Below are 57,671 nucleotides of genomic sequence, written 5' to 3' on the forward strand. Positions count from 1 at the left end.
AAGTGTTTTATTAACGATATTACCATATGTATTCACAATATTAGCGCTTGTTGGTTTTGTAGGTCGTTCTGAAGCTCCGAAAGCATTAGGAACTCCTTATGAAAAAGGAAAACGATAAGTATTTTATAAGTATAAAAAAGCTCGCACATTAGTGTGGGCTTTTTTACATAGAATATATTTAATACGGAATTTTACTATGTTCCTTACATATTAAAGTTTTTAGAAAGAATCATATGTAAGCATAATAAGGGAGAAAAGTTGATTTTTTATTTCTAAAAACTGTATATTGAAGAGGAATATTCCTATATACGTAAAGGAGGGCTATAAATGAAACTAATGGAACAACAACTACATGAGTTAGATGGTTTGCGCGTACATATTATTCCGACTGATAAATATAAAACGAATACCTTTGTATTTCGTTTTAAAGCGCCTTTAAATGAGGAGACGGTGACAGAGCGTGCCTTATTGCCATACGTATTGCAAAGTGCGACAGAAAAATTACCTTCTGTAATTCGTCTTCGTCAATATTTAGAAGAATTATACGGATCTTCTTTAGCGGTAGATGTAAGTAAAAAAGGGGAAGACCATATTATCTCCATTTATGTAGACATTGCAAATGAAGTTTACTTACATGATGCACCACCGTTATTTGAAAAAGCGCTTTCTATGTTGTCAGATATTGTGTTACATCCAGCAACGGAGGGCAATGGTTTCCTATCTTCTATCGTAGAAAGTGAAAAAAGAGCACTGTTACAGAGAATTGAAGCTACTTATGACGATAAAATGCGTTATGCAAACGAGCGTTTAATTGAAGAAATGTGCAAAGTAGAACCGTATCGTTTAAGTGCAAATGGAAAAAAAGAGAGTGTTATGTCTATTACAAATGAAAGTCTGTATCAATATTATCAAAAGGTGTTAGCGGAAGATGAAATGGATCTATATATTATTGGTGATATTTCAGAAAACGCCGTTGATCTTGTAAGTAAGTATTTTTCTATTTCAGCTCGTCCAGTGAGAGAAAGAAATGTACTCCTTCATAGACGAAATAATGAAGAAAAAGAAGTTGTTGAAAAACAAGAATTAAAACAAAGTAAATTACACATCGGTTATCGTACATTTGTCACATATAAAGATGAAGATTATTTTGCATTGCAATTGTTCAATGGATTGTTTGGTGGCTTTTCTCATTCGAAGTTATTCGTAAATGTGCGTGAAAAAAATAGTTTAGCGTACTATGCAGCATCGCGCTTTGAAAGTCATAAAGGTTTATTATTTGTTATGTCAGGAATTGAAGCGAAAAATTATGAAAAAGCAGTTGAGATTATTAAAGAACAAATGCTTGCGATGCAAAACGGAGAGTTTTCTGAAGAAGAAATACATCAAACAAAAAGTGTCATCCAAAATCAAATATTAGAGGCAATTGATACACCACGTGGCTTTGTAGAAATGCTATATCATGGTATTATTTCAGATCGTACACGTCCAGTTGAAGAATGGCTTACAGGTATAGAAAGTGTGACAAAAGAAGAAATTGTAAAAGTTGCTAAAAATATTGAACTAGATACAATTTACTTTTTACAAGGAACGGAGGGAGAGTAAATGGAGAAAATTGTTTATGAGCAATTAAAAGAAACACTCTATTATGAAAAACTTCCTAATGGATTAGATGTATATGTTTTACCGAAACAAGGATTTAATAAAACATTTGCGACGTTTACGACGAAATATGGTTCTGTAGATAATACATTTGTACCATTAGGGAAAGAAGAAATGATTCGTGTGCCAGATGGGATTGCACATTTTCTTGAGCATAAATTATTTGAAAAAGAAGATCACGATGCTTTCCAATTGTTTAGTAAACAAGGAGCATCGGCAAATGCTTTTACATCCTTCACACGAACAGCTTACCTTTTTTCAGGTACTTCAAACGTAGAACAAAATTTAAATACATTGCTAAACTTCGTACAAGAGCCCTATTTCTCTGAAAAAACGGTTGAAAAAGAGAAGGGGATTATTGGGCAAGAAATTCAAATGTATCAAGATAACCCAGATTGGCGTTTGTACTTTGGGTTAATTGATAGCTTATTTGTAAAACACCCAATTAAAATTGATATTGCGGGGACAATCGAATCTATTAGTAAAATTACGAAAGATTTATTATATGAATGTTATGAAACATTTTATCATCCGAGCAATATGTTATTATTTGTTGTGGGTGCAATTGATCCAGAGAAAACAATGGATTTAGTACGTGAAAATCAAGCGAAAAAAGATTATAAAAACCAGCCAGAAATTGTGCGTTCATTTGAAGAAGAACCACATGAGGTAAATGAAAAGAAAAAAATTATTTCAATGCCTGTGCAAACACCGAAATGTTTAGTTGGTATTAAAGCGACTAATTTAAAAGAAAAGGGGCAAGCGCTTTTAAAACAAGAAATTGCGCTTACGTTACTTTTAGATTATTTATTTGGAAAAAGTTCTGTTCATTACGAAGCTTTATATAATGAAGGACTTATTGATGATTCATTCTCGTATGACTATACAGAAGAAAATAACTTCGGTTTTGCAATGGTTGGTGGTGATACGAAACAACCTGATGAATTGGCAGATCGTTTAAAAGATATTTTATTAAAAACAGATTATGATCAATTAGATGCGACGGCATTAGAACGAGTGAAGAAAAAGAAAATTGGTGGTTTTTTACGCTCGTTAAATTCACCAGAATATATTGCAAATCAATTTACACGATACGCGTTTAATGAATCTAGCCTATTTGATGCATTGACTGTATTAGAAGGACTAACCGTTCAAGACTTACAAGAAGTAGCGGGATTATTGTTATCAGAAGAAAAAATGAGTGTTTGTCAGGTGTTACCGAAAAAATAAAATTTTAAAGATACCCTCATCTTATCATTGAAAAATTGTAAGATGAGGGTATTATTTAGTTGTGTGAAAATTGAAGTTGTAGAGATAAGAGAGGGAATTTATGAAAAAGTATGCGTTAGTAACTGGAGGGAGCGGAGGGATTGGCTCTGCTATTTCGAAACAATTAATTCAAGATGGATATACAGTTTATGTTCATTACAATAACAGTGAAGAAAAGGTATTGGAATTGCAGAAGGCATGGGGAGAAGTTATCCCTGTTCAAGCTAATTTAGCTTCTAGTGATGGAGCAGAACGATTGTGGGGACAAATTGAACATCCTATTGATGTTATTGTATACGCAGCGGGGAAGAGTATTTTTGGATTAGTAACAGATGTAACAAACGATGAATTAGATTATATGGTAGAACTTCAAGTGAAGAACGTATATAAATTACTTTCAATGGCACTTCCGCCTATGATTGAGAGAAGAAGTGGTAATATTGTAATTGTTTCATCTATATGGGGACAAATAGGGGCTTCTTGTGAAGTGCTTTATTCAATGGTAAAAGGGGCGCAAAATTCATATGTGAAAGCTTTAGCGAAAGAAGTTTCTTTAAGTGGATTACGTGTGAATGCAGTAGCACCAGGAGCAATTGAAACGGAAATGTTAAGTGTTTTTTCTGAAGAAGATAAAATGGGAATTGCTGAAGATATACCATTAGGTAGAATAGGATTACCAGAAGAAGTAGCGAAAACAGTTTCATTTCTCGTATCACCAGGAGCGTCTTACATAACTGGACAAATTATCGGAGTGAATGGCGGTTGGCACTGCTAAAAAATTCTTACATAAAAAATGAATAGTTGCACAAATTAAGGATGATTTTATTACTCAATAGTGAGGTGCTTAATTATGTCAGTATTAGATAATTTTGATCAGTGGAAGAGCTTTTTAGGAGAACGTTTAGAGCAAGCGCAAGACAAAGGTTTAGATGGCGGTGCGGTATCAGATATGGCATTTCGTGTTGGCGACTATCTTGCTAATGAAGTAGAAGGACGCAATGACCAAGAGAAATTATTAGCTGAGCTTTGGAAAGTTGCTGATGAACAGGAGCAACATACAATTGCAAATTTAATGGTTAAGTTCGTACAACATAAGTAAAAGTAGAGAGGAGATTCTCCTCTCTACTTTTTTTGTATAATAATTACACAGGATAGATTATACATTTAGCTTCCCTATTAGGGTGAAATCATATAATATAGTACGTAGGTGTAAAGTAAGCAAGGGGAGTGATCTTGGATGATTGAATGGTATTTTGAATATGAAATACATAAAAACCGACCTGGCTTGCTTGGTGACGTTTCTTCGTTAATCGGTATGCTCGGCATTAATATTGTCACAATTAATGGTGTAGATAATGCACGACGTGGGTTACTTCTTATGTGTGATAATCAAGAGCAAATCTCTAGACTTGAATCAATTTTAAATACGATGGATAACATAACGGTAACGAAATATCGTCCGCCCAAGCTAAGAGATAAGCTAGCGGTTAGGCATGGTAGGTACATACAACGAGATGCAGATGATAAGAAAACATTTCGATTTGTGCGTGATGAATTAGGCTTACTTGTAGACTTTATGGCAGAAATCATGAAAAAAGAAGGCCATAAACTAATTGGGATACGTGGAATGCCTCGTGTCGGAAAAACAGAATCCATTGTTGCTGCAAGTGTTTGTGCAAATAAAAGGTGGTTATTTGTATCATCTACTCTTATTAAGCAAACTGTTCGCAGTCAATTAATTGAAGATGAGTATAGCGATGACAATATTTTCATCCTAGATGGAATTGTGTCAACGAAGCGTGCTAACGAAAGACATTGGCAGCTCGTTCGTGAAATTATGAGATTGCCTGCAACGAAAGTTGTGGAACATCCTGATGTATTTGTGAGTCAGTCAGAATACACATTGGATGATTTTGATTATATTATCGAGTTGCGTAACGATTATGATGAAGAAATTCAATATAATTTAGTAGATGAAATTGAGCAAGGTACGCAAAATAATTTCTCTATGTTTGACTTTTAAAGAAATATTGAGGTGTTAGTAGTGACGGAATTGGGACAAAAGCTGAAAGAAGCAAGAGAAGCGAAAGGCTTGACTATTGATCAGCTGCATGAGATTACAAAAATTCAAAAACGCCATTTAGTGGCAATTGAAGAAGGCAATTATGATGTATTGCCAGGAGCTTTTTATGCGCGTGCATTCATTAAACAATACGCAGATGCGGTTGGATTAAATGGAGAGGAACTGCTCGTAGAACATCAGAGTACGATACCACAATCTGAAAAGCGTGAAGTTCCACAAGTATCAACGGGACAAAAAACACAAGAAACAATGCAAAAATCTTCATCATGGCCAATTGCAGATCACATGCCGAAAATCTTAGTTGCGCTGTTAGTCATCGCAGTTGGAGTGGTAATCTGGTTTGTGTTTCAAGCGTTAACTGGAAAAGATGATGAAAAAGTTCCAAGCGCTCAAAGTGAGAAAATTGAAGTTCAAAAAGCGAAAGATTCTCCGTTAGATACGAAGAAAGATGAAGTGAAAGCGGAAGAGCCAAAAAAAGAGGAACCAAAGAAAGAAGAACCAAAGAAAGAGGAGCAACCAGCACAACCAACTGGACAGCAAGAAGTGAAAGTAGTTGGAACAACTGGAAAGGTATCTACTTTGGAAATTCATAATAATAAAACATTAGAACTGGAAATTTCAGCTAAGGGTACAAGTTATGTAGATGTTAAGGATGATGCGGGTAACGAAATTCTAAACACTACAGTACAAAGCGGTCAAACAGAGAAACGCGATGTATCAACATTAAAAGAAGTACGACTTAATATTGGAAGTGCACCGAATGTTGAAATTAAACTGAATGGCCAAGTGCTTGCTTTCCCGTTAGATCCACAAAAAGAATATCACCAAAGATTGGTGATTAAAAACCAAGGGATAGAGCAACCAGCACAATAACAGTCATCGCTTCGATGACTTTTTTTCGATGAACAAATGTTTTTGATATGATGGAGGAATAGCTGTGAATTTACCAAATAAAATTACAATATCTAGAATCTTCTTAATTCCAATTTTTATGGTAATTATGTTAGCGCCCTTTGATTGGGGTTCATACAAAATTGGTGATGTTGATTTGCCAATTCAACATTTAGTGGGGGCACTTATCTTTATCATTGCTTCAGCTACAGATTGGATTGATGGACATTACGCAAGAAAGTATAATCTTGTAACGAATTTAGGGAAGTTTCTTGACCCGTTAGCTGATAAATTGCTTGTTTCGGCAGCACTTATTACATTGGTAGAGATGCAATATGTACCGGCTTGGATTGTTATTGTAATTATCAGTCGTGAGTTTGCGGTAACAGGTTTACGTCTTGTACTTGCTGGAACAGGGGAAGTAGTTGCAGCAAACCAGCTAGGAAAAATTAAGACGTGGACACAAATTATTGCAATTGCAGCATATTTATTACACGATGTACCTTTAAATTTAATCCATATTCCAGTTGCAGATATCTTCATATGGATTGCATTAATCTTTACTGTTATTTCAGGATGGGATTATTTCTGGAAAAATAGAGCTGCTTTTGTAAACTCAAAATAGAAGTTTATGGGGGAATTGGGATGAATGCTGAGATTATTGCGGTTGGAACTGAATTATTACTTGGACAAATTGCAAATACAAATGCCCAGTTTTTATCTGAAAAGTTAGCTTCAATCGGAATTAACGTGTACTATCATACTGTTGTTGGTGATAATAATAAGCGATTGCAAAAGGCGATTGAAGCTGCGGAAGAACGTGCTGATATACTTATTTTTACAGGTGGATTAGGACCAACAAAAGATGATTTAACGAAAGAAACGATAGCTGCTAGTTTAGATGAAGAGCTTGTGTATGATGAAAAGGCATTAGCCTTAATAAGTAATTACTTTAAGCGTACAGGCCGTGAATTTACGGAGAATAATAAAAAGCAAGCGCTCGTTTTAAATGGAGCAACAGTATTTGCAAATGACCACGGTATGGCGCCTGGTATGGGGGTAAATAAGAACGGAAAAGTTTATATTTTATTACCAGGGCCGCCAAAAGAAATGAAACCAATGTATGTAAGTTACGTAGAGCCTTTTTTACGTAATTTTACAACAGGAGAAAACATTTATTCTCGTGTGCTTCGTTTCTTCGGTATTGGGGAGTCCCAATTAGAGGTGAAAGTGCAAGATTTAATTGATGGACAAACAAACCCAACAATCGCCCCGTTAGCAAATGATGGAGAAGTGACATTACGTTTAACCGCTAAGCACCAAAATGTTAGCGAAGCGGAGAAATTAATTCAACATGTGGAAGATTTGATTTTAGAAAGAGTAGGAGAATTTTTCTACGGATATGACCAAGAATTTTTGCATTATAAGGCAATCGAGTTATTGAAGAGAAAAGGGTTAACTTTAGCGTGTGCAGAAAGTTTAACAGGTGGTCTTTTTGGAAATCAAGTAACTGAAAACGCTGGTGTTTCTTCTGTGTTTAAAGGCGGTGTCATTTGTTATCATAATGATGTGAAGCAACATGTTTTACGTGTGCCTGAAGAAGTGTTGCATACTGATGGTGCAGTTAGTAAAGAATGTGCTCGTTATCTTGCTGAAAATGTTAAGGATGTATTAAAAGCGGATATCGGAATTAGTTTCACTGGGGTAGCAGGGCCAGATGCTTCAGAACAGAAAGAACCAGGAACAGTATTTGTTGGGCTTTCGATTAAGGATGAACCAACTGTAGTCTTTCCTCTTAATTTAAGCGGAAGTCGTCAACAAATTAGAGAACGAACAGCAAAATATGGATTTTATCATTTATATAAAAAGCTAGAAGAGATATAAGTTTCTTCTAGTTTTTTTTACGGTTAAATTTAGATATTATTTGATAGAAAATAAAAAAATCGAATAAATGTTCGATTTTTGTTGGCAAATTGAATTGAAAATAGGTATAATAAGATTAGCAATTCAGTTAAGGAGGAATTTTGAATGAGTGATCGTCAAGCAGCGTTAGATATGGCGTTAAAACAAATAGAGAAGCAATTCGGTAAAGGTTCAATTATGAAATTAGGAGAACAAGCGGAGCGTAGAGTTTCTACGGTTTCTAGTGGTTCTTTAGCACTTGATGTGGCACTAGGAGTAGGCGGATATCCACGTGGCCGTATTATCGAAATTTACGGACCTGAAAGTTCAGGTAAAACGACAGTTTCATTACATGCAATTGCAGAAGTACAACGTCAAGGTGGACAAGCAGCATTCATTGATGCGGAGCACGCAATGGATCCTGTATATGCACAAAAATTAGGCGTTAACATAGATGAATTACTATTATCACAGCCTGATACAGGGGAGCAAGGATTGGAAATCGCGGAAGCACTTGTACGAAGTGGTGCGGTTGACATTATCGTAATTGACTCTGTAGCAGCTCTTGTACCGAAAGCAGAGATTGAAGGCGATATGGGTGACTCACACGTAGGTTTACAAGCACGTTTAATGTCACAAGCACTTCGTAAGCTTTCAGGAGCAATCAACAAATCAAAAACAATTGCAATCTTTATTAACCAAATTCGTGAAAAAGTTGGGGTTATGTTCGGAAATCAACTACAAGTTGCTTAATCAAAGTGATGTACTTGAGTCTTTATTTGTCTTCTTCGACTAAGTCTTTATAAGGGATTTCTTATAGGGAGAGATTAAAGTGGCAGTGACAATTGGAAATAGAACTTATCGAAACATAGAACAATGGCAAGTGGATTTTATTGTGAAACATGCGGATAGAAAATTGAAAGATATAGGTAAAGAAATTAATCTTGATGAAAGGCGAGTAGGTGAAATATTAAAGTTACTCGGAATTAAAAGAACCAGACATAGAAAGATTTACTTGCCTAAAACCGCAGAAGTTGAACAAGAATTGAAAAATCCATATTTATCACATGTTGAAATTGCTATTAAGTATGGCGTATCCGATACATGTGTTGCTAAGAGGAGAAAAGAGCTTAATGTAAAGGTCAGAAAGAAAAATTATGATACTTTACTGGAACAACAGGTTGAACAGATGTTGTTAAGTTTAGATCTGGCGTTCATTAAGCAAAAAAGAATCGATAAGTGGTCTATTGATTTCTACTTAGGTAGAAAATATTGTTTAGATGTCCATGGGAAATGGGCACACTCACTCAAAAAGATAAAAGAACGAGATAAAAGAAAACTTTTATTTATGGAAGAGAGCTGCTATAAATATCTTGTTATACATGAAGAAGAGTTAGCAAATAAAGAAAAAGTCTTACAAAAGATTAAGGAGTTTACCATGGGTTTCCCTTGCTAGTGATAGCATGTTAAAAAACCTTGTGAACCTTATTGCCTAAGGGTGTAACTATCCATATAGTTGCTAACGGTGAAGCCCACCATTATTTAGGGTAATACCGTGCCAAGCTCCATAGTGATATGGGGAAGGTGTAGAGACTACCGAAAAGGACTTTTAGTTAACTGAGTAGGGTACGGCAGATGATAGGCTACTGCTGGAAGTGCAAGGCTCTCTGTAAAGAGATGAAGAGATAGTCCAGACTATAGAGATGGAAAATCTATAGATAGTGCCAGAAACAACTCCAGGTGGTCGTGCGTTGAAATTCTATTCAACTGTCCGTCTTGAAGTGCGTCGTGCGGAGCAATTAAAGCAAGGTAACGACATCGTTGGTAATAAAACAAAAGTAAAAGTAGTGAAAAATAAAGTAGCACCACCATTCCGTGTTGCGGAAGTTGATATTATGTACGGAGAAGGTATTTCAAGAGAAGGTGAAATCTTGGATATGGCTTCTGAGCTTGATATCGTTCAAAAGAGCGGTGCTTGGTATTCTTATAATGAAGAACGCCTAGGACAAGGTCGTGAAAATTCGAAGCAGTTCTTAAAAGAAAATACAGATTTAAGAGAAGAAATTGCCTTCTTTATTCGTGAGCATCACGGAATTAGTGAAGATTCTGGTGCTGAGGGCGCAGAAGATTCAACTCTTCTTGATTAAAAAAATAAAAGACACGGCCTCGTGTCTTTTATTTTTTTATCTACTATTAAGGAGCATAATACTATAGATAAAAATATTTTTTTACTTCAAATGGGTTGTGTAAAGAAGGATATTTAAATATTTTAAGGAAAAGAAATGGGAATTACTAAGGTTTTCCAGTATAGTAGGCTCCTTACTTTTTAAATTTAGGTCACATTCAAGGCTGAAGGTAAAGAAAGTAAAAGTAGACAACGCTTGACAATGAAAATTACGATAGATACAATGAGAATGTATATTTTTTCTTATATACAATATACTCTTCTCAAGAAGAGAAGTAATATTCGGAGTAAGGTTTAAATCTTACCGAAATAATAATATGACATTTTAATTGTGAAATGAAGAAAGTCCCTTAAAAAAGCGGGACGACGGTCTTTGCTGTATGTTGTAATTCAATGTACATGCCGACAGTCTTTTTTCATTCATAGCAAGGGGAGGTGAAATCATGACGAGTACAGTTTGGATACTCATCTCCATTTTGCTTGCAACAGTCGGTGCAGTTGTTGGCTTTTTTGTTCGAAAGTCTATTGCTGAAGCGAAGATTAATGGTGCAGCTAATGAAGCGAGACGTATTTTAGACGAAGCGAATCGTGATGCTGAAGCACTTAAGAAAGAAGCGCTTTTAGAAGCAAAGGATGAAATTCATACACTTCGTACAGAAGCTGAATTAGAAATTCGTGACCGTAGAAGCGAATTACAAAAACAAGAAAATCGTTTAATGCAAAAAGAAGAGAACCTTGATCGTAAAGACGAAACGCTCGATAAACGCGAGCAACAGTTAGAGAAGAAAGAGGAATCTCTTGTAGCGAGACAACAACAGATTGAAGAGTTGGAAAGCAAAGTGGGAGAGTTAGTTCAAAAGCAACAAACAGAATTAGAGCGCATTTCCAATCTGACACGCGAACAAGCGAAAGCAATTATTCTTGGTAAAGTAGAAAGTGAAGTTTCTCATGAAATCGCTGTTATGGTAAAAGAAAGTGAAGTTCGCGCGAAAGAAGAAGCGGATAAGAAAGCAAAAGAGATTTTATCTCTTGCAATGCAAAGATGTGCAGCTGATCATGTTGCTGAAACAACCGTTTCGGTTGTAAATCTTCCAAATGACGAAATGAAGGGACGTATTATCGGGCGTGAAGGTCGTAATATTCGTACGTTAGAAACGTTAACGGGTATTGACTTAATTATCGATGATACACCAGAGGCGGTAATCCTTTCTGGATTCGACCCAATTCGTCGTGAAACAGCTCGTATCGCTCTTGATAAACTAGTACAGGACGGACGTATTCACCCAGCGCGTATTGAAGAGATGGTCGAAAAATCAAGACGTGAAGTGGACGAGTATATTCGCGAAGTCGGAGAGCAAACAACGTTTGAAGTAGGTGTTCACGGATTACATCCAGATTTAATTAAAATTTTAGGTCGTTTAAAATACCGTACAAGTTATGGTCAAAACGTCTTAAAACACTCTATGGAAGTTGCATATTTAACTGGACTTATGGCGGCAGAGCTTGGCGAGGATGAAAAACTAGCAAGACGTGCAGGTCTATTACATGATATCGGAAAAGCGATTGACCATGAAGTAGAAGGAAGCCACGTTGAAATTGGTGTTGAACTTGCAACGAAATATAAAGAGCATCCTGTAGTTATAAACAGTATTGCATCTCACCATGGTGACACAGAACCAACTTCTATCATTGCAGTTTTAGTTGCAGCAGCAGATGCTTTATCAGCTGCAAGACCGGGAGCTCGTAGTGAAACACTTGAAAACTATATTCGTCGTCTTGAAAAGTTAGAAGAGATTTCAGAGTCTTATGAAGGCGTTGAAAAATCATTTGCAATTCAAGCAGGACGTGAAGTTCGTATTTTGGTAAAACCAGATACAATCGATGACTTAGAAGCTCATCGTTTAGCTCGTGATATCCGAAAACGTATTGAAAATGAACTGGATTACCCAGGACATATTAAAGTAACTGTTATTCGTGAAACACGTGCAGTGGAATACGCAAAATAAAGTGGTGAAACACCACTTTATTTTTTTGTGTTGGAATTGGATAAAATAAAGACAGTTAGCTATATAGCATAAAAGTGAAACAAACTTATAATAAAGATATTATAAGGAATTTACTTGATGCTATAGCAATAAAAAATGCAGTACATAGAAAGGGTAAGACATATGAGAATATTATTTGTTGGGGATGTAGTAGGATCTCCTGGTAGAGGTATGATTCAACAATACGTACCGGCATTAAAGAAAAAATATACACCTACAGTAACAATCATTAATGGAGAAAATGCAGCAGGTGGCCGTGGGATTACAGAAAAAATATATCGAAACTTTTTAGAGTGTGGGGCGCAGGCAGTTACACTTGGAAACCACGCTTGGGATAATCGTGAAGTATTTGAATTCATCGATGATGCAAAATATCTTGCAAGACCAGCTAACTTCCCAGAAGGAACTCCAGGAAAAGGACTTATCTTTGTGAACTGTAATGGAACAGAAGTTGCAGTTATTAATTTACAAGGACGTACTTTCCTTCCTCCAATTGATTGTCCATTCCGTAAAGTGGATGAATTAATTAATATTGCGAAAAAACGTACGAATATTATATTTGTTGATTTCCATGCGGAGACTACAAGTGAAAAACAAGCGCTAGGTTGGTATGTAGATGGACGTGCTACAGCAGTAGTAGGTACGCATACGCATGTCCCTACAGCGGATAACCGTATTTTACCAAGCGGAACGGCATACATTACAGATGTTGGGATGACAGGGCCGTATGACGGAATATTAGGTATGGACAGAGAAGCAGTATTGAAGAAGTTTTTAACAAACTTACCAGTACGATTTGAAGTAACAAATGGTAGAACGCAATTAAGCGCAGTGTTAATTGATGTGGATCCAAATACAGGAAAAGCAAAGAAAATTGAACGTATTTTAATTAATGACGATCAACCGTTTTTTGAGTAAATTTCCGTTAAATTTTAGATAAGTTATTATATTTTAATTTTTTAGAAAAATTACGAAAATTTAGCAGGAATACGCGCCATTCCTCGTGAATATAAGTTAAAGTGAAATAATTGCTAATACTTTTTAAAGAAACGAGGAGGAAACGCGGAATGGAAATATTAAAAGTTAAAGCAACGTCGGTCCCTAATTCTGTAGCTGGTGCACTTGCAGGTGTTATTCGCGAACGCGGAACAGCAGAAATTCAAGCTATTGGTGCAGGTGCATTGAACCAAGCTGTAAAGGCAGTAGCAATCGCAAGAGGATTTGTAGCGCCTAGTGGTTTGGACCTGATTTGTATCCCAGCGTTTACAGATATTATGATTGATGGCGAAGAGCGTACAGCAATAAAATTAATTGTAGAACCTCGTTAAGTTTAAACAACCTGTTTGCAGTATGCAAACAGGTTGTTTTTATAATGGAGGAATGAAAATGAAAATTTTTGATGCTCATTGTGACGTGCTTCTTCAGTTATGGAGTGCACAAGGGAAAAGGAATTTTAAAGATGATTCACAATTACATATTACATTTGAACAGTTAAAGAGAAGAAAAGGAAGTATACAATGTTTTGCTATATATGTACCAGAAACAGTGGCATATGAAAACCGATTTGAAGTAGCATTACAAATGGTAGATATTTTTTATAATGAAATTTTATCCCTACCAGGTGTGAAGTTTATTCAGACAAAAGATGATATTAACATATTAAAACAGGACGAGATTGGAGCGATATTAACAATAGAAGGATGCGAAACAATTGGAAAAGATGCAATGAAATTACGGTTGTTGTATCGCCTAGGAGTACGTTCTTTTGGACTAACATGGAATTATGCCAATCTCTTAGCTGATGGTGCGCTAGAGACACGTGGGGCGGGTTTAACGACTTTTGGTAAACATGTTGTACAAGAACTGAATACGTTACATGTATGGACTGATGTGTCTCATTTGAATGAAAGAAGTTTTTGGGATGTTATAGAGATTGCAAAAAATCCTATTGCTTCCCACTCAAATTGTATGAAACTTTGCGAGCACCCACGTAATTTGAATGATGAACAACTTAAAGCTCTTATAAAGAAAAGTGGCATGATCGGTGTCACTTTTGTACCGCAATTTCTAACAAGCGAAAGGCAAGCAAATATAATAGATATAATAAAACATATCGAATATATTTGTTCGCTAGGTGGAGAAAACAATATAGGGTTTGGTTCAGATTTTGATGGGATTGTAGATACAGTTGTAAATGTATCAGCTTATCGAGATTATGAAAATGTAATGAATGAGCTTTGTAAACACTATGCTGCATCAACTGTAGAACGATTTTTATATAATAATTTTGTTGAACATATAAGTTTTTAAGTTTTTGATTTTATTGCTTTTTTTAAGACCTAATACTAGAATGAAAAACAAAATAGCTTTATACTAAAGATTCAGGGAAATCAGAAGAGGCATAATTTGCGTCCGTTGTAGTTTATTTGCATAAAAAATGCTAAACTATTACTGTAAAAAAATACACTACAATGAATGCAGCCAAAAGGGGTGTAGGAGATGATTAGTCAACTTTCATGGAAAGTTGGAGGCCAACAAGGTGAAGGAATTGAAAGTACAGGAGAAATCTTCTGTATTGCATTAAACCGATTAGGATATTACCTATACGGTTACCGCCACTTCTCATCACGTATAAAAGGCGGCCATACAAATAATAAAATTCGTGTAAGTACAACAGAAGTACGAGCGATCTCAGATGATTTAGATATTTTAATTGCTTTTGACCAAGAAACAATTGATTTTAATTTCCACGAACTACGTCCAGGTGGAATTGTAGTTGCAGATGCGAAATTTAATCCAACAATACCTGACAATACAGATGTAAATCTATATGTGATACCGTTTACAGATATTGCTTCAGAATTAGGCACATCATTAATGAAAAACATGGTTGCTGTAGGAGCATCAAGTGCAGTATTAGGATTAGATGAAACAGCTTATTTAGATGTTGTTGAAGAAATCTTTGGTCGTAAAGGAGAGCAAGTCGTTCAAAAGAATATGGACGCAATTAAACGCGGCTCTCAATATATGAAAGAATTACTAGGTGAGAAAGTAAACATGATGCAGCTTGAAAAAGCTGATGGTAAAAAACGCATGTTTATGATTGGAAACGATGCAATCGCATTTGGTGCGGTAGCTGGTGGTGCTCGTTTTATGTCAGCATACCCAATCACACCTGCATCAGAAATTATGGAATACTTAATTAAAAAATTACCGAAAGTCGGCGGAACAGTAATCCAAACTGAGGATGAAATCGCAGCTTGTACAATGGCAATCGGTGCAAACTATGCTGGTGTTCGTACATTAACGGCATCTGCTGGTCCTGGTCTTTCATTAATGATGGAAGCAATCGGTTTAGCAGGTATTACAGAAACCCCATTAGTAATTGTTGATACACAACGTGGCGGCCCAAGTACAGGATTACCAACGAAACAAGAACAGTCTGACTTAATGGCGATGATTTACGGTACGCATGGTGAAATTCCAAAAATCGTAATGGCGCCAAGTACAGTTGAAGAAGCTTTCTATGACATTGTAGAAGCATTTAACTTATCTGAAGAATATCAAGTTCCTGTTATTTTCTTAACAGATTTACAGCTTTCGTTAGGAAAACAAACAGTAGAACCACTTAAATTAGATAAAGTGGAAATTCGTCGTGGTAAGCTTGATTTAGAAGCAGAATTACCAGAACGTGAAAATAAAGCATACTTCAAGCGTTATGAAGTAACAGAAGACGGCGTTTCACCACGTGTTTTACCTGGTATGAAAAATGGTGTTCACCATGTTACAGGTGTAGAACATGATGAAACTGGAAAACCATCGGAATCAGCAATAAACCGTAAAGATCAAATGGACAAACGTTTCCGTAAAATGGAGAACTTGAAGTTTAATACCCCTGTTTATAAAAATGTTAAGCATGAAGAAGCAGACGTATTGCTTGTTGGATTTAACTCAACTCGTGGTGCGATCGAAGAGGCAATGACGCGTTTAGAACAAGAGGGTATGAAAGTAAACCATGCTCATGTGCGTTTAATTCACCCGTTCCCAACAGCTGAAATCGATCCACTTGTGAAAAAGGCGAAGCGTGTTGTAGTAGTAGAAAACAATGCAACAGGTCAGCTTGCTAACATTATGAAAATGAATCTTGGTAATGGTGAGAAAATTTCTAGTCTTTTAAAATATGATGGAAACCCATTCTTGCCGAAAGAGATTTACAACGAATGCAAAAAAGGGGTTGTATTAAATGGCAACATTTAAGGACTTTCGTAACAGTGTAAAGCCAAACTGGTGCCCAGGTTGCGGAGACTTCTCAGTGCAAGCTGCAATTCAACGTGCGGCAGCTAACGTTGGCCTAAATCCAGATGAACTTGCTGTTATTTCTGGTATCGGCTGTTCAGGCCGTATTTCAGGTTATATTAATTCATATGGTGTGCATAGTATTCATGGTCGTGCCCTTCCGATTGCACAAGGTGTGAAAATGGCAAATCGTGATTTAACAGTTATCGCTTCAGGTGGTGACGGTGATGGATTTGCGATTGGTATGGGACATACAATCCATTCTATTCGTCGTAATATCGACATTACGTACATCGTAATGGATAACCAAATTTATGGATTAACAAAAGGGCAAACTTCACCACGTAGTGAAGCTGGATTTAAAACGAAAAGCACACCACAAGGTTCAATTGAACCATCACTAAATGTAATGGAAATGGCCTTAACAGCTGGTGCGACATTTGTGGCGCAAAGCTTTTCGAGTGATTTAAAAGAATTAACACAAATTATTGAAGCTGGTATTAACCATAAAGGATTTTCATTAATTAACGTATTTAGCCCATGTGTTACTTACAATAAAGTAAATACTTACGATTGGTTTAAAGAGAACTTAACGAAACTAAGCACAGTAGAGGGATATGATCCATCTAATCGCATGATGGCTATGCAAACTTTAATGGAAAATAACGGTTTAGTAACAGGGTTAATTTATCAAAATACTAAGCAACCATCATATCAAGAACTTGTTAAAGGCTATAGTGAAGAGCCTTTAGTGAAATCTGATTTAAATATGGATCAGAAAATGTTTGATGAGCTTGTTGCTGAATTTATGTAATGTAAGAAAAAAAGGTTGCCGATTTGGCAACCTTTTTTTATGTACAAAAATATAGGGTAGTCTTATTTACTTAGAAAATTCAGAATGATAAAATAATATATAAATCGTTGTATGAAAATGGCAAGTTCATTGCTTATGAAATGTAAGGTAATAAAAGGCCTTTGTATTGTTAAAATTGGCGAAACACGTCATACTATGGTAATGTTTATAGGGATAAAGCAATATGCTTTTGGGTAGGACAACAAGAAATGATAAAAAGGGAATGTCTATTTGCGTGGGGAAGACTTCATTCTTATGAATGATTAGATTGATTACTCAAGTTTCAAAGGACAAGTTATCTCTCAAGCTATCTAACCATTTTTGAGGTGAGTCTAAGCGCATTAAAATGGACTATAGAGTGTGTATAGTTAAGGGTGAAAGGAGATTACCGATGAACGAGCAACAACGATTAGCAAGTCAACAAGCAAATTCCTCTACGAAAAAAGAAGAGAAAGATTATAGTAAATACTTTGAAAGTGTATATCAACCACCTTCCTTAAAGGATGCGAAAAAGCGTGGAAAAGAAGAAGTTAAAATTGAACGGGATTTTGGCTTACCTGAAGAGTTTCGCAATTTTGGTACAGGAAGAAAGTTCTATATTCGTACATATGGTTGTCAAATGAATGAGCATGATACGGAAGTAATGGCAGGTATTTTCACAGCACTTGGATATGAACCAACTTTTTCAACTGAGGATGCAGATGTAGTTTTATTAAACACTTGTGCAATTCGTGAAAATGCTGAAAATAAGGTGTTTGGTGAGCTAGGCCATTTAAAGTCACTCAAACGAAGAAATCCAGACCTTTTAATTGGTGTATGTGGTTGTATGTCTCAAGAGGAATCTGTTGTAAATAAAATTATGCAAAAAAATCAGCATGTAGATATGGTATTTGGAACGCATAATATTCATAGATTACCGTACATTCTAAAAGATGCGATGTTCTCGAAAGAGACGGTAGTTGAAGTTTGGTCAAAAGAAGGTGACGTAATTGAAAACCTTCCGAAAGTACGTCGTGGTGATATTAAAGCGTGGGTAAATATTATGTATGGCTGTGATAAATTCTGTACGTATTGTATTGTACCGTATACACGCGGAAAAGAGCGAAGTAGACGTCCAGAAGATATTATCCAAGAGATTCGTCATTTAGCTGCAAATGGTTATAAAGAAATTACTTTACTTGGACAAAACGTAAATGCATATGGTAAAGACTTTGAAGATATAGAATACGGTCTTGGCGATTTAATGGACGAACTTCGTAAAGTTGATATTGCCCGTATTCGTTTTACAACGAGCCATCCACGTGATTTCGATGATCACTTAATTGAAGTGCTTGGAAAAGGTGGCAACCTAGTAGAACATATCCATTTACCAGTTCAATCTGGAAGTACAGATATGCTGAAAATTATGGCACGTAAATATTCGCGTGAGCATTATTTAGAACTTGTAAGAAAAATTAAAGAAGCAATTCCAGATGTAGTATTAACAACAGATATTATCGTTGGTTTTCCAAATGAAACAGATGAGCAATTTGAAGAAACGATGTCGTTATATCGTGAAGTAGGGTTTGATACTGCCTTTACATTCATTTATTCTCCTCGCGAAGGTACACCAGCTGCAAAAATGAAAGATAATGTACCGATGCAAGTAAAGAAAGAACGTCTTCAGCGCTTAAATACACTAGTAAATACGTTGGCAATTGAAAAGAATAGTCGTTACAAAGGTCAAATTGTAGAAGTGTTAGTTGATGGGGAAAGTAAAAATAATCCGGAAGTACTTGCAGGTTATACTCGTACGAATAAACTTGTAAACTTCGTCGCTTCAAAATCTTTAATTGGTCAGCTTGTGAAAGTGAAAATAACGGAAGCAAAAACTTGGTCTCTTAACGGGGAATTAGTTGAAGAGCCGATTGAGGTGAAATAATAGATGAAAGTATATTCGAAAGATGACATTGTTGAACAAGCGAAAGAATTAGCAAAAATGATTTCTGAAACAGAAGAAGTTGATTTTTTTAAGAAAGCAGAGGCGCAAATTCATAAAAATGAAAATGTAAAGCGCGCAATCGATGAAATTAAAGCACTGCAAAAACAAGCAGTAAACTTGCAACATTACGGGAAATGGGAAGCTTTAAAAAAGGTAGAAGCTGAAATTGATGCATTGCAAGATAAGTTAGACAGTATTCCAGTCGTACAACAATTTAAATCTTCACAAACATACGTAAATGACTTATTACAGTTAGTTGCTAGTACAATTTCTAACAATGTAACAGATGAAATATTAATTTCAACTGGTGGCGATGTACTAAAGGGTGAAACTGGCGCAGCGGTAGAAAGTAAAAAAGGAAATTGTGGTTGTTAAAGAGATGTCATATTGACATCTCTTTTTTTTGTGTGGATTAAACGTAAGTTCTTCTCAAAAAAAGAATGACACATTCCGCTATTGTCACGCATATGATTAAGTGAATAGTGATTGAGGAGGGTTACGAATGTCCGAATTTAGAGAGATTATTACAAAAGCAGTGGTTGGAAAAGGACGTAAGTATACAAAGTCAACGCATACATGTGAATCGAATAATGAGCCAACAAGTATTTTAGGGTGCTGGGTAATTAACCACTCGTACGAAGCAAGAAAGAATGGAAAACATGTGGAAATTGAAGGTTTCTATGATGTGAACACTTGGTATTCATTTGATGGAAATACAAAGACTGAAGTTGTAACAGAACGTGTGAACTACACGGACGAAGTAAGTATTGGTTATCGTGATAAAAACTTTTCTGGTGACGATTTAGAAATTATTGCTCGTGTTATTCAGCCGCCAAATTGTTTAGAAGCACTTGTATCACCAAATGGTAATAAAATTGTTGTAACTGTAGAACGTGAATTTGTAACAGAAGTAGTTGGAGAAACGAAAATTTGTGTAAGTGTAAATCCTGAAGGCTGCGTAGAATCAGATGATGATTTCCAAATTGCTGATGATGAATTTGAAGAATTAGATCCGAACTTTATAGTTGATGCAGAAGAAGAGTAATAGAAAGCTAGGGAGAAGTTCTTCCTAGCTTTTTACTTTACATAAGTGGGGCTGAATGAACATGATTCTTTATGAAATATGTTATAATGAAGAAAGACTCCTGAAATAGGAGATAAGAGTGTCCGTGAAATGCGACATATATGAAAATAGATTATCATGTAAGAATTATGGAGGAAAAGTATGACTCAATATACGCCTATGATACAGCAATATTTAAAGGTTAAGGCAGATTATCAAGATGCCTTTTTATTTTTTCGCTTAGGCGATTTTTATGAAATGTTCTTTGAGGATGCTGTAAAAGCAGCTCATGAACTTGAAATTACATTAACGAGCCGAGATGGCGGTAGTAGTGAACGTATACCAATGTGCGGTGTACCGTATCATGCGGCTAAAAACTATATTGAACAACTTGTTGAAAAAGGATATAAAGTAGCTGTTTGTGAGCAAGTAGAAGATCCGAAAACAGCTAAAGGTGTAGTACGTCGTGAAGTAGTACAATTAATTACGCCAGGAACGATGATGGAAGGGCGTACAATTGATGAGAAAGAAAATAACTTCTTAGCCGCATTAACACATTTTGAAGATGGATCATATGCATTAGCTTGTAACGACTTAACGACTGGACAAAATACAGTAACGTTATTGACTGGTTCAGTAGAAGATATTTTATTAGAAGTGTATGCAACTGGTTCGAAAGAAATTGTTGTTGATTCTTCATTTTCTAAAGATGAACTAAACAAGTTAACTGAAACATTGAAAATGACGATTTCGTATGAAGATGCAACGGCAATTCCGGAAGGATTAGAACATCTTGTGAAAAATGTTTCACAAGCAAAATTAATTAAAGTAGTTGGACGTTTATTTAACTATGTAATAAGAACGCAAAAACGTTCTTTAGATCATTTGCAACCAGTAGAAATTTATTATACGAATCAATTTATGAAAATTGATGTACATTCAAAGCGAAATTTAGAACTGACAGAAACACTTCGAACGAAAGAAAAAACAGGATCACTATTATGGTTATTGGACAAGACGAAAACAGCTATGGGTGGTCGTATGTTAAAACAGTGGATGGAACGTCCACTTATACAAAAAGAAAGAATTGAAGAGCGTTTAGAAATGGTTGAAACGTTTGTAAATGATTACTTCTTACGTGAAGATTTAAAGGAAAAGTTAAAAGAAGTATATGATTTAGAACGCTTAGCAGGAAAAGTTGCATTTGGTAACGTAAATGCAAGAGACTTATTACAATTAAGACGTTCATTGCTTCAAGTACCAGCTATTTTAGAAGCAATTAGTTTGTTAGATAACGCTTATGCATCGAGATTAATTCAAGGTGCAGATCCATGTGAAAGCTTAACAGAATTACTAGGAAGAAGTATTCAAGAAAACCCACCGCTTTCGATTAAAGATGGAGATATTATTAAAGATGGTTATAATGACAAGCTTGATCAATATCGTTACGTTAGTAAAAACGGGAAAACGTGGATTGCTGAGCTTGAAAAAAGAGAACGTGATATTACCGGAATTAAATCATTAAAAATCGGATACAACCGTATTTTCGGTTACTACATTGAAGTAACGAAAGCGAATCTTGCAGCACTTCCAGAAGGTCGCTATGAGCGTAAACAGACGCTTGCTAATGCTGAACGTTTCATTACAGATGAACTGAAAGAAAAAGAAACGTTAATCTTAGAAGCTGAAGAAAAAATTGTACAGCTAGAATACGATTTATTTACAGCACTTCGTGAAGAAGTAAAAGTATTTATTCCGAAATTACAACATTTAGCGAAAGTAATTAGTGAATTAGACGTACTGCAAAGTTTTGCGACAGTTAGTGAAGAAGAACAGTTTGTAAAACCTGTACTGACAACGAAGCGCGAAATCTTTATTAAAGATGGTCGTCATCCTGTTGTTGAAAAAGTATTGAACGGGAAATTGTATGTACCGAATGATTGTATTATGCCAGAGAATATGGATGTCTTTTTAATTACAGGGCCGAACATGTCTGGTAAAAGTACGTATATGAGACAATTAGCACTTGTAACGGTTATGTCGCAAATCGGTTGTTTCGTACCAGCAACAGAAGCAGTATTACCTGTATTTGACCAAATCTTTACGAGAATTGGTGCAGCGGATGATTTAATTTCAGGTCAAAGTACATTTATGGTCGAAATGTTAGAAGCGAAAAATGCAATTGCAAACGCATCAGAAAGAAGTTTAATTTTATTCGATGAAATTGGACGCGGTACATCTACGTATGATGGTATGGCACTTGCACAAGCGATTATTGAACATATTCATGACCAAATTGGTGCAAAAACGTTATTCTCTACGCATTATCACGAATTGACGGTGTTAGAAGAGAGTTTAAATCAACTGAAAAATGTACACGTTTCAGCAATTGAAGAGAATGGAAAAGTAGTATTCCTTCATAAAATTCAAGATGGAGCAGCTGATAAAAGTTACGGAATTCACGTTGCGCAACTTGCGGAGCTTCCAGATAGCTTAATCGCTCGTGCGAAAGAAGTGTTAGCACAGCTAGAAGGGCAGGAAGAAATTATTATTCCAAAGCGAGTAGAAGTGAAAGTAAAAGAAGCTGCTCCAGAACCTGTAGTTGTAAAAGAAGAAATAGCAGAAATACAGGAAACGAAAGTAGAGACTGAAGAAGAATCGCAACTATCTTTCTTTGGAGGAGAACAGTCTTCGAAGAAACAAGAAAAGCCTCTGCTAGATCAAAAAGAAACGGCAGTACTGGCGCAAATTAAAAAAATCGATTTACTTGATATGACACCTTTAGAAGCGATGAACGAATTGTATCGCTTACAGAAAAAGTTAAAGAAAGGATGAGTAAGTAGATGGGGAAAATTCGCAAACTCGATGACCAACTCTCTAACTTAATTGCGGCAGGGGAAGTAGTAGAGCGCCCTGCTTCAGTCGTAAAAGAACTTGTGGAAAATTCTATCGATGCGAATAGTACATCTATTGAAATCCACTTAGAAGAAGCTGGGTTATCGAAAATTCGTATCATTGATAATGGTGATGGTATTGCAGAAGAAGACTGTATCGTCGCTTTTGAACGCCATGCAACGAGTAAAATTAAAGATGAAAACGATCTGTTCCGCATAAGAACACTCGGTTTCCGCGGTGAGGCATTGCCAAGTATTGCCTCAGTTAGTGAATTAGAATTAATTACTAGCACAGGTGATGCACCTGGTACACACCTTATTATTAAAGGTGGAGACATTATAAAGCAAAAGAAGACTGCGAGCCGAAAAGGAACAGATATTACAGTAAAAAACTTATTCTTTAATACACCAGCGCGTCTTAAATATATGAAAACCATTCATACAGAGCTCGGAAATATTACAGATATCGTGTATCGTATTGCAATGTCACATCCAGAGGTATCGTTAAAACTATTTCATAATGAAAAGAAATTGCTTCATACGTCAGGTAACGGTGATGTAAGACAAGTACTTGCATCGATTTACAGTATTCAAGTTGCGAAGAAGCTTGTTCCAATTGAAGCAGAATCTTTAGACTTTACAATTAAAGGCTATGTAACATTACCAGAAGTAACGAGAGCATCTCGTAATTATATGTCAACGATTGTAAATGGTCGTTACGTTCGAAACTTTGTATTAATGAAAGCAATTCAGCAAGGATACCATACATTACTGCCAGTTGGCCGGTATCCAATTGGTTTCTTATCGATTGAAATGGATCCAATGCTAGTTGACGTTAACGTACATCCAGCGAAGTTAGAAGTTCGTTTTAGTAAAGAACAAGAATTGCTAAAGCTGATCGAAGAAACATTGCAAGCTGCATTTAAAAAAATACAGCTTATTCCAGATGCAGGTGTAACAACGAAGAAAAAAGAAAAAGACGAAAGTGTGCAAGAACAGTTCCAGTTTGAGCATGCGAAGCCGAAAGAACCATCTATGCCGGACATCGTTTTACCGACTGGCATGGATGAAAAGCAAGAAGAACCGCTGACTGTGAAACAGCCAGCGCAGCTTTGGCAACCACCGAAGCAAGAATGGCAACCACCACAGTCGCTCGTGAGAGAAGAACAAAGTTGGCTACCATCCACTAAACCGATAATCGAAGAACCAATTCAAGAAGAGAAATCGTGGGACAGTAATGAAGAGGACTTTGAACTAGAGGAATTAGAAGAAGAAGTTCGGGAAATAAAAGAGATTGAGATGAACGGGAATGATTTACCACCGCTTTATCCAATTGGACAAATGCATGGAACATATATTTTCGCTCAAAATGATAAAGGCTTATATATGATTGACCAGCATGCCGCGCAGGAACGTATTAATTATGAATACTTCCGTGATAAAGTAGGAAGAGTAGCGCAAGAAGTACAAGAGTTACTTGTACCGTACCGTATTGATTTATCTCTTACTGAATTTTTACGTGTCGAAGAGCAGTTAGAAGAACTAAAAAAAGTCGGGCTATTTTTAGAACAATTCGGCCATCAATCCTTTATCGTCCGCTCGCATCCAACATGGTTCCCGAAAGGGCAAGAAACAGAAATCATCGATGAAATGATGGAGCAAGTTGTTAAACTAAAAAAAGTTGATATTAAAAAGTTACGTGAAGAAGCAGCCATCATGATGAGCTGTAAAGCATCCATTAAAGCGAATCAATACTTAACGAACGATCAAATATTTGCTTTACTGGAAGAACTACGTACAACAACAAACCCGTACACATGCCCGCACGGAAGACCAATTCTTGTGCATCATTCTACTTATGAGTTGGAGAAGATGTTTAAGAGGGTTATGTAGAGTGAATAGATTACATTTCAAAAGGGAGCAACATTTACTGTTGCTCCCTTTTAATATGTAGATTTAATTGTTAAACGAGAATATGGTGGAGTAATTTTGTATTGTATTTCTTGGTTGCGTTAACTTAAATTTATCTATGTATAAAAAAGCGCTGTATACAGCACTTTTTAAAAGGTGCATGAATTGTATCATTACTAACTAAATAACTATCATGGCCAAATGTTGCTTCTTATTTAGCTAATTGTCATAAGGATCTATACAATTACTTATTTTTATTATTATTAATTTTTTCAGTGTATAGAACTTGCTCTTTATAGTGCTTCTTAATTGGGAAGTTATGTGTACCTGTGCCGTTCTTGAATTTTTTGTCAATGGGGTTCTTTAGAGGAACTGTTGTAGTTTCAGTAAATTCATATGGGTAATTTATTTTAGATTTATCTTCAAACATGAAAATGCCTCCTTTTAGGATCTCCTAAATTCTTTACTATAACATGATATGCATATAGATATTTTTTGGACTAGTTATTTATATAGGTTAATGGAATTTAATTACATAACTAATGAAACATTTTAAAGGAAAACAATTTGAGAAAGAAATGGTATGAATAGATGTTGGCTCCTATTGTTATTTTTTTGTTTAACAGCACAGTGAATTGTGCATATAAATTCATTATAGATTGTTTTTATAATATGGTTTATATGGGGTTTTCCTGATAATATAATGTGGAATATTATAGTGTTATTAGGTTATTAGGAACATTTAATGCTGTTTCATAACTGAAAGGGAATTGAAAAAAAACTGAAACTTTTCTCATAAAAATTCAATCTAACTTGAAAAATGAAAGGAAAATGAAATTTTCCAAAAGATATTCTTTGTTAAGATAAAAAGCATACATACAAAAAGCATTGACATATCTTAAAAATTTATTTTCAAGATATAGTGGGGGAAAAGATGAGATTAGAAAAACAATTAATAAAAAAGATGTATTATGAAACGTTCCTAATGGAGAATGAAACAAAACCAACTCTTGACGTACTTGGACAAGCTTATGTAAACGAAGAAAAAAATGAGATTTCTGATGGGTCTTATATTCGTTTTGCACAAGGTGAATTTTATTATCGTCATCAAGATTTTGAAGCAGCTATTTTTAAATGGGAGAAGGTTAGTAATGAATTAGCACCATGGGCACAAAAAAATATTGCGGATGCTTATTTCGAACTTAATCAATTACCATATGCTGAAAATATTTATACTTCCATTACTACTGATAATAAAATATTGATGACCGAAATTAGATTACAATTACTTTCTCTTTACATTGAGCAAAATAATTTTGATTCAGCTTTCGGTGTTATTAAAGAAGCAGTTTCTTTAAATCCTGATTATCCGAACGTCACAAAAATTGCCCGTTCCTTTTATGAGGAACAGCAAGATTTTGATAGTGCAGTAGAGCTTGCTGTGAATGAGTTAATTCGAATAGAGTCGTATCCGTGGTTTGAGGTGTTAAAAGGATATATCGATAAAGGGTTTACTAAACATATTTCACCAGACTATTTTTATGATGCATTAGCTACATTAAATAATGTAGATCAAGTACAATTTACACAAATGGTTTCATCACTTTGGAACAGTTATAAAGATGAACCAAATTATTTATTATGGCTTAATACAATAAATGAATTTTTCTTACATATTGAAATACATTCGTCCGATATATGGAACAAAGTTTCTGCTCTTTACGAAGAAACGTACTTTACATTAATTCAAGGTCAATATACGCTTAGACAATTAGACGATATCATACCAAATCTGTTAGCAAACTGGTTAAAGGTAGTCAATCCATCTTATGCTGTATTTCCATCTGCAGCTGTATTGGCATGGGATGAGATTTTCCCTTCCAAAATAGATTCAGCAAATATAGAACATGCGGAAAACTTACTGTCACATTCTATTAATCATGTAAATGGCTTAGAGTACAGCTTACACCTTTTTGAATCTATTACACAGTGGGCACAAAAGCAGAATATAGAAATAGGTCACCGATTTAAATGGTTAGTTGACGAGCTCGCAGATTTAAGAACAAATCGTATTTTAGTAACGGGAACTTCAGGGAACGGAAAAACTACATTTATTAACTCTATATTAGGAGAAAATATATTAGAAAAATCAATTTCAAATGTAGTAGTTTTAAAAAATGATGCTCATATAGAAATAAACGCTATAACAGACTCAGCAATTACAACAACGGAAGATGTCTCTGATTACCATAATATGATGTCTCAGCACCATCAAACATATAGAGATAGAGCGTGTGTTGAATTTAAATTACCATGCAGATTTTTAAATGAAAATAAACTTACATTTGTAGTGACACCTGGCTTTAATAGGAATAACGACACTAGAGATGAAATATTCGAATATTTAAATTCTGTAGACGAATTACTATTCGTATTGAATGCGGATTCACCTTTTACTGATAAAGAACGTGACATTCTATTAAGTATTCAAGAACATACGCCAAATTTACAAATTCATTTCTTACTAAATAAAATCGATAACATTTACAGTGAAGCAGAAGTGAAAAGGGTATTACATGATACGGCAACGAGAATAAACACATATTTCCCGCATGCGAGAATTTTCCCTTATTCTTCGTTATATACAAGTAGTCAACAATTAAATGATTTAACTGAGTTTATTCATTTTAACTTTAATCATAAACATATAGATGCAGAACGTACTGAAAAGTTATTATATTTCATTCGAAAAACAATTACATATCTTTTGGATAAACGTGTTGAGAAAGAAAACAATCTAGTGGATGCTATTAATTGGAATGAAGATATGCTAGTGAAACTAAACGGTAGCATTAATAACCTTACTGCATTTGAAAGGGAAAAAATTCATTTCATTACACAATCATATCGTTCAATGAAGACTGAAATTACAAATGATCTTACCGAAAATATTCCGAAGATATTAAAGAGCTGTTCTAATTTAATTAGTGAAGAAAGTGATTTCGGGCACATGGATACGGAACTAAATAAAGCAATGAATGAAAGAGTGCATAAATATTTAGAACAAACTGTATTACCTAATCTTGCTCTTTCTATGCAAAATTGGATTGCAACTTCTAATAATGAGCTTCTTCAAAGTCAAACGTATTTAGAAGAACTTAGTGAAGGGCTTAATTCACTATTTGGAGAAAATAAAATACAGTTAGAATGTGACTTTAAAGTGCTTGATGACTGGCGCAGAGATACTGACAGGATGACGACTAGAATACAAATGGATGAAGTAAATATTTTACGTCGATTTACGCCAGCACAATTTTTACTAAAAAGTGCCGGTAAATTATTTGGAGTTCTTCCTAAAAATAAATCTATGCTATATAACAAATATAAACAGTATGTAGAAAATGAAGATTATACTGAAGTAACGGCTTCTATTATGAAGAAATTTTTCTTGCAATTTGAGCTGTTTGAAAACACACAAGAGAGGGATATTCATATATTCTTTAGGAATCCATTTAACTCCTTAAAGCAAGCTGTAGAAAATACGCAATTAGAAATACAAGAAAAACAAGAGATGTTACATAAAATGAAATCAAATCCTGAAGTTTATCATGATTCTATCATGCTCTTTGAATTGAGATTGCGTCAATGTGAAGTAATTTTAAATATAGGTAATGATAATACCTATACAGATGTAGCTTTAGAAACAAGTGTAGAATAAAAGTAAAAAGGAGCAACTGTAATAAGTTGCTCCTTTTTCATATAGATTATTTTTCTATTTCTTTAATTTTAGTTTGTACTTCGCCAGTTTTAATTTTATTGCTTTCTGAGAAACGTAATAAATCGCCTTCAATAATTTTGTCAGACATTCGTAATTCATTTTGTGCACGTTTAATGAGGGCTTGAGCTTCTTTTTTTGGTAAATCTACAATTTCACCTGTTATACGGTCGTAGAAAGTGTTGTTTTTGTATGCATACTTATCTGTAACGAAGCTACCATCACGTAAAACAACAAAGCCAGTATATTCATCTGAAAACATATCATGGCCAAAACGGATATCATTCGTAGAATCAACACCTAATAAATTTAGAATCGTAGGTTTCATATCGATTTGTCCCGTAGGCTTTGAAATAGTTTGACCTTCTGTTTGTCCAGGAATATGAATATATAAAGGTGTACGTTGTAAATTTAAAGTATCAAATTCTGTTATTTGATCTTTTTCTAAAAACTGTGCCATTGCACGATTATGTTTTTCGGAAATTCCATAATGATCACCGTATAATACAATAATAGAATTATCGTAAAGCCCCTCGGCCTTTAGACGTTCAATAAATTTTTTAATGGATTCGTCTAAGTAACGTGCTGTTACGATGTAACGATCAAATACGCCATTACCAGAGTTGTATGGTTCAATGAATTTTGTATCTTCATCATACGTAAATGGATAATGGTTTGTTAAAGTAAGGAAACGAGCATAGAATGGTTGATTAACAGTTTTTAATATATCTACTGATTGATCAAAGTATTCGATATCTTTTAATCCCCAATTTAAATTTGTTTCTGGTGTGATTTTGTAATCAAGTTCATTATAGTAACGGTCATAACCAAGAGCGGAGTACATAATATTACGATTCCAAAATGTTGCGTTATTCGCGTGAAATACAGAAGTGAAATAACCTTGTTGACGTAAAATTTCTGGAGTTGCAGTATAATCATTGTTACCGTGTGTGAAGAATACAGCTCCTCGATTTAATGGATACAACGACGTATCGATTAGAAATTCTGAATCGGATGTTTTCCCTTGACCAGTTTGATGGAAAAAGTTATCAAAGTAATAACTTTCATTTATGAATTCATTTAGGAATGGTGTAACTTCTTGCCCGTTCACTGATGCGCCTATTAAGAAGGTCTGCAAGGATTCAAGAGTGACGACAATTACGTTTTTTCCTTTCGCTGCACCAAACATATTAGGGTTTGGCTCGCTTTGATTTGCTTTTACGTAGTTTTCAGTTTCTTGTAATTTACTACTATCAGCAAGTGCTTTTTGTGACCCAGCTTTTACTTGCAGTGTTAAGTCATATACTTGGTGAGTATATAAGCCTAAATTTTTGACAAGCATGACTCGGTCGAATGATCTCGTTAATAATTCGGGGCGCTCTTTTTCTGCAAGATGTAGATTCGCAAAGAATACACCAATTGTTAAAAGAAAGTATAACAAGCGCGTAGAATGAGTTACACGTTCTGTTTTAAAGACCAATGATTTCTTTTTTAATAAAATAAAGAAGAAAACAATGTCTACGAATGCGAGTATAATTTTGTAGTTTAATATTTCTATAATACTGCCGCCTAATTGGCCAAAGTTTGAGGTTTGTCCAAGTACTGGTAATGTAACGAAATCACTATAAAAATCATAGAACATTACATTTCCAACAAGCACGATTGTTAATAAGAAATTAATACAGAGCGCTATATAATTTCGCTTTTCACCAGTTGCAAATAATGCTAATCCAACAAATGCTAATGATGCGGCTAGAGGGCTAATAAACAAAATAAGCTCTTGCGTTGAAGACTCGATTTTTAAATCAAAACTGAATCGCGTAATAAGATATGTTTTTAACCATACTGCTAAAGCCATTATTATAACAAAACTTATATTTTGCATTTGTAAATTTATTTTGTTCTTCATTTTTACACCTTCTTTATATAATTTATTTAACTAAAGTTATATATTATGTTTTTATAACTATTAGACTGTAATGAACCATTTAGACTTTGTTTTCTAAAGGGAATAATTTGAAGTATTCATATATATACAATGGGGATTTTTAAAGCGTAGTAGCATAAATATAACTCTTTTTTGAGAAACAGGCAGAAAAAGTCATAGTTGTAGTGAAATTGACTTATAGACATCCTACCATATTAAACACTATGATGATGTTACAAAATATCGAACAAATAAAAGTGAAAATGGATAGAGACTTTTAAAACTGTTGACATTCAATTTATTAGAATTGAATGCCAATCGTTTTAAATATACAGTTATATTACATATGTATTTTGTAAAATCCCGATTTTTTGTCGGTTAATTATTAGCAGGGAAGGATAGGGGTTTTATTAATATAATTTTACTATATATAAGTAAAGTGTTTTGAAATTGAAAATATTTGACTGACATTTTAATGATAGAAATTAAATGTCAGATAAGTACTTTCCAACATACAGACCACTTGCAGCTGCTTGAGATAATGAATGCGTAATGCCTGAACAATCTCCAATTAAAAATAGCCCATGTATACTAGTTTCAAAATGATTATTAATTTTTATCGTAGGAGCATAGAATTTTCCATCAATTCCATATAGTAAAGTATGTTGATCGATAGGCTCTTGTATAAATTGTTCTAAACGTAATAAAAATTCTTTGAGCCCTTCAATATATAATTGAGGGATTTCTTGATTCAAATCTCCATAATCCCCCTGTAGTGTAGGCTGTATACGATTATGCTCCATGCTGTTTTCCACCGTAGGTTGTTTCTTTAGTAAGTCCTCTAAGCGCTGTATAACAATCCGATCTCGTCCTTGGTTAATGCCTTCAATAATTGAACTTGCGTATGCATTTGCTTCTTTGAGAGTTGGAAAATAGCGAGGAATAAATAAAGTGAAATTTAAGTTAGAAGTGCCAGTTCCTTGTTCCCGAAAATTTTGACCGTCAGGCATAACTAAACCTTCTTCGTACTTTCGAATGATGCGGCCTTGTGGATTCATACAGTAAGTAGTTGCTGTGAAATGCTCACCTTGATAAGAAAGTTTTGTTTCAAAAGTATCTTTTAATATAGAACGTAATTGATGTTCTTTCATTTCTACTCTAATTCCTAAATCTACACGTGTTTGCTCCTGAGAAATATTTAGGGAACTGCATATTTCTTTTAACCAATCGGCCCCAGAGCGCCCAGTTGCAAATACAAGTTGCTTAGTTTGAACTGTTCCTTGATTTGTCTCTATTGTAAAATGATCTTCCTGTTTCAGAATATGTTGTACATCTATATGAAATTGGATCTTTATTTTCGTCAGTAAAAATTCATAGAGCTGCTGAAAAATGTTACTGGAAAGTGTAGTACCAAGATGTCTTACTTCTGTTGTTAGCATTTGTAAACCACACGCTTCAGCTCTCTTAGTGAGACTTGAATTTTCAGTAGAATATTTTGAAACCGAACTTCCACCAAACTGACATAGAATTTCATCTACTTCAGCCATGAGTTGTATAAAACCCTCTTTACCGACTTTTTTCTCAAGTTCTCCGCCAAATCCGTTTGTATAATTAAATTTCCCTTCAGATTTTCCTAAACCACCAAACCCGAAATATTTATCACATGTAGTACAATTACACACTTTTCCTTCGTCTAAAGGACAATGGCGATCTTCTAGCGCTTTACCTTTATCAAGAATTAAAACTTTTTTGTTACTTTTAGCTAGTGAATAAGCCATAAAAATGCTACTTACTCCAGCGCCGATAATTGTAACATCATACATATTCTTCCACCTGCTAACGAATAGTTTGTTTTTTATTTTTCTAGTGTATAACAATTTTATGAAGTTAAGAAATAGCTTTTATTAATAAAGTGGGAGTTTTTGAACTTGATGCTTTATTAATTTCTACGAGTGGTGGAGTAAATACAAAAATTTTTATTTGAAAGAAGAAATAGTTTAAAAAATAACTATGTCATATGATTAATAACATCTTACATAGAAAAAAACAGACCTTTTAAGTGAAGAGGTCTGTTAATGATTTTAAATCTTATTTAGCAAACACATGATTACCAATTACTGCTACTGTCTGACGTGTCGTAATCCACTTGTCTGTTGATGTTTTTGGATTGTAGAAATAAAGCCAGTCAGAATGTACTCCATTTGTGGAGATAGCCTCTTCTACAGCCATTTTTGCTTCTGCGCTTGCAGGCTGATTAATTCTTCCATCTGTAACAGGAGTAAATGCATATCCGTATTTAATAGGTTCATAAATAACGCCTGTTATTGTATTTGGAAAACCTTTTGCATTTACACGATTTAGTATAACTTTCGCTACTGCTACTTTTCCTTTATAGGATTCGCCACCTGCTTCAGCGGTAACTAAGCGTGCCATTAAGTCTTTTTCTTTTTGTGAAATGCTTGAGTTGATTTTTAAATGTTGTCCTGTATAAAGCTTGTTTCCGACTGTATTGTTAATTTGTTTTATAGATTGGACAGTGACATTGTAACGCCTTGCTATCGTTTCTAATGAATCTCCCGGTTGTACTTGATAAATAATTTGTCCAGAAATGTTCGCAGGCTTGGCGTTTTGAGGAACAGTGATTTCATTTGATTTCACGGACCCTGGAATATGTAACTGTTCGCCAATAAAGGTTTGATCGTTTCCTTTATTATTAGCCTGTTTAATGGATTGTATTGAAACTCCGTATTGTTTACTAATGCCCCAAAGTGTATCGTTCTTTTTTACTGTATGAATGGTAGAAGCTTCAGCTGTGCTTTGACTACATACGAATGTAATTGCAGCTGCAGATAAAGGGATTATATGTTTTAGTTTTAGTAATTTCATTGTAAATCCTCCTAACAAAAAATTAAGGTGAAACTATTAAGTAATGTAGTTTGAATGTATATATGCGTAATATATTAATGTAAGTATATAAGCACATATAAAATAAATAATCACTATAAGTTTCATATTCGTGTAGTGTAGAGTCCGAATATGAAATATTGCATATGAAAATACATTGAAGTTCATATTTCTGATTACTATAATCTATTTAGTAGAAAGGGAATATGTTATAGAAATAAAATCATTATAGATTAATATAATGATTAATTATTAATAGGAGGATTAATGTAATGAAAATATTTCAAAAAATGTGTGCGTCAACTGTAATCATTACAACACTTTTAGGAACAGGAGGTACTATTAATAGTGTACATGCTGATTCTATAGAACAGCAGATTAAATCAGGGATAGAACAAGAAACAGATAAGCAAATTATTGTGAAATTTAAAGCGGATTTGGATTTGCCATATGAAGATGGTATTGAAAAACAAATACAATCTCAAACGAATGATAAAGTAATAAAAGATCTTTTGACAGAATATCCAGATGCAACATTTACTCGTTTATTCACATCTGTAAGCCCGGAACAAATACAAAACCTTGAAGTGAAAGCACCTAATCATGTATCTACAAGTTTATTAAACTACTATATTCTTCAAAATCAAAATAGTGGGTATGAAGAAGAAATAGTAGATAAGTTAAAGGCATCGTCTTTAATAGAAGATGCGTATATGAAGAAACAAGAGAAAATAATGCCACCTGAAGTGCAATCATCAAGTGTAGCTCTTAATCCTAGTAACAATCCTAGATTTAAAAAACAAGGTTATCTTGAAGCGGCCCCATACGGTATTAATGCGCCTTTCGCCTGGGGAATTCAAGGCGGTAATGGAAATGGTATCACTTTTGTTGATATGGAATACGGATGGTTATTAAATCATGAGGATTTATTACATCAAAAAATTGAGTTAATGTCTGGAAGAAATATAGATCAGCATGTCGGTCATGGGACGTCTGTACTAGGAATTGTATCCTCTGAGGACAATGAAGTTGGGAATATTGGGATTGCGCCAAAAGCGAAAGCAAAGGTTATCTCTCAAATAAGAGATAATGGACACTATAATACGGCTGATGCAATATTAAGCGCTGTAAATCAGTTAGAAGCTGGGGATGTTTTATTGTTAGAGGCACAAGCATCTTTCGATGGATATGGTGATAAATATTTACCTGTTGAAGTACAACCAGATATCTTTGATGCAATTCGTGCTGGTACAGATAAAGGGATTGTAATTATAGAGGCCGGAGCAAATGGGTGGAATGATTTAGACCAGTTCAAAGATAGAAAAGGTAAGCAAGTCTTAAATCGTAATAGTAAAGATTTTAAAGATTCGGGTGCAATTATGGTAGGAGCTGGCTCTTCATCTTTCCCTCATGAACGTATGTGGTTTTCGAATTATGGAAGCCGTATTGATGTGTACGGATGGGGAGAAAATGTAGATACAACTACAGCCGAGCAAAGTAGAAGTGCTGTAAATCTTTATACTTCAAGCTTTAGCGGAACATCTAGTGCTTCGCCAATTATTGCTGGGGCAGCGACTTTAGTACAAAGCATTGCTAAAGAAAATTTAGGACAACCATATAGACCTAGTGAACTAAGAGCAATATTAAGTAACCAGAGCACAGGAACAAAATCTAAAGATCCATATGCAGATAAAATTGGTGTTTTACCAGATTTGAAGTCTATACTAGCAAACTTAGGCTATGAACAAAGAAAACCAAACGGTGGGAATGAATTACAAGTAACAGAAAATGAACCAAATAATGAGCCTAGACAGGCAAATAAAGTTAACTTTCATACACCGGTGAAAGGAACGCTACATAATAGTGATAGAGTAGATGTATTTACTTTCCAAATTGATTCGCCGGAAAATATTAATATTTCTCTACTAAATGAACAAAATATTGGAATGACATGGGTACTTCATCATGAATCAGATTTAAATAACTATGTAGCATATGGTGAAAATGAAGGCAATGTAGTTAAAGGAACTTATAATGCAAAGCCAGGTAAATATTATTTATACGTCTATAAATATGAGAATAAAAATGGTTCATACGTATTGAACATAAAATAAGTAAAAGGAACTTCAGATGAAGTTCCTTTAAATTTTTCTAATTTAGTATATGTGAATGATTTTTTAACTTTACTTCTATGCAATATTTCATATTGATGAAATGTTATTTATTTTTTCTGAGCTAGCTTATATTATATTCAATAAGTTTGATATAAAAACAGAAAGAGAGAGGGATAATAATGAGCAATAAGAAGTTAATTTTGAAATTATTCATATGTAGTACAATATTTATCACATTTGTATTTGCTTTACATGATAAGAGAGTAGTTGCAGCTAGCTCTGTTAATGAGTTTGAAAATTTGTCAAAATGGATGCAACCTATACCTGATAATATCCCGTTAGCACGAATTTCAATTCCAGGAACACACGATAGTGGGACGTTCAAGTTGCAAAATCCGATTAAGCAAGTATGGGGAATGACGCAAGAATATGATTTTCGCTATCAAATGGACCATGGAGCTCGCATTTTTGATATAAGAGGACGTTTAACAGATGATAATACGATAGTTCTTCATCATGGGCCATTATATCTTTACGTAACACTGCATGAATTCATAAATGAAGCGAAACAATTTTTAAAAGATAACCCGAGTGAAACAATTATTATGTCTTTAAAAAAAGAGTATGAGGATATGAAAGGGGCAGAAGATTCATTTAGTAGCACGTTTGAAAAAAAATATTTTGTTAATCCTATTTTTTTAAAAACAGAAGGAAATATAAAGCTTGGAGATGCTCGTGGGAAAATTGTACTACTAAAAAGATATAGTGGTAGTAATGAACCTGGAGGATATAATAATTTTTATTGGCCAGATAATGAGACGTTTACCACAACTGTAAACCAAAATGCAAATGTAACAGTACAAGATAAATATAAAGTGAGCTATGATGAGAAAGTAAAATCTATTAAAGATACGATGGATGAAACGATGAACAATAGCGAGGATTTAAATCATCTATATATTAATTTTACAAGCTTGTCTTCTGGTGGTACAGCATGGAATAGTCCATATTACTATGCCTCTTATATAAATCCTGAAATTGCAAACTATATAAAACAAAAGAATCCTTTGAGAGTGGGCTGGGTAATTCAAGACTACATAAATGAAAAGTGGTCACCATTATTGTATCAAGAAGTTATAAGAGCGAATAAGTCATTAATAAAAGAATAAAGATGATGAGAGTAAGAAGCGATAAAATATATCGCTTCTTTTTCTTTTCCAATAACCAACAATATAAATTGTACTTTTATAATAGAAAAAAATAAAAACATAAGATATAATCATACATATAAAATTTGTACCTATAAATTTTATATGTATGATTGAATTTGATTTGTTGTAATGAAATGGAGGTATATACTATGAAGTTTCCACATGATTTTTTATTCGGAGCTGCTTCAGCTTCTTATCAAGTAGAAGGTGCATGGAATGAAGATGGAAAAGGTGTTACGAATTGGGACGAGTTTTCAAAAATTCCTGGCAAAACATACAATGGAACAAATGGTGATGTAGCTGTTGATCATTATCATCGATATAAGGAAGATGTTCGCTTAATGGCTGAGATGGGATTAGAATCGTATCGTTTTTCTATTTCTTGGGCGAGAATATTGCCGACTGGAGATGGAAAGGTAAATGAAAAAGGGATTGAATTTTATAACAACTTAATTGATGAATGTTTAAAATACGGGATTGTGCCGTTTGTCACTTTATATCATTGGGATTTACCATTACCGTTAGAAAAAGATGGTGGATGGACGAATAAAAGAACAGCAGAGGCTTTCGTAAAATATGCAGAAACTTGTTTTAAGGCATTTGGTGACAGAGTTAAGCATTGGATTACTTTTAATGAGACCGTAATGTTTTGTGGATTAGGTTATTTAAAAGGTGCACATCCACCAGGAATACAAAATGATGTTCCAAAGTATTTTCAAGCTACTCATTATGTATTTTATGCACACGCGAAAACAGTTGCGGTGTACAAGCAGCTGAAACAATATGGTGAAATTGGGATTACACATGTTTTCTTACCAGCTTATAGTGTGGATGATCAAAAAGAAAATATACAAGCAGCAAATCATGCGAATGAATATGAAACGTATTGGTATTATGATCCAATTTTAAAAGGCGAGTATCCGTCTTATGTTGTACAACAATTAAAGGAAAAAGGATGGACTCCTAATTGGACGGTTGAAGAATTAGAAATCATTAAACAAAATGCAGAAGAAAATGATTTTATTGGCTTGAATTATTATCAACCAATACGAGTAGAAAGATATGATATGGATATAAAGAGTGAGGAACATTCTCGAGAAAACTCAACGCTTGCTCCAGGTAACTCTTCTTTTGATGGTTTTTATCGAACAGTTAAAATGGATGATAAAACATATACAAAATGGGGATGGGAAATATCTCCCGAAGGTTTCTTAGAGGGATTGCATATGTTGAAAACGCGTTACGGTGACATAAAGATGTATGTAACGGAAAATGGACTTGGTGATGAAGATCCGATCATTGACGGAGAAATTGTAGATGTTCCGAGAATTAAATTTATTGAAGCGCATTTAAAAGTAATGAAGCGTGCAATTGAAGAGGGAATTAACTTAAAAGGTTATTATGCATGGTCAGTGATTGATCTTTTAAGTTGGTTAAATGGATATAAAAAGCAATATGGCTTTATTTTTGTCGATCATAATGATAACTTAAAACGTAAGAAGAAACTTTCGTTTCATTGGTATAAACGTGTGATCGAAACGAGAGGGGAAGAGTTATAACAGATAAAAGAGTATTTTAGGAGAAAGTGTATGAGTGCAAAGTATAAACAAATTGCAGATGTGTTAGAGCAAAACATTCGAGATGGGCTTTTTAATGAAACGAAAAAACTACCTACAGAAGAAGCGTTGATGAATCTATTTGAAGTAAGCCGTAATACGATACGTAAAGTAATTAGTCAGCTTGTGAATAGAGGTTATATTTTTCAAGTGCAAGGTAGTGGCATGTTTTTACGCGAAACTTCTGTAACAGATTACATTAATTTAGGAAGTTTACGTGGATTAACGAAAAATCTTGTTTCACAAAATATTGAAACGAAAGTGTTAGAGCTTGAAGTAATAGATGCGGACGAAGAGATAGCAAAGCAGATGCAATGCGAAGCTGGAACTAGGTTGTATTTTTTGAAGCGCTTAAGAATTGTAGATGCTAAACCATTCTCTATTGAAGTAAGTTATTTCAAAAAGGATATTATTCCATATTTGAACGAAGAAATAGCATTAAGCTCTGTATACAGTTATTTCATTGAAGATTTACGATTAAATATTGGTTTTGCTGATAAAGTTATTAGTTGTGAAAAAGTAAATAAAGAAAATGCACAGCTTTTAGAATTAAATGAAGGTGATCCGGCGCTTCTTATTGAAAATACAGTGTATCTTGTAAATGGAACAATTTTTGAGTTATCTCAGTCGATGTTTCATTATGAAAAGGCGAAACTTTTAAATCGAATTAATTTTAAATGAAAAATTATTGTGTGAAAAAAGCAACTGGTCCTAAGTGATCAGTTGCTTTTTATTTTTTAAGTGGATGAGCAAAAAAACACGAAAGTGGTTGGTCCGCTTTTTGCAAACATCTATTATGATAAGAGAAGAAAGGTAGTATGTTATCAACGTTTTAAAGAGGAAGGTTTTTATGTAAGTTCTTTAATTAAAATAGATGGGTCTTAGAGAGGTGAAAAGACAATGAGTTTTGCAATTTCACTAGTCGTTATTATTGTAATTGTATCACTATTTGGGACTGTACTAGTTGCAAGAAACGTGGAGGAGAATTACAGTAAGTCTACAAAAAGAAATGTGAAAAACTTATCTGCAATCTATATTCTTCTTCTTTTTGTTCTACTAGTTGGGGTAACATGGTATGCGGTAATGATTTAATAGTTTGTAAAAGAACTGAAATGAGAGTATGAAGTTGGAATTTCAGAAGCTATTGAGTAATCAGAAAGAGAACCATTTTGGATATATCCATTTATGGATAAGAAAATGTGACTAATTAATACTATTTTTACGGTGAATACTGTTAGTAAAAAATGAGGATAGTTCGTTTTGAAAGGAGGGAACTATATGGAATGGAAACCAAATCGTGCAGATAAGACACCTGTATATAAACAAATTGCAGATTATATTGAAAGAGGCATTTCTTCAGGCGAATTTCCTTCTGATAGTAAGTTACCTTCTGAGCGTATGTTAGCAAAGGAATTACAGGTGAACCGGAGTACAATAGTAGCTGCGTATGAAGAATTAAAATCACTTGGAGTAGTAGAACGGCAAAAGGGAAGCGGAACACGGGTCAATACAGACATATGGGGTGTCTCACATAAACGAATACCGAACTGGGGTAGGTACGTGGAGGATGGATCGTTCTTACCTAACGTACCACTCGTTCAACAAATTCGAACGGAAACACAAAAAGATGATTTAATTAATTTAGCAAGTGGTGAACTGTCACCAGAATTAATTCCAAGTGATAGATTTCGAACAATTTTGTCGGAGAAAACATTTATGGAAAACCTCGGTTATGACCATCCACTTGGAAATGAGATGTTGAGAAAAACAATTGCAGCACATGTTCAGCAATATAAACAAATTGAAGCAGATTCAAGCTCTATTCTTATTACGTCAGGAGCACAACAGGCGCTTAATCTTATCGTTCAATGTTTATTAAAACCTGGCGATGCGATCGCGATTGAAGATCCTTCGTATTGTTTTTCGCTTCCAATGTTTAAATCGGCCGGTTTAAACATATTTCATTTACCTGTTGATGAGCATGGAATGAATCCAGATGACTTAATCGATTTGCACAAAAAGCATCGCATTCGTATGGTGTTTTTGAATCCAGATTATCAGAATCCGACGGGTACTGTGCTTTCATTAGCGAGACGTAAAAAAATTTTAGAACTGTCTTCTGAGTTCGGTATACCAATTGTAGAAGATGATCCGTATAGTTTAATTTCTTTTAATGGAGAAGTGAACCCAACATTAAAATCAATGGACCAAAATGGAAATGTTCTTTATATAAGTTCACTATCAAAAATTGTTGCATCAGGATTACGTATTGGATGGGTAATTGGTCCTACACGCGTAATTGAGCGTTTAGCAGATGCAAAGCAACAAGTTGATTTTGGCCATAGTGTATTTACGCAGTGGGTAGCAAATCAATTTTTAGAATCAAAGGATTTCCATACACATATTACGATACTTCGTGGACAATTGAAGCAAAGAAGAGATGAATTAATTGCAGAGCTTGAAGGAACATTGGGAGAACGAGTTGAATGTTTCGTGCCAGAGGGTGGAATACATGTATGGTGTAAAGTAACAGGAAAGTTTGATGAATATCACTTATTAGGTGAATCTATACGGAATGGTGTCGCATTTGTTCCGGGCAGTGTTTTAGGTTCGAAAAATGAATATATACGATTTACGTTTGGTAGAGCGAATATAGAACAAATTCAACTTGGAATTAAACGGTTTGCCGACACGCTAAATGAGATTTCATAATATGGATGTGTGATAGTGAAATGAGGGAAAGAAATGAAGTACGTGACGCTTTTACTTCAAGTAGGCGTGCTATATGTATTTAGCCTAGTGGGTACGTGGATTCAGGAAATATTCCATCTATCAATACCGGGGAATTTAATAGGGATGTTAATACTGTTCCTGCTCCTTTCCACTCGCGTTTTACCGTTAAAATGGTTTGAGTTAGGTTCGGAAAAGTTAATCGTATTTTTACCGTTATTTTTAATCCCTTCGACAACAGGGCTCATGGAATACGGGTCTTTTCTTTTCAGTAAGGGAAGTATTATATTCCTTTTAGTAGTTGCAAGTACTGTAGTAACTTTGATTGTTTCAGGGTATATAAGTCAATTATTAGTCACATCAAAAAAATAAAATCGACAAGGTGCACGATTCAAATGGTCTTAATTATTATTACTGTAGCAATTTATTTCTTGGCGACAAAGCTATATAAAAAATTTACGTTTGCATTTACGTTACCAGTGTTAACAGTTACGGCAATTATGATTTGTTTATTTTTGATTTTTGGTATTTCTCATCATGAGTATAGGGAAAATGGGGGAAACATTCTTTCAAGCTTATTGAGCCCTGCAATTGTAGCATTGGCCATACCTCTATTTAAAGAGCGAAAGATACTGATGAAAAATTTTTCATCGATACTAATCGGAGTAGTGATAGGTATAGTGGCTGTAACGAGCATGAATGTAGTGATTGGCGGAATTTTAAATATAGATAAGGAACTTATATTAACTACTTTACCACAGGTAGCGACAATGCCAATTGCCCTTTCAATAGCGGATCAAATTGGTGGTATTCCATCTATGACTTCTAGTTTTGTAGTTGTTGCAGGAATAACAGGTGCTATGATCGGACCAACAGTACTTAAGTTTTTCCGTATAACAAGTACGATTGGAAAAGGAGTTGGAATGGGCTGTGCATCACATATTATCGGTGTGAGTCGTTTAGTGAAAGAAGGCGAGAAAGAAGCGACTATCGGTTCGGTAACGATGATTGTAACTGGAATACTTATTAGTATACTAATACCGTATGGAACGAAATTTATTTTTTAAATGTAATGGAGATGATAACAATGACAACATGGTTTATAGTTACATTATTTGTTTTTGGAGCTATTAAAGTATTAGTTTCTAGCATGCCCACTTCTGTTGTAGAATCAATTATTAGTAGATTTGAATTGCATCAAAAGCTTGAGGCGGAAAATACTTCTATATCGATAGATGGAAAAAATATAGAGGGAGAAATGAAACTACAAGTTATTCATGAATTTAATGAGGCGTTGTTTTTAGATAAACATTATTTCCCGCCGCACGGAGAAGGGACACCAATAGTCATTGATACGAAGAAAGGGAGTAAAGAGATTAGATTTTCGCTATATAGCTATGAGGAACATGTTGATGTCATTAAGCAATATAAGAAGAAAGTCGTTGCCTATCGTTTACGCTCTAAAAGCCTTCAAACATTGACACCATTAGTAATAACGGAAGAGTATGCTTAAGAAGAGACCTATAATGGTCTCTTTATTTTTTTATCCAATTATATACGTTCCAAATAAAAGAATGAAAAATTATATAACCAAATAAAGAATATGTATGGTTCCAATTCGCACTATGTACAAATAAACCTAAACTTTCAGCAATCTGTTCAAAAAGGCTAGCACAAATACCGATTGAAATAATAAATGAAATTCTAGAAACTTTAGATAATTTTTTTGAAATGTGTATAAAGATAACTGTTAAAATCGGCAGTACGAACAATGTAAAAGCTATATTAACCGAAAATGTGGATGAGAAGGGCCTAGCCGGAAAGGAATATATTTGTTTATGAACAAAAAAGGCATCTAAGCAAGTTGCAATAATAGAAGAGAGAAAGATTGTAACTACTAATGCTAGAAACTCATTCTTCTTCTCGGAGGAGGACATTTTTCTTTGCGAGAATGGCGATTTCAATTTTTTCGAGTGTTTTGCAGTAGTCTTCTGTAATTTGTCCATTTATATTTTCCTCCTTATCAACTAAGTAATTTACAACTTGCCAATCGGTAAACCAATCTTCACTGTCAACTTCTTCATGCTTCATATCTCGCCATGCATAGATGAGTGCAGGGCTGTATATACGATAAGCGCCATTTCGTAACTGGCATTTCTTAATTCGGCGCTTATAAAACTCACGGGAAAAAGATTCATTTACACTTGAAAATAAATGGGGCCAGTAATCTTTCCTAGATCCTGTATGTGGATGGTGTTGAGCCCAGCTTATTATTTGAGATAAAACATGTGTATCTCGAAATAATAATGAGTACAATCTTTTTCCAATTAATATCCGTTCATGTAAGGAAGTGAAATGTTTCATTGTATCACCAAATAGTAATACTTTTTGTTTCTTATCATTTTCGTAGAATGGGAAAAGGATATGATTAAACTGAAAGAAATCAAAGAGTTTAAATCCAATACTATTTAGTACAGTCTTTTTAAATTGTACATTTTGAATTACTCTTTTTTCTAAGTAGTTTTGTTCATTAATAATAGTTGCAATTGCTAAAGTTTTTTTGTTACCTGTTTTCCAAAAATGGTTCCACATCGTTTCCATAAATGTAGAAACATTTAGGTGAGGGAGAAGGTGAAATAACTTTTGTGATCTCTTTACACTTTGTTCGTAAAGTAAAAATTGAGGGTATACATCTTGGAAAATAAGCCAATTCCCTCTTTCTAAAAAAGAAAAAAATATGAATTGATCTTTCTCTGATAAAATTCTCGTATATAAATCGCCCTTTAAATCAGTCATATTCCAACCGCCGTTACGTGATACCATATGCCCAAGCAGTGCCCAATGTATTTCTGGATATTGAATGTAAAATTGGTAGTATGCGCGTGTTCTTGTAACATTATTTTTATTTAGTTGTTCTGTTTGTATTTTTATTTTGTTGATGATGAGTTGTTCTTCTTTCGTTAATTTATACATGGTGTCAGAAGGAATAAGTTTGCTTTTTTGTTTCAATTCATTTTTTACGTCGAATAGGGAGAGAGGCAGTGCTTTGGAAGGTCCGTTATATGTATGATTTGAATTGCTTCGGTCCATTCCGTTACCTCCCTTTTTCATAAATTTAAATATGATTATTGGCTATGAATCATTCTATTTATTTTATTACGAGTATAAGAAATAAATGAGCGGTGTTTTTTTACAAGGAATTTATTTATCATGCAAACGGTATAAAAAATCTTACTGTTGTGAGATGAAATGAAAAACAGAAACTACGTTTAATAGTTTCTGTTTTTTTATTTTGTCAATTAAATGTAACAAACGACGATTATGATTTGAATCAATTGAAAATAATTCAATAAATATTATTTAAATTGAGATGTTTCGTAGGAGGAAGAAGAATGTTAAATAAAATAATTTTAATTACTGGTGGTACAGGTTCGTGGGGGCATGAACTTATAAAACAACTATTAGAAAAATCACCGAAAGAAATTAGAATTTTTTCAAGAAATGAAACGGTTCAGTTTGAAATGCAGCAACAGTTTATAAATGATGATAGGTTAAAATTTATTATTGGAGATATTCGTGATAAAGATCAACTAGTCTATGCTTGCCAAGGTGTACATTATGTGTTCCATCTTGCAGCTTTAAAACATGTTCCAGTATGTGAGTATTATCCTTATGAAGCTATAAAAACCAATATACATGGTACGCAAAATGTAATTGAAGCCTCTATACAGATGCAAGTTGAAAAAGTTATATATGTTTCAACGGATAAAGCAGCTGATCCATCAAATACGTATGGGATGACAAAAGCAATTGGTGAAAAATTAATGGTTCATGCGAATATACAAACGAAGAAAACAAAATTCATTTGTGTTCGTGGTGGAAATGTTTTAGGAACGAGTGGAAGTGTAGTACCACTTTTTAAACAACAAATTAAAAAATCTTCACAAGTAGGGATTACCGATGCGAATATGACTAGATTTTTCTTAACAGTTGAAGATGCTGTTGGGTTGTTATTTAAAGCCGTATCTCAAGGTAGAGGCGGGGAAATCTTTGTTATGAAAATGCCGGCATGTAAAATAACAGATTTAGCAGAAGTATTAATTGAAGATTCCGGAAAAGAAAATGTTAAGGTAAAAGAGGTAGGGATAAGACCGGGTGAAAAATTAAGTGAAATGCTTCTATCTGAGGTAGAGAGTAAAACAAGTATAAGTTTTGATCAAAATTATTTTGTGGTACTACCGACTATTCCTATACAAGGACTTCAACAATATTATTCAAGCTATCCTCTAGTGGATGTGAAGAGTTTTAGTTCTCAACAAGATTTACTTGCAAAACATGAGGTGAAACAAATGCTATTAAAAGGAGGGTTTTTGCGATGAAAAAAAATGCGAGCCTTTTAATAACTGGTGCAAATGGTTTCACAGGACGCCATGCTTGCCACTATTTTTTACAGCAGGGCTTTCATGTAATTCCTATGTTTCAAAATTGTGCATATGGAGAAAAAATTAGAAATGGTATTACTTGTAATTTAACTAATAAGAGCGAAGTAATGAAGGTAATGAAACAAATAAAGCCAGACTACGTATTGCATTTAGCAGGAAGGAATTCGGTTATAGAATCTTGGACAGCTGCCCTTGAATATATAGAGGTTAATGTAATAGGAACATTATATTTATTAGAAGCAATTAAGCAAGAAGCCTCGCATTGTAGAACATTAGTTATAGGATCTGCTTTGCAAGCAGATAGTATGAACGAAATAAAAATTTCAAATCCATATAGTTTAAGTAAAACGATGCAAGTTATTATTGCAGAGGCTTGGGGAGGATTAATGGATTCAAATATTATCATTGCAAAGCCCTCAAACTTAATTGGTCCAGGGGAATCGAATGGCATTTGTTCGATTCTCGCAAAGAAAATGATAGATATAGAATCAGGTAGAAGTAAAGCCATTATTGAAGTAAACAGTTTGAAAGATAGTAGAGATTTTCTAGATGTACGTGATGCGATTAAAGCGTATCATGTGTTATTACGAGATGGAATAAATGGAAAACAATATAATATCGGATCAGGAGTAAAACGATCTTTGTTAAATGTACTAGAACAATATAAAGAATTAACACAGCTAAATTTTTTTATAGAGGAAACAGAGAAAAGTGGGAGCGACTCAAATGAGAGTTTAGCAATAGAGGAAATAAAAAGGTTAGGTTGGATCCCAGAAATTGAATTTCATCAATCATTAAAAGATGTACTTGAGTATGCGAAGTGTAGTGACATCTGCATGCAATGAAAAACAAAAAAGGGTGTAAGAAATATATGAATGATTATGAAATAATAGATAATCAAAATACGCTATTTCTTTCAATTGTTGATGCGTTGGATTGGAGAGATGAAGAAGCGCATGTATTGCGTCTTTATGAGGCAATACATAAATATCAAGCGTATGTAGAAGAAAAAAGGGTTAATCAAATAAAGTCAGCATTAGAGACGGAAACTAGATATGTGATTCAAATCTTTGCTCAATACGAGTGTAGTGAGTATGGAAATGATTTTTATGAACTCATTAAAGATCTTTTACAAGATATAGAGGTGGAGTTAAAGATTTATATAAAAAATAATAATTTTATTTACATTTAAAAGGTAAATATAAAGCTAGATTTTTAATAATAAAGGTGGGTATAAGTTATGAGCAAAACGATTCTTTTTACTGGGGGCGGTACAGCCGGACACGTTATGATTAATATTGTATTAATTCCTAAATTTATAGAGAAAGGCTGGAGAGTCGAGTATATTGGATCCAAAAATGGAATTGAAAAATCATTAGTGCAAAATGTTAAATACAATAGTGTTTCAACGGGCAAACTTAGGAGATATTGGGATTGGGAAAATTTTAAAGATCCTTTTAAAATTATACGAGGTTGTTTACAAAGTTATAAATTAATTAAGAAAACAAAGCCTGACGTTATCTTTTCAGCAGGAGGATTTGTTTCAGTTCCTGTAGCTATAGGAGCATGGTTAAATCGTGTGCCTATAATTATACGTGAACCAGATAGCACATTAGGACTTGCCAATAAAATAGCATTACCTTTTGCTACAAAGCTATGCACAACATTTCCTCAGACAGGAGAAAATGTAAGTAATGAGAAGAAGGTTTATGTAGGACCAATTGTAAGGGAAGAAATTGAGAAGGGTAACGTATTACGAGGAAGAAGATATTGTGAATTTCAGCAAGATAAACCAGTATTATTAATTATGGGTGGGAGTCAAGGTGCTAAGTGGATAAATGATATGGTAAGGGAATGTTTAGATACAATACTATTAAACTTTAATATTATTCATATATGTGGTAAAGGGAAGGTAGACCCATCTATTGGCATGGAGGGGTATATGCAATTTGAATATATAGGCGACGAGTTGCCGCATATACTAAATATGGCAAGTGTTGTAGTTTCCAGAGCGGGTTCTACTGCTATTTCTGAATTGTTATTTTTGAAGAAACCGATGTTGCTTATCCCGTTAACTAACAGTTCCAGCAGGGGAGATCAAGTTTTAAATGCTGAATATTTTTCACGGCAAGGATATGCGGAAGTTATACTCCAAGACAGAGTAAGTACGAATACATTTATACATGCAGTAAATAAGTTGTATACAAATAAGGAGAAATATATTCAAAACATGAATGGATATAAGAAAACAAATGATGAGGGAATTCATCAAATAATAGATATAATAAATGAAGTGGTGGAGTAATAGAAATGTAAATAGAAAAACAAAAGGAAAGAAGGTATCTTCTTTCCTTTTTACTATATTTGTTCAAATTCATTATTATTTATTCTAATTAGTTATGTACTATCGGTGAATGCCGTTTTCTAATAGCTCAGTAAATGCATGAATATGAATAGGTTTACTGTAATAATAACCTTGAATAAACTGACATTTATTTTTTTGAAGGAAATTTACGTGCTCTTTCGTTTCTACACCTTCAGCAATGACAGACATTCCTAATGTATTTGCTAATGTGATGATCGTTTTAATAATTTCCATTCCATCATCACATGTTTCAGACATTGTAATAAATTCTCTCGGGATTTTTAACGTATCAATTGGATACAAAGGTAAGTAGGCTAGCGAAGAATAACCTGTACCAAAATCGTCGATAGAAATGTGAATCCCTAAACTTTTTAGTGTACGCAGTTTTATCAATGTTTCTCGCTCATCCATCATTGCAATTCGCTCTGTTAATTCAAGATCAAGAGAGCTTGCTGGTAAACCTGTATTTGTTAAAGTAGAAGAAATAGATTTTACAAAATCTTCTTGTTCAAATTCTTTAGCAGATAAATTTACACCTATTTTTAAATGTGAATATCCGAGTGCGTGCCAACGTTTCATTTGCTTGCAAGCCTGCTCTAATGTCCATTTTCCTATTGAAATAATTTGTAGTGTTTCTTCTGCAATCGGAATAAACTCGTATGGAGAAATAATACCTAATTCAGGATGATTCCACCTAATTAAAGCTTCTGCACCGATAATTTTATTAGATTCACTATCAACTTGAGGTTGATACAAAAGGAACAATTCTTCATTTTGTAGTGCGTTTGGTAAATCTTTTTCTAATCGTAATCGTCTTTCAATTTTTTTAGCGATTACATCGTCATAAATAGAGACAGAGTTAAGCTCTTTTGCTTTTGCATCATACATTGCAACATTAGCGTTTTTCAGAAGTGTAGCGGTATCGATTCCGGAATGTGGATAAATAGCGATGCCGATACTCAGTGATAAAGTTAATTTATGCTCATGTATGATAAATGACTTTTTCATGCATTCAAATAATTGGTTACATAATTGGAATAAGTAATCTTCGTCAGTATAGTTTTCAATTATGATTGTAAATTCATCGCCACCGATTCTTGAAAGATGAGTATGTGATGGAAGACATGATTGGAATCGCTTTGCTACTTCTTCTAATATGTAATCTCCTGATGAATGTCCAAGTGTATCGTTAATTGCTTTAAAGCGATCTAAATCTAAATATAATAATGCAAACTCGCTTTCTGTTATTTTAGCATTTTTTATAACTCTCTTTAATTTCTTATGGAAAAAGGCACGGTTCCCAATTTTCGTTACAGTGTCATGGAATGCTAAATATTTTATTTCTTCTTGCTGTTTTTTTAGTGCAGTAATATCTTTCACCATAATATAGCTTCCTGAAATTTGTCCGTCTATTATAATAGGAATGATTGTAACGTATAAAAAATAAGTAAAGCCATCTTTATATTGAGAACTAAGTTGTAAGAATGCCGATTCTTGTTGTTTCACTTTTTCTAATGCCAATGCTAGCTTATGCTTATCTTCATCTAAAATGATCGAAAAACAAGTTTCACCTAGTAACTCATCCGTTGGTGCCCCAAGTAGTACACTCCCAGCCTTATTTACATTTAAGAATATTCCATTTAAATCAATGGTGAAGATAGGGTCAGGATGATATTCATATAATGATTTAAACTTTTGCTGTTTTTGAGAAAGAGCCTCTGATTTATGAACTAAATCAGACGTCCGTAAAGTAACTTTTTCTTCTAGTTGGGCATTAAATGCCTGCAAACGTTTTGTTAAGGAATTGTTTTGCATACGTACGATAGAATGACGAATGAGTACGAAAATAAAAGTAATACAATTTCCTGTAATGAGAGTTGAAGAGGATGTTTGTTCTTTTAATGTAAACCCGATTAGTATTGCAACAGCAAGATAGGGAAATACAACTAAAGCTTTTTTTCCTATTATAGGGTTTACAAGGAAATAATTTTTATGGCTATTATGATCTTCTGAAATAGAGCCAGCTATTGCAATAAGTAATATAGGTATTCTATATAAAAGACGTAATAATATTATAGTTTCAGTTGATAAGTGGTTATTTAAGTAAAAATAAATATAGTTAAAAGTTGCAGAACTTATTAATACAAAAATAAAGATATAAATTTTCCGTTTGGAATTAAAAATTGTTGGACGGAAAAAGAGACTAACACCTAGCAGTAGAAATAATAAATCTGCAATTGGGTATAAAAATGAAAGGAAAACATCTCCTAGTGAAAGAGCGAATATATTTAAATTTGGTTGATTAAATAAATACCATTCTAATGTGAATATGGAAGTAAGCACTATGCATATATCACAAATAAAGAACGCTTTTTCCCATTTATTGCATTCCTTTAAGATTTTATAGCAGAAAGCGATAAGACAGAAAAATAGAAAAAACATGTAAAATACATCAGAAACCGTAAAACGATGTATTGGAATTTCGAAGAAGCTATCTTGATATGTATATACTATTTTTCCTAATAAAAAACTACCAATTGCTATTGTAATACATATCCAAAACGGATTTGAACTGACTTTCTTAGAATATATAGAGTAAATCAGTGATACAAATGTAATGGCTTCAACGACAAGTGAAGCGAAGCGTACATCTGAATTTGAAAAATGAGTAGGGAACAGATAGAAAAACATAAAATAGATTGAATAGCATATCAATGTTCCGATTAATATACATAATTGTAAATTTTTATTTAATTTCAATGAAATCACCTTCTTTAATTATGCACTATGTTCGTTATATCTATACATAATAATATTATTTAAGAATTGTATCAGATTTCCTTATAAAAATCATGTTTATAAGAAAGTGTTAAAGAGTGTAAGTATTCTTAAGGTTGAAAAAATATTGCGGTTGATAGTATAGACTGTATCAAGACTTTAAATAGAAATTGTATATTTAGTCATCCTTTGAATTGTAAAGTTTTTTTAGTGATTTGTAAGTGGAGATGCAAAATTGCATATAAAATGATGTGTATCTTTTTTTGGTGAGATTTTTATTTTTAATCTGAAAATTAACATTTGTGAAAATGTTGAGAAAGGATATAAAATAAGAACGTGTATTCTTACAGAGTGGAATAGTATTGCCACTAAATAGGGAGGCTTTTTTATGATATATCGAATTAAAGATGCAGAAATATACTATGAAATTGTGGGAGAGGGTAAACCAGTCATTATCATACATGGCTGCTCCCCTGACCATAGGTTAATGATGAAATGTATGGAATCAGTATTTCAGAAGTATGAAGGTTATAAGCGAATATATATTGATTTACCTGGTATGGGAAAATCGAATGCTCCAAATTGGATAAATAGTTCAGATCGTATAGTAGAAGTGCTTATCACATTTATTGAGGAAATCATTTCTACTGAAAAATTTTTATTGGTAGGAGAATCATATGGAGGCTATTTAGCCAAAGGTATACTTGCAAAGATGTTTGAGAGAGTTAGCGGATTACTATTAGTATGTCCTGTTGTTGTAGCGGAGCCAGAAAAAAGGATTCTTCCAGATAAACAGGTAATTGTACAAGATGAGGAATTTTTAAATACGCTCACTTCCACAGAAAGAGAGGAATTTTGTGAGTTAGCTGTAATAGCAAATGAATATACATATAAGCGATTTAAAGAAGAAATTAAGCCTGGGTTAGATGTTGCTAATGATGAATTTATTGAAAGGTTGCAAAAGAATTACTCTCTTACTATGGATTTTCAGCGTAAAAAATATGAAAATCCCGTTCTTTTACTGACTGGAAGACAAGATATATCAGTAGGTTATCAAAATATTATAGAAATTATTGAAGAATATCCAAGGGCAACATTAGCAGTGTTAGATATGGCAGGGCATAATTTGCAAATTGAGCAGCCTGAATTATTTGAGAGTTTAGTAGGAGAATGGATTAGACGAACAAATCAGCACAGTTTATAAAGTATTTTAGTATTACGCCTAAGTGTTGAAATGGGATAAATGAACGTGATTTATTAACTTATCTCGCTATTTGCCGGGCAGTAAGACCCCCACCTCAAAATTTAGCGGAAGCAAAGAAATTAGGTGGGGGCGGGCTGCCTGTAAAAGCCCGATTAGTGAGGACTAATTAAAGTTTCACTTTATAAAAAATTTTAAGGAGAAATTATGAGCACATATATTTATATGGTTAGACATGGTGAATCACCAAAACTAGAAGGAAATGAAAGAATGCGCGGGTTAACTGAGAGGGGACATATGGATGCCCGTAGAGTAACTGACATATTAAAAGCGGAGAGGATTGATACTTTTATTTCAAGTCCTTATAATCGGGCTGTGCTAACGATAGAGGAGTCAGCTAATTTCCATGAAAAAGAAATAGTAGTATATGAAAATCTTAAAGAGTGTATGTTTTCAAGTGAGGATCAGGTTATATCAGACAAAGAGGTGTATCCACTTGTACAGAAGATGTTCTCTAATCCGGACTTTGCACGAACGGAAGGAGAGTCATATGCAGATTGCCAGAGAAGAGTAGTGAAAGTATTAAAAGAAATCTTAATGGATTTTCAAGGATGCAAAATTGTAATTGGTACACATGGGCTTGTCATGACATTAATGATAAACTATTTTGATAAACAATATGGTTTTGAATTTTTAATGAATACGTCAAAACCGGATATATATAAGATGGAGTTTAAAGAAGAACAATTAATGAATGTAGAGAGATTATGGAAAGAGGAATAAAATTAGTTGCATGGATTTTGTTGTAAAAGTTACTTTTATAGCAAAGTCTTTTTTTTTTGAATAGAAAGCATCTTTATCAACTATTTTTAGAATGTTAAATAAATAAGTAATTATTCAGTCTTTGAATAAATTATGGAGAAATTGGTTTAGGGAAACAATTTTAAATGTGTCAAAACTCCAAACGTTGGATTTATATTCAATAGGAGAAAAAGATGTAGAATTTTGTCTTACAGTCCCCGTTTACTTTTCATTTCATTACATATAGGCTTTGTGGTGTAGGGGAGGACATCACCTTTACACAAAATCTATAAGGAGGTCATTGTAATGAAACAGATTAAAAAGTTTGCGGGAGTTGCTTTAGCGGGGACGATTGGATTAAGTGGACTACTGTTTTTAGAACCAAGTGTAAGCGTTGCGGAAGCACAGCAAGTGAAAGTAGAAAATTTCAATATAATTGATGTAACGATGAATCTAAATGAATTGTATGTATTAAGTGGCAGAAGTATTGATATTCTTTCTGGAGATAAAGAAGCAATTCAGTTAAATAAATACACAATTAGTTTTAATAAACCTGGGAAGTATGTGATTAAAGTAAATGGCTGTATTTATGATGATGTATATACTTTTATTGTAAATGAGTAGTATATATTCTTAAATTGCGAGATAAAAACAGAAACACCCTATTTGCGATGAGAGTCGTAAATAGGGTGAATTTATTTGTATTAAGCTGTACTTTAAATATGTTCACTAATTTTCTTTTTGTTATGTAAAATATGTAAAAGTGTTAACAATGTAAATGAAATATACATCTTCACATTCAAAAAAGTTAAAATATTTCGTTTTAAGGATTATAATGGAGGGAGAAACATAAAAGGGAGTGAATGAACTTGAAACAAGAACTTATTGAAAGATTTACGAGATATGTAAAAATTGATACGCAATCAAATGAAGAAAGCCATACAGTACCAACAACACCAGGACAAATTGAGTTTGGTAAGTTATTAGTGGAAGAGCTAAAAGAAATTGGTTTAACAGAAGTAACGATGGATGATAATGGTTATGTAATGGCAACACTTCCAGCTAATACGGACAAGGATGTTCCTGTAATTGGATTTTTAGCCCATTTAGATACAGCAACAGACTTTACAGGGAAAAACGTCAAACCACAAATTCATGAAAATTTTGATGGTAATGCAATTACGTTAAATGAAGAGCTAAATGTTGTGTTAACACCAGAGCAGTTCCCGGAATTACCATCATATAAAGGACATACCATTATTACAACTGATGGTACAACACTTCTAGGAGCAGATGATAAAGCTGGTCTTACAGAAATTATGGTTGCAATGAACCATTTAATACATAATCCGCAAATTAAGCACGGGAAAATAAGAGTAGCATTTACACCGGATGAAGAAATTGGTCGTGGGCCAGCGCATTTTGATGTAGAAGCGTTTGGTGCATCATTCGCTTATACGATGGATGGAGGTCCATTAGGTGGTTTAGAGTATGAAAGTTTTAATGCTGCAGGTGCTAAGTTAACGTTTAACGGAACGAATACACATCCTGGAACAGCGAAAAATAAAATGCGCAATGCTACTAAACTAGCTATGGAGTTTAACGGGTATTTACCAGTAGAAGAGGCGCCAGAATATACAGAAGGCTATGAAGGATTCTATCATTTACTTTCTTTAAATGGTGATGTTGAGCAAAGTAAAGCGTATTATATTATTCGAGACTTTGATCGTGAAAATTTTGAGGCGCGTAAAAATAACGTTAAAAATATTGTGAAGACTATGCAAGAAAAGTATGGCGAAGATGCAGTCGTTTTAGAAATGAATGATCAATACTATAACATGCTTGAAAAAATTGAACCGGTAAGAGAAATTGTTGATATTGCATATGAAGCAATGAAAAGTTTAGACATTGAACCAAATATTCATCCGATTCGCGGAGGCACAGATGGATCACAATTATCATATATGGGATTACCGACGCCGAATATTTTCACTGGTGGTGAAAACTATCATGGTAAATTTGAATATGTTTCGGTAGATACTATGGAAAAAGCCGTTCAAGTTATTGTGGAAATTGCAAGACGTTTTGAGGAGCAAGCTTAAAAAAGAACCAAGTAGTACGAATGTGCTACTTGGTTTTTTTAATATAGTACTCGCCACAAATAAAAAATCGCATAAGACTCCCAATTAGCCCAGTTTGCCGCGAAACCTTTTATTTCATTTTTAGTCGGTTTATTTTCGGAACCTGTTATAAATTTAATTGCATTATGCAGACCAACATCATCAATTGGAAAAGCTGAAGGAAATCTTAAACAACGCATTAAAACATAGTTGGCAGTCCATGGCCCTATACCATGGATAGCAGTTAATTGTTTCTCAGCAACCTTTACATCTTGTGTTTGCAGTAAATCCTCTTTTGATAGTTTTCTCTCTGTAATAAGCTTCGCAATACCGATTAAATATTCACATTTTCTAGTCGTCATTTTTAATTGTTGGAGATCTTCTACATGTAGATTTGCAATTGTTTCAGGTGATGGGAATATCCAATGCTTTCTACCGTCCCATTCTACATAACTGCCAAATTGCTCAACTAATCTTCTTTTTAGCGTATAAGCATATGTTAAGTTAATTTGTTGACCGATAATTCCCCAGGAAAGTGCCTCAAATAAGTCTGGAATACCTAAATTACGAAGGCCATAATATTGTTCAATTGGTCCTTGAAGGAGTAAATCATGTTTAGCTAATGTATAAAAGGGAGCTAAATCAGTAGTTAAATCAAACCATTCTTTTACATAGTTAGCTACAGCTTCACGTATCGATTTTTCAGATGTATATGATTCTTCTAAACAACGTATTTGAATATTGCCATCTGTATTCACACTAATTTCAACTAAAGGATTTACATCTTGAACAGGGATAACTTTATAAATTTTGTTATCTTCAATATGAAACATACATTCATTGTTAGAACGTGATAGATAACGTAAATTTTCTTGGAAACAAAATTCTTTTGGAACTGCTATAGATAATGCGCTATTATATTCTGCTGTCATATGAATTCCACCTGTAACTTTTCTAATGTAAGCAATTTTTTCTTCATTTCTAATCCACCCCTAAATCCGGTTAGTTTCCCATTCTTCCCAATAACACGGTGACAAGGAATAGTAATAAGGAGAGGGTTAGCAGCAATAGCAGAAGCAACGGCGCGCACAGCTTTAGGTTTTTGAATTTTTTCAGCAATTTCTGTATAAGAATATGTCTTTCCATAAGGAATTTCACGTACCGTATTCCAAACAGATAATTGAAAATTAGTTCCATAAGCATCGATAGGAAATGTAAAAGTTTCTCGCTTGTTTTCTAAATACTCGATAACTTCTTGCGTATATATTTGCAAGTAATCTGGACTATGAATCAATATATGTTGGGGCAGTTTTTTTCTAGCCCATATATTTAATTCTTCAAAGTTTTCGTCTTGTGATCCAATGAAACATAGTCCATTTTCAGTTGCAGCAATATGAAATCGCCAATTTTTATGTGTAAGTAGCGTCCAATATATATAATTATTTTTGTAGGAATTCATTATCGTATCCCTCTTTCATTTTGTTCTTTTTTCGATATTCAGTAGGAGTAAATCCGGTTTTCTTTTTAAATAAAGTTGCGAAATACTCTGGGTTTTCTATCCCGACAGCAGTACTAATTTCTTTAATAGATTGATTTGTGTGTAAAAGGTATTTGGTTGCTTTAAGAACCCTGAATTGTTGTATATATTCTATAGGAGTTAGCCCTATTATTCTTTTGAAAGTACGCTGTAAATGAAAAGGGCTACCGTGACACATTTCCGCAAGCATGTCGAGAGTTAAGGATTCGTCATAATGCTTTTCGATATAGTCTTTAATTTGTTCTACCCACTCTTCATTAGGTAAAGTGATCCCATTTGGCTTACAACGTTTGCACGGGCGAAAGTTTTCGCTTAATGCTTGCTCTGCATGATGAAAAATTCGTACATTGTTTCTATTCGGTATTCTTGATTTGCATGATGGCCTGCAAAAAATTCCAGTTGATTTCACAGCATAAAAGAATTTGCTATCATAGGAAGAATCATTATGAATAATTGCTTGCCAATACTCATTTGTTAATGTAACTCCTTCATTGTGCAAAGAACATCACCTCTGAAATTAGTATAACCTGAATAAAGTGCGTATGTATGTATTCATAAATGTAAGAGCAAGATTACAAAGGTGAAAATATCGGATGGCGTTTAGATTATTTTGTTGTTTCGGAAAGAATGAAAGACCAGATAACAGAAGCGAAAATTAATAGTGAAGTGATGGGATCAGACCATTGTCCAGTTGAATTACATATAAATTTCTAAAAAAAGAAGTATCTCCCTAATATTAGGGAGATACTTCTTTTTTTAATTCAGTTTGTTAAAATTTTTCAAATCATTCTTGAAATAATTTCATATTAAATATATACTTAGTAACGATAATCATTATCAGTGAAAATGATTATCAAGTGATGAAGACGTAAAAGAATTATAGTCTAGGGGAAGTGAACGTGAATGAGTTCTGGATAAAATTATTAATCTAATGAAATATATATATGGAATAAGATTCATATAGTTAAATTCTATTGAGAATATAGTTTGAAAATTTGAGAGGAGACATATAAAGATGAACAAGAAATTATTTACTTTAGGGATGGTTACCGTTTTAAGTGTAGGTTTAGCGGCATGTAATAGTGCGGATAAAACTTCAGGCGAGCAAAAACAACAGA

At 33.9% G+C, this 57,671-nt stretch carries 50 protein-coding genes and 3 pseudogenes (2 of these 53 running past the window's edge); 43 read left to right on the forward strand and 10 right to left on the reverse strand.

From position 1 onward, the window contains the following. From AC22L0_RS17795 to mutL, 23 genes and pseudogenes are all read left to right on the forward strand, one after another. On the forward strand, positions 1-118 hold the end of the coding sequence (locus tag AC22L0_RS17795; protein WP_000008857.1) for an ABC transporter permease. Its footprint begins 842 nt before the window's first position; the window shows 118 of its 960 coding nt (coding positions 843-960); the start codon falls outside the window, past its left edge; it ends in the stop codon at positions 116-118. A 209-nt stretch (positions 119-327) separates the two neighbouring features. Continuing rightward, positions 328-1,602: an EF-P 5-aminopentanol modification-associated protein YfmF gene (gene yfmF, locus AC22L0_RS17800; protein WP_000772405.1), complete on the forward strand. Its 1,275-nt coding sequence runs from the start codon at positions 328-330 to the stop codon at positions 1,600-1,602. After that, positions 1,603-2,889 (forward strand): EF-P 5-aminopentanol modification-associated protein YfmH, encoded by a 1,287-nt coding sequence (gene yfmH, locus AC22L0_RS17805; protein ID WP_087967631.1) that lies wholly within the window; start codon positions 1,603-1,605, stop codon positions 2,887-2,889. It abuts the gene before it with no gap. Between the two features lie 100 nt (positions 2,890-2,989). Beyond that, positions 2,990-3,703: an elongation factor P 5-aminopentanone reductase gene (gene ymfI, locus AC22L0_RS17810; RefSeq protein ID WP_000759606.1), complete on the forward strand. Its 714-nt coding sequence runs from the start codon at positions 2,990-2,992 to the stop codon at positions 3,701-3,703. Positions 3,704-3,778: 75 nt separating this feature from the next. Next, on the forward strand, positions 3,779-4,027 hold the full coding sequence (locus AC22L0_RS17815) for a DUF3243 domain-containing protein (RefSeq protein ID WP_000114450.1): 249 nt from the start codon (positions 3,779-3,781) through the stop codon (positions 4,025-4,027). 138 nt (positions 4,028-4,165) lie between these two features. After that, entirely contained in the window at positions 4,166-4,951 is a 786-nt protein-coding gene (locus AC22L0_RS17820; RefSeq protein WP_000574107.1) for a DUF3388 domain-containing protein, read from the forward strand. Between the two features lie 21 nt (positions 4,952-4,972). Next, positions 4,973-5,884 (forward strand): helix-turn-helix domain-containing protein, encoded by a 912-nt coding sequence (locus tag AC22L0_RS17825; RefSeq protein WP_000137476.1) that lies wholly within the window; start codon positions 4,973-4,975, stop codon positions 5,882-5,884. A gap of 64 nt (positions 5,885-5,948) precedes the next feature. Next, on the forward strand, positions 5,949-6,527 hold the full coding sequence (gene pgsA, locus AC22L0_RS17830; protein WP_001052967.1) for a CDP-diacylglycerol--glycerol-3-phosphate 3-phosphatidyltransferase: 579 nt from the start codon (positions 5,949-5,951) through the stop codon (positions 6,525-6,527). A 20-nt stretch (positions 6,528-6,547) separates the two neighbouring features. Continuing rightward, positions 6,548-7,786: a competence/damage-inducible protein CinA gene (cinA, locus tag AC22L0_RS17835; RefSeq protein WP_000990688.1), complete on the forward strand. Its 1,239-nt coding sequence runs from the start codon at positions 6,548-6,550 to the stop codon at positions 7,784-7,786. A gap of 144 nt (positions 7,787-7,930) precedes the next feature. After that, a pseudogene (gene recA, locus AC22L0_RS17840) lies at positions 7,931-8,539 on the forward strand (recombinase RecA); the annotation flags it as partial. Between the two features lie 97 nt (positions 8,540-8,636). Next, a complete protein-coding gene (locus AC22L0_RS17845) occupies positions 8,637-9,260 on the forward strand; it encodes a PDDEXK family nuclease (RefSeq protein ID WP_087967633.1) in 624 nt (207 codons plus the stop codon). A gap of 268 nt (positions 9,261-9,528) precedes the next feature. Then, positions 9,529-9,951: pseudogene (locus tag AC22L0_RS17850) on the forward strand (recombinase RecA family protein); the annotation flags it as partial. A gap of 481 nt (positions 9,952-10,432) precedes the next feature. Beyond that, positions 10,433-11,995: a ribonuclease Y gene (gene rny, locus AC22L0_RS17855; protein ID WP_000204911.1), complete on the forward strand. Its 1,563-nt coding sequence runs from the start codon at positions 10,433-10,435 to the stop codon at positions 11,993-11,995. A gap of 162 nt (positions 11,996-12,157) precedes the next feature. Next, on the forward strand, positions 12,158-12,952 hold the full coding sequence (locus tag AC22L0_RS17860; protein WP_001221095.1) for a TIGR00282 family metallophosphoesterase: 795 nt from the start codon (positions 12,158-12,160) through the stop codon (positions 12,950-12,952). Positions 12,953-13,101: 149 nt separating this feature from the next. Beyond that, positions 13,102-13,362 (forward strand): stage V sporulation protein SpoVS, encoded by a 261-nt coding sequence (gene spoVS, locus AC22L0_RS17865; RefSeq protein WP_000404341.1) that lies wholly within the window; start codon positions 13,102-13,104, stop codon positions 13,360-13,362. 58 nt (positions 13,363-13,420) lie between these two features. Further along, a complete protein-coding gene (locus tag AC22L0_RS17870; RefSeq protein ID WP_087967635.1) occupies positions 13,421-14,344 on the forward strand; it encodes a dipeptidase in 924 nt (307 codons plus the stop codon). A 189-nt stretch (positions 14,345-14,533) separates the two neighbouring features. After that, the gene (locus tag AC22L0_RS17875; protein ID WP_000625417.1) at positions 14,534-16,291 is read left to right on the forward strand and encodes a 2-oxoacid:acceptor oxidoreductase subunit alpha; all 1,758 of its coding nucleotides are present in this window, start codon (positions 14,534-14,536) and stop codon (positions 16,289-16,291) included. Further along, complete coding sequence (locus AC22L0_RS17880) at positions 16,278-17,144, forward strand: 2-oxoacid:ferredoxin oxidoreductase subunit beta (protein ID WP_000190155.1); 867 nt, start codon at positions 16,278-16,280, stop codon at positions 17,142-17,144. Before AC22L0_RS17875 ends, AC22L0_RS17880 begins: the two co-directional genes overlap by 14 nt. A 430-nt stretch (positions 17,145-17,574) precedes the next feature. Next, positions 17,575-19,104, forward strand: coding sequence for a tRNA (N6-isopentenyl adenosine(37)-C2)-methylthiotransferase MiaB (gene miaB, locus AC22L0_RS17885; RefSeq protein WP_001005389.1), 1,530 nt, complete (start codon positions 17,575-17,577; stop codon positions 19,102-19,104). A gap of 3 nt (positions 19,105-19,107) precedes the next feature. Continuing rightward, the gene (locus AC22L0_RS17890; protein ID WP_000870461.1) at positions 19,108-19,539 is read left to right on the forward strand and encodes a YlbF/YmcA family competence regulator; all 432 of its coding nucleotides are present in this window, start codon (positions 19,108-19,110) and stop codon (positions 19,537-19,539) included. A gap of 127 nt (positions 19,540-19,666) precedes the next feature. Then, positions 19,667-20,209: an outer spore coat protein CotE gene (cotE, locus tag AC22L0_RS17895; protein ID WP_001288799.1), complete on the forward strand. Its 543-nt coding sequence runs from the start codon at positions 19,667-19,669 to the stop codon at positions 20,207-20,209. A 180-nt stretch (positions 20,210-20,389) separates the two neighbouring features. Next, complete coding sequence (gene mutS / locus AC22L0_RS17900; protein ID WP_087967637.1) at positions 20,390-23,062, forward strand: DNA mismatch repair protein MutS; 2,673 nt, start codon at positions 20,390-20,392, stop codon at positions 23,060-23,062. An 8-nt stretch (positions 23,063-23,070) separates the two neighbouring features. Next, positions 23,071-25,014 carry a DNA mismatch repair endonuclease MutL gene (mutL, locus tag AC22L0_RS17905; RefSeq protein WP_087967639.1) on the forward strand — a complete coding sequence of 648 codons (1,944 nt, stop codon included), beginning with the start codon at positions 23,071-23,073 and terminating at the stop codon, positions 25,012-25,014. Positions 25,015-25,276: 262 nt separating this feature from the next. On the opposite strand, the gene AC22L0_RS17910 is transcribed toward mutL, so the two are convergent. Beyond that, positions 25,277-25,462 (reverse strand): hypothetical protein, encoded by a 186-nt coding sequence (locus AC22L0_RS17910; protein WP_000461138.1) that lies wholly within the window; start codon positions 25,460-25,462, stop codon positions 25,277-25,279. A gap of 504 nt (positions 25,463-25,966) precedes the next feature. Between AC22L0_RS17910 and AC22L0_RS17915 the strand changes: the two genes are divergently transcribed. Beyond that, a complete protein-coding gene (locus AC22L0_RS17915; protein WP_087967643.1) occupies positions 25,967-28,750 on the forward strand; it encodes a dynamin family protein in 2,784 nt (927 codons plus the stop codon). Positions 28,751-28,796: 46 nt separating this feature from the next. On the opposite strand, the gene AC22L0_RS17920 is transcribed toward AC22L0_RS17915, so the two are convergent. The 3 genes from AC22L0_RS17920 to AC22L0_RS17930 form a co-directional block, all read right to left on the reverse strand. Beyond that, positions 28,797-30,716, reverse strand: a complete 1,920-nt coding sequence (locus AC22L0_RS17920) for an LTA synthase family protein (RefSeq protein WP_087967645.1) — start codon at positions 30,714-30,716, stop codon at positions 28,797-28,799. A gap of 503 nt (positions 30,717-31,219) precedes the next feature. Further along, positions 31,220-32,557, reverse strand: coding sequence for an NAD(P)/FAD-dependent oxidoreductase (locus AC22L0_RS17925; protein ID WP_087967647.1), 1,338 nt, complete (start codon positions 32,555-32,557; stop codon positions 31,220-31,222). A 265-nt stretch (positions 32,558-32,822) separates the two neighbouring features. Beyond that, positions 32,823-33,620 (reverse strand): cell wall hydrolase, encoded by a 798-nt coding sequence (locus AC22L0_RS17930; protein WP_000771174.1) that lies wholly within the window; start codon positions 33,618-33,620, stop codon positions 32,823-32,825. A 290-nt stretch (positions 33,621-33,910) separates the two neighbouring features. Between AC22L0_RS17930 and AC22L0_RS17935 the strand changes: the two genes are divergently transcribed. From AC22L0_RS17935 to AC22L0_RS17975, 9 genes are all read left to right on the forward strand, one after another. Continuing rightward, the gene (locus AC22L0_RS17935) at positions 33,911-35,752 is read left to right on the forward strand and encodes a S8 family peptidase (RefSeq protein WP_087967649.1); all 1,842 of its coding nucleotides are present in this window, start codon (positions 33,911-33,913) and stop codon (positions 35,750-35,752) included. 179 nt (positions 35,753-35,931) lie between these two features. Further along, positions 35,932-36,921, forward strand: coding sequence for a phosphatidylinositol diacylglycerol-lyase (gene plcA / locus AC22L0_RS17940; RefSeq protein WP_087967651.1), 990 nt, complete (start codon positions 35,932-35,934; stop codon positions 36,919-36,921). Positions 36,922-37,112: 191 nt separating this feature from the next. Then, positions 37,113-38,522 (forward strand): glycoside hydrolase family 1 protein, encoded by a 1,410-nt coding sequence (locus AC22L0_RS17945; protein ID WP_084064022.1) that lies wholly within the window; start codon positions 37,113-37,115, stop codon positions 38,520-38,522. A 30-nt stretch (positions 38,523-38,552) separates the two neighbouring features. Next, positions 38,553-39,260 (forward strand): GntR family transcriptional regulator, encoded by a 708-nt coding sequence (locus AC22L0_RS17950; protein WP_087967654.1) that lies wholly within the window; start codon positions 38,553-38,555, stop codon positions 39,258-39,260. A gap of 219 nt (positions 39,261-39,479) precedes the next feature. Beyond that, the gene (locus tag AC22L0_RS17955; protein ID WP_087967656.1) at positions 39,480-39,671 is read left to right on the forward strand and encodes a hypothetical protein; all 192 of its coding nucleotides are present in this window, start codon (positions 39,480-39,482) and stop codon (positions 39,669-39,671) included. Between the two features lie 186 nt (positions 39,672-39,857). Beyond that, on the forward strand, positions 39,858-41,291 hold the full coding sequence (gene pdxR / locus AC22L0_RS17960; RefSeq protein ID WP_000454966.1) for a MocR-like pyridoxine biosynthesis transcription factor PdxR: 1,434 nt from the start codon (positions 39,858-39,860) through the stop codon (positions 41,289-41,291). Between the two features lie 33 nt (positions 41,292-41,324). Beyond that, positions 41,325-41,681 carry a CidA/LrgA family holin-like protein gene (locus AC22L0_RS17965; protein WP_000878485.1) on the forward strand — a complete coding sequence of 119 codons (357 nt, stop codon included), beginning with the start codon at positions 41,325-41,327 and terminating at the stop codon, positions 41,679-41,681. Between the two features lie 23 nt (positions 41,682-41,704). After that, positions 41,705-42,376, forward strand: coding sequence for an LrgB family protein (locus AC22L0_RS17970; protein WP_000242946.1), 672 nt, complete (start codon positions 41,705-41,707; stop codon positions 42,374-42,376). 20 nt (positions 42,377-42,396) lie between these two features. Next, a complete protein-coding gene (locus AC22L0_RS17975; RefSeq protein WP_000214645.1) occupies positions 42,397-42,822 on the forward strand; it encodes a YfmQ family protein in 426 nt (141 codons plus the stop codon). 22 nt (positions 42,823-42,844) lie between these two features. On the opposite strand, the gene AC22L0_RS17980 is transcribed toward AC22L0_RS17975, so the two are convergent. Together AC22L0_RS17980 and AC22L0_RS17985 are read right to left on the reverse strand one after the other, a co-directional pair. Further along, entirely contained in the window at positions 42,845-43,246 is a 402-nt protein-coding gene (locus tag AC22L0_RS17980) for a CBO0543 family protein (RefSeq protein ID WP_033667178.1), read from the reverse strand. Further along, the gene (locus AC22L0_RS17985) at positions 43,221-44,399 is read right to left on the reverse strand and encodes a DUF2515 domain-containing protein (protein ID WP_000376162.1); all 1,179 of its coding nucleotides are present in this window, start codon (positions 44,397-44,399) and stop codon (positions 43,221-43,223) included. The genes AC22L0_RS17980 and AC22L0_RS17985 overlap by 26 nt, the downstream gene beginning before the upstream one ends. A 302-nt stretch (positions 44,400-44,701) precedes the next feature. On the opposite strand from AC22L0_RS17985, the gene AC22L0_RS17990 reads away from it, so the two are divergent. The 4 genes from AC22L0_RS17990 to murG are packed head-to-tail and all read left to right on the forward strand — an operon-like array spanning position 44,702 to position 48,056. After that, positions 44,702-45,688 (forward strand): UDP-N-acetylglucosamine 4,6-dehydratase family protein, encoded by a 987-nt coding sequence (locus AC22L0_RS17990; RefSeq protein WP_000932591.1) that lies wholly within the window; start codon positions 44,702-44,704, stop codon positions 45,686-45,688. After that, positions 45,685-46,596 (forward strand): SDR family oxidoreductase, encoded by a 912-nt coding sequence (locus AC22L0_RS17995; RefSeq protein ID WP_087967660.1) that lies wholly within the window; start codon positions 45,685-45,687, stop codon positions 46,594-46,596. Before AC22L0_RS17990 ends, AC22L0_RS17995 begins: the two co-directional genes overlap by 4 nt. Beyond that, a complete protein-coding gene (locus AC22L0_RS18000) occupies positions 46,593-46,943 on the forward strand; it encodes a DUF6572 domain-containing protein (RefSeq protein WP_002101267.1) in 351 nt (116 codons plus the stop codon). The genes AC22L0_RS17995 and AC22L0_RS18000 overlap by 4 nt, the downstream gene beginning before the upstream one ends. Before the next feature lie 48 nt (positions 46,944-46,991). After that, positions 46,992-48,056 (forward strand): undecaprenyldiphospho-muramoylpentapeptide beta-N-acetylglucosaminyltransferase, encoded by a 1,065-nt coding sequence (gene murG, locus AC22L0_RS18005; protein ID WP_016111208.1) that lies wholly within the window; start codon positions 46,992-46,994, stop codon positions 48,054-48,056. A gap of 99 nt (positions 48,057-48,155) precedes the next feature. Here murG and AC22L0_RS18010 read toward each other — a convergent pair whose 3' ends face one another. After that, positions 48,156-50,876 carry a putative bifunctional diguanylate cyclase/phosphodiesterase gene (locus AC22L0_RS18010; RefSeq protein ID WP_000773555.1) on the reverse strand — a complete coding sequence of 907 codons (2,721 nt, stop codon included), beginning with the start codon at positions 50,874-50,876 and terminating at the stop codon, positions 48,156-48,158. A 406-nt stretch (positions 50,877-51,282) separates the two neighbouring features. Between AC22L0_RS18010 and AC22L0_RS18015 the strand changes: the two genes are divergently transcribed. From AC22L0_RS18015 to pepT, 4 genes are all read left to right on the forward strand, one after another. Then, positions 51,283-52,098 carry an alpha/beta fold hydrolase gene (locus AC22L0_RS18015; protein ID WP_053513887.1) on the forward strand — a complete coding sequence of 272 codons (816 nt, stop codon included), beginning with the start codon at positions 51,283-51,285 and terminating at the stop codon, positions 52,096-52,098. Between the two features lie 204 nt (positions 52,099-52,302). Continuing rightward, the gene (locus AC22L0_RS18020; protein WP_000109183.1) at positions 52,303-52,878 is read left to right on the forward strand and encodes a histidine phosphatase family protein; all 576 of its coding nucleotides are present in this window, start codon (positions 52,303-52,305) and stop codon (positions 52,876-52,878) included. A gap of 324 nt (positions 52,879-53,202) precedes the next feature. After that, positions 53,203-53,520, forward strand: a complete 318-nt coding sequence (locus AC22L0_RS18025) for a hypothetical protein (RefSeq protein WP_000809493.1) — start codon at positions 53,203-53,205, stop codon at positions 53,518-53,520. A 245-nt stretch (positions 53,521-53,765) separates the two neighbouring features. Then, positions 53,766-54,998: a peptidase T gene (pepT, locus tag AC22L0_RS18030; protein ID WP_000807014.1), complete on the forward strand. Its 1,233-nt coding sequence runs from the start codon at positions 53,766-53,768 to the stop codon at positions 54,996-54,998. 38 nt (positions 54,999-55,036) lie between these two features. Here pepT and AC22L0_RS18035 read toward each other — a convergent pair whose 3' ends face one another. Genes AC22L0_RS18035 through AC22L0_RS18045 form a run of 3 tightly spaced genes read right to left on the reverse strand, consistent with a single transcriptional unit; the run spans position 55,037 to position 57,052 of the window. Further along, a complete protein-coding gene (locus AC22L0_RS18035) occupies positions 55,037-55,948 on the reverse strand; it encodes a DNA-3-methyladenine glycosylase 2 (protein WP_087967665.1) in 912 nt (303 codons plus the stop codon). Continuing rightward, positions 55,945-56,475 carry a methylated-DNA--[protein]-cysteine S-methyltransferase gene (locus AC22L0_RS18040; protein WP_001089838.1) on the reverse strand — a complete coding sequence of 177 codons (531 nt, stop codon included), beginning with the start codon at positions 56,473-56,475 and terminating at the stop codon, positions 55,945-55,947. The genes AC22L0_RS18035 and AC22L0_RS18040 overlap by 4 nt, the downstream gene beginning before the upstream one ends. After that, complete coding sequence (locus AC22L0_RS18045) at positions 56,456-57,052, reverse strand: bifunctional transcriptional activator/DNA repair enzyme AdaA (RefSeq protein ID WP_061655409.1); 597 nt, start codon at positions 57,050-57,052, stop codon at positions 56,456-56,458. Before AC22L0_RS18045 ends, AC22L0_RS18040 begins: the two co-directional genes overlap by 20 nt. 77 nt (positions 57,053-57,129) lie before the next feature. Here AC22L0_RS18045 and AC22L0_RS18050 point away from each other — a divergent pair. Together AC22L0_RS18050 and AC22L0_RS18055 are read left to right on the forward strand one after the other, a co-directional pair. Beyond that, positions 57,130-57,267 (forward strand): annotated as a pseudogene (locus AC22L0_RS18050) (exodeoxyribonuclease III); the annotation flags it as partial. Between the two features lie 301 nt (positions 57,268-57,568). After that, positions 57,569-57,671, forward strand: partial view of an iron-hydroxamate ABC transporter substrate-binding protein gene (locus AC22L0_RS18055; RefSeq protein WP_001035506.1) — the start only. The gene runs 863 nt beyond the window's last position; only the first 103 of its 966 coding nucleotides appear in the window; it begins with the start codon at positions 57,569-57,571; its stop codon lies off the right edge, out of view.

The sequence above is a fragment of the Bacillus sp. LQ01 genome (genome assembly GCF_057624735.1).

Excerpts from the sequence above, each read along its gene's own strand:
- yfmF (WP_000772405.1), top strand. The coding sequence starts at position 328 with ATGAAACTAATGGAACAACAACTACATGAGTTAGATGGTTTGCGCGTA.
- yfmH (WP_087967631.1), top strand. The coding sequence starts at position 1,603 with ATGGAGAAAATTGTTTATGAGCAATTAAAAGAAACACTCTATTATGAA.
- ymfI (WP_000759606.1), top strand. The coding sequence starts at position 2,990 with ATGAAAAAGTATGCGTTAGTAACTGGAGGGAGCGGAGGGATTGGCTCT.
- AC22L0_RS17815 (WP_000114450.1), top strand. The coding sequence starts at position 3,779 with ATGTCAGTATTAGATAATTTTGATCAGTGGAAGAGCTTTTTAGGAGAA.
- AC22L0_RS17820 (WP_000574107.1), top strand. The coding sequence starts at position 4,166 with ATGATTGAATGGTATTTTGAATATGAAATACATAAAAACCGACCTGGC.
- cinA (WP_000990688.1), top strand. The coding sequence starts at position 6,548 with ATGAATGCTGAGATTATTGCGGTTGGAACTGAATTATTACTTGGACAA.
- rny (WP_000204911.1), top strand. The coding sequence starts at position 10,433 with ATGACGAGTACAGTTTGGATACTCATCTCCATTTTGCTTGCAACAGTC.
- AC22L0_RS17860 (WP_001221095.1), top strand. The coding sequence starts at position 12,158 with ATGAGAATATTATTTGTTGGGGATGTAGTAGGATCTCCTGGTAGAGGT.
- spoVS (WP_000404341.1), top strand. The coding sequence starts at position 13,102 with ATGGAAATATTAAAAGTTAAAGCAACGTCGGTCCCTAATTCTGTAGCT.
- AC22L0_RS17870 (WP_087967635.1), top strand. The coding sequence starts at position 13,421 with ATGAAAATTTTTGATGCTCATTGTGACGTGCTTCTTCAGTTATGGAGT.
- AC22L0_RS17875 (WP_000625417.1), top strand. The coding sequence starts at position 14,534 with ATGATTAGTCAACTTTCATGGAAAGTTGGAGGCCAACAAGGTGAAGGA.
- AC22L0_RS17880 (WP_000190155.1), top strand. The coding sequence starts at position 16,278 with ATGGCAACATTTAAGGACTTTCGTAACAGTGTAAAGCCAAACTGGTGC.
- miaB (WP_001005389.1), top strand. The coding sequence starts at position 17,575 with ATGAACGAGCAACAACGATTAGCAAGTCAACAAGCAAATTCCTCTACG.
- AC22L0_RS17890 (WP_000870461.1), top strand. The coding sequence starts at position 19,108 with ATGAAAGTATATTCGAAAGATGACATTGTTGAACAAGCGAAAGAATTA.
- cotE (WP_001288799.1), top strand. The coding sequence starts at position 19,667 with ATGTCCGAATTTAGAGAGATTATTACAAAAGCAGTGGTTGGAAAAGGA.
- mutS (WP_087967637.1), top strand. The coding sequence starts at position 20,390 with ATGACTCAATATACGCCTATGATACAGCAATATTTAAAGGTTAAGGCA.
- mutL (WP_087967639.1), top strand. The coding sequence starts at position 23,071 with ATGGGGAAAATTCGCAAACTCGATGACCAACTCTCTAACTTAATTGCG.
- AC22L0_RS17910 (WP_000461138.1), bottom strand. The coding sequence starts at position 25,462 with ATGTTTGAAGATAAATCTAAAATAAATTACCCATATGAATTTACTGAA.
- AC22L0_RS17915 (WP_087967643.1), top strand. The coding sequence starts at position 25,967 with ATGAGATTAGAAAAACAATTAATAAAAAAGATGTATTATGAAACGTTC.
- AC22L0_RS17920 (WP_087967645.1), bottom strand. The coding sequence starts at position 30,716 with ATGAAGAACAAAATAAATTTACAAATGCAAAATATAAGTTTTGTTATA.
- AC22L0_RS17925 (WP_087967647.1), bottom strand. The coding sequence starts at position 32,557 with ATGTATGATGTTACAATTATCGGCGCTGGAGTAAGTAGCATTTTTATG.
- AC22L0_RS17930 (WP_000771174.1), bottom strand. The coding sequence starts at position 33,620 with ATGAAATTACTAAAACTAAAACATATAATCCCTTTATCTGCAGCTGCA.
- AC22L0_RS17935 (WP_087967649.1), top strand. The coding sequence starts at position 33,911 with ATGAAAATATTTCAAAAAATGTGTGCGTCAACTGTAATCATTACAACA.
- plcA (WP_087967651.1), top strand. The coding sequence starts at position 35,932 with ATGAGCAATAAGAAGTTAATTTTGAAATTATTCATATGTAGTACAATA.
- AC22L0_RS17945 (WP_084064022.1), top strand. The coding sequence starts at position 37,113 with ATGAAGTTTCCACATGATTTTTTATTCGGAGCTGCTTCAGCTTCTTAT.
- AC22L0_RS17950 (WP_087967654.1), top strand. The coding sequence starts at position 38,553 with ATGAGTGCAAAGTATAAACAAATTGCAGATGTGTTAGAGCAAAACATT.
- AC22L0_RS17955 (WP_087967656.1), top strand. The coding sequence starts at position 39,480 with ATGAGTTTTGCAATTTCACTAGTCGTTATTATTGTAATTGTATCACTA.
- pdxR (WP_000454966.1), top strand. The coding sequence starts at position 39,858 with ATGGAATGGAAACCAAATCGTGCAGATAAGACACCTGTATATAAACAA.
- AC22L0_RS17965 (WP_000878485.1), top strand. The coding sequence starts at position 41,325 with ATGAAGTACGTGACGCTTTTACTTCAAGTAGGCGTGCTATATGTATTT.
- AC22L0_RS17970 (WP_000242946.1), top strand. The coding sequence starts at position 41,705 with ATGGTCTTAATTATTATTACTGTAGCAATTTATTTCTTGGCGACAAAG.
- AC22L0_RS17975 (WP_000214645.1), top strand. The coding sequence starts at position 42,397 with ATGACAACATGGTTTATAGTTACATTATTTGTTTTTGGAGCTATTAAA.
- AC22L0_RS17980 (WP_033667178.1), bottom strand. The coding sequence starts at position 43,246 with ATGTCCTCCTCCGAGAAGAAGAATGAGTTTCTAGCATTAGTAGTTACA.
- AC22L0_RS17985 (WP_000376162.1), bottom strand. The coding sequence starts at position 44,399 with ATGGACCGAAGCAATTCAAATCATACATATAACGGACCTTCCAAAGCA.
- AC22L0_RS17990 (WP_000932591.1), top strand. The coding sequence starts at position 44,702 with ATGTTAAATAAAATAATTTTAATTACTGGTGGTACAGGTTCGTGGGGG.
- AC22L0_RS17995 (WP_087967660.1), top strand. The coding sequence starts at position 45,685 with ATGAAAAAAAATGCGAGCCTTTTAATAACTGGTGCAAATGGTTTCACA.
- AC22L0_RS18000 (WP_002101267.1), top strand. The coding sequence starts at position 46,593 with ATGAAAAACAAAAAAGGGTGTAAGAAATATATGAATGATTATGAAATA.
- murG (WP_016111208.1), top strand. The coding sequence starts at position 46,992 with ATGAGCAAAACGATTCTTTTTACTGGGGGCGGTACAGCCGGACACGTT.
- AC22L0_RS18015 (WP_053513887.1), top strand. The coding sequence starts at position 51,283 with ATGATATATCGAATTAAAGATGCAGAAATATACTATGAAATTGTGGGA.
- AC22L0_RS18020 (WP_000109183.1), top strand. The coding sequence starts at position 52,303 with ATGAGCACATATATTTATATGGTTAGACATGGTGAATCACCAAAACTA.
- AC22L0_RS18025 (WP_000809493.1), top strand. The coding sequence starts at position 53,203 with ATGAAACAGATTAAAAAGTTTGCGGGAGTTGCTTTAGCGGGGACGATT.
- AC22L0_RS18035 (WP_087967665.1), bottom strand. The coding sequence starts at position 55,948 with ATGACAGCAGAATATAATAGCGCATTATCTATAGCAGTTCCAAAAGAA.
- AC22L0_RS18040 (WP_001089838.1), bottom strand. The coding sequence starts at position 56,475 with ATGAATTCCTACAAAAATAATTATATATATTGGACGCTACTTACACAT.